The following is a 45753-nucleotide window of genomic DNA, read 5'->3' as shown; positions in this document are numbered from 1 at the left end:
CGACGACGACCTTCATCTCCTCGTCGGCGAGCTTCTTCACCGTGTCCAGCGCGAGGATGATCTTCCTGCCGTCACCGCGCGCGTCCAGCAGCGTCCGCTCCACCGACACCGGGTGCACCGTGTCGCCGTTGGCGAGGATCACCCCGTCCTTCAGGGCGTCCCGCGCGCACCACAGCGAGTAGGCGTTGTTCCACTCCTCCGCCTTGTCGTTGTCGATGAGGGTGAGCTTCAGCCCGTACTTCGCCTCCAGCGCCTCCTTGCGCGCGTACACGGCCTCCTTGCGGTAGCCGACCACGACACCCACCTCGGTCAGCCCGATCTCCGCGAAGTTGCCGAGCGTCAGGTCCAGGACCGTCGGTTCCCCTTCTATGCCCGCGGGCCCCACCGGCACCAGCGCCTTGGGCAGGGTGTCGGTGTAGGGGCGCAGACGCCGGCCGGCGCCGGCCGCCAGCACGAGGCCGATCATGCGGGTTCTCCTTCGTCGTGTACGGCGGGTGCGCCACCCTGGTGGGCGGCGACCCAGAAGCGGATGCTCTCGGCGAGCACCACGAGAGCCACGGCCACGGCGAGGGCCGTGAGCGCGACGGTGAATCCGGACGCGGTGAGCACGGCCGCCAGGACGGCGACCGCGAGCGTGCGACCTTCGTGCCCCCCGATCGCCCGCACCAGCGCGCGCGGGGGCGCGCCCGCGTCGCCGCGGATGCGGTAGACCGTGTCGTAGTGATGGTAGGCGACCGCGGACACCAGTCCGTAGGCCGCCGGAAGGGCTCCGTTCACCTCCGCGTCGGCCGCCAGCACCAGGGCGGTTCCGTACTCGGCGGCGCGGAACAGCGGGGGGACGAGCCAGTCGAGGCGGCCGGTGAGGGGGCGGCCGACGGCGGCGGCGGAGCAGACCACGTAGGCGAGGGCGGCCAGGACGGTCTGCCATCCGGCGCCCCACACGAGGGCGGCGCCCGTGACCAGCACCGCGCCGAGGGCGGCGGCCGCCACGCCGCCGCGCGCCCGGAAGCGGTGCGCGAGTTCGGACAGCGGTCCGCTGTCGGCGAGGTCGGCCAGGGCCCGGGCCGCGCGGGCGGCCCCGTCCCCGTCCGTCGCGGGGCGGCGCACGGAGCGCAGGATGCGCCCGGCCGTGGTGTACGCGGCGGCGAAGGCGCAGCCGGCGAGCAGCACCCAGAAGGTGACGCGGGGGGCGGTGACGGCGGTGAGGACGGCGATCAGGGCCCAGCGCTCACCGATCGGCAGGACGATCATGCGGCGCACCCAGACCGTCCAGCCGACGCGGTCCAGGCGGCCCGACAGGGCGGCGGGTCCGCCCGCGGATCCGGCCCGGCCCTCGGCGAAGGAGAAGTCGATGACGTGCCGGCAGGACTGGAGGATTATGGCGGCGAGCGCCAGGGCCCAGACGTCGTCGCCGTCACGCGCGGCACCGAGGGCGAGGCCGGCGTAGAAGGCGTACTCCTTGGCCCGGTCGAACGTGGCGTCGAGCCAGGCGCCCAGCGTGGAGTACCGCAAGGAGTACCGGGCGAGCTGGCCGTCGGCGCAGTCCAGGACGAACGAGGCGAGGAGCAGCAGGCCCGCGGCGACGTAGCCGGTGCGGGTGCCGGTGGCGGCGCAGCCGGCCGCGATCAGGGCGGTGAGCAGGGAGGCGGTGGTGACCTGGTTCGGGGTCAGTCCGCGGCGGGCGCACCAGCGCGCGAGGTGGCGCGAGTAGGGGCTGACGCAGAAGGTGGTGAAGAAGCCGTCGCGGGCCTTGACGGCGGACCTGAGGCGGACGGCCTCCTCGTCCACGGCGGCGACGGCCTGCCGGGCCTCGTTGCGGGCCTGCGGGTCGGCGGGGACGGCGGCGACCAGGCTGCCGAGCTCGGGGCGGTGCACGTCGGTGTCGAGGGCGGCGGTGACCCGGTCCGGGAGGCCCTCCACGAGCGTGCCGTTGCCCGCGCGCTGTCCGGAGGCGGAGTTCTCGCGGGCCATCGCGCGGGTCAGGGCCTGGCGGCCGGACCGCTGGGCGGTGACGGCGCCGGGGATCGCGGAGAGCGGGAAGCGGGGGTCGGTCAGCCCGAGCCGCAGGGCGTGCACGTGTCCGACGAACCGGGTGTCGACGAGCGCGACCCGGTCCTCACCGGGGACCCCGGCGAGCAGCGTCTCGGCCTCCGCGGCGCCGGCGGCGGTCCGCACGTCGAAGCCCAGGGAGCGCAGATCGCCCTCGAGTGACGAGCCGGGGACCGGGGGGCCGGTGACGATGGCGGTCGGCAACCGAAAACTCACTCCCTGGGGGCGCGTCCACGCCGGTCATGTACACGGTGATGCGCCCGTCCGGAGGCCCTGCGGGCGGCATGTCGGCAGAGGCTATCGGATACTCGGAAGCCCGCGTTCACCGCCCGTTCGCCGACCGGATCGACGCGGTTCGCCCGTTCCTGTGCCGCGCTCATCATCGGGGATGACGGCCCCGGCTCACAAACCGCGCCGGTGGCTCACCTTAGGGTGGACCACCATGACGTGGCTGATCACCGGCGGAGCCGGATACATCGGGGCCCATGTGGTGCGGGCCATGACCGACGCCGGGGAGCGTGTCGTCGTGCTGGACGACCTCTCCGCCGGGGTCCCGGCGCGACTGCCCGAGGGCGTCCCGCTGGTCAGCGGCTCCGCGCTGGACGGCGACCTGCTGACCAAGGTGCTCACCGAGCACGGCGCGACCGGCGTGCTGCACCTGGCGGCGCGCAAGCAGCCCGGCGAGTCGGTGGAGCAGCCCACCCGCTACTACCGGGAGAACCTGGGCGGCCTCGCGACCCTGCTGGACGCCGTCGCGGAGGCGGGCGTGCGGCGCTTCGTCTTCTCCTCGTCCGCGGCCGTCTACGGCGATCCGCACGTGGACCTCATCACCGAGGACACCCCGTGCGCCCCCGTGAACCCCTACGGCGAGACCAAGCTGGCCGGGGAGTGGCTGGTGCGGGCGGCGGGCCGGGCGCACGGCATCGACACGGTGTGCCTGCGCTACTTCAACGTGGCGGGCGCGGCGGCCCCCGAACTGGCCGACACCGGCGTCTACAACATCGTGCCGATGGTCTTCGACCGGATCACCCGCGGCGAGGCCCCGCGCATCTTCGGCGACGACTACCCGACCCCGGACGGCACCTGCATCCGTGACTACATCCATGTCGCCGACCTCGCCGAGGCGCACCTGGCGGCGGTGCGCACGCTGTCGGAGGGCGGCGTCGAGGGCGATCTGACGCTGAACGTCGGACGCGGCGAGGGCGTCTCCGTGCGGGAGCTGATCACGGTCATCGGGGAGGTCACCGGCGACACCACCGCCCCGCTGGTCGAGCCGCGGCGCCCCGGTGACCCGCCCCGCGCGGTGGCCTCGGCCGCCCTCGCGAGCGAGCGCCTGGGCTGGAGCGCGCGCCGTTCGGTGCGCGAGATGGTCGAGTCGGCCTGGGAGGGCTGGCAGCTCTTCCAGGGCGCCCCGCGCGCCTGACCTGCGGATCGTTTCCGCAGGTCAGGGCACATGACAACGGTGTTCAGTGCCGCGTTGCCGGATACCCCCGCCCCGTAGTTCACTGTGCTCCGGAAGGGCAGCGGCAGGCGACGGCGGAAGGGCGGCGGCGGGCATGGGGGCAGGCCACGATCACGGGCACGCGCACGGGGCGCCGGCCGGCGGCACGGTCAGCGCGGCGTACCGGGGGAGGCTGCGGATCGCGCTGGCGATCACGGTCTTCGTGATGGTCGTGCAGATCGTCGGCGGTGTGCTGGCCGACTCGCTCGCCCTGGTCGCGGACTCGGCCCACATGGCGACCGACGCCCTGGGGCTGGGCATGGCCCTGCTCGCCATCCACTTCGCGGGCCGCCCGCCGAGCGAGCGGCGCACCTTCGGGCTGGCCCGCGCGGAGATCCTCGCGGCGCTGGCCAACTGTCTGCTGCTGCTCGGCGTCGGCGGCTACGTGCTGTACGAGGCGATCCAGCGGTTCATCACGCCGGCGGCCACGGAGGGCGGTCTGGCGATGGTGTTCGGCGCCGTCGGCCTGGCCGCCAACCTGGTGTCGCTGTCGCTGCTGATGCGCGGGCAGAAGGAGAGCCTGAACGTGCGCGGCGCCTTCCTGGAGGTGGCGGCGGACGCGCTCGGCTCGGTCACGGTGATCGTGGCGGCGCTGGTGATCGTCACCACCGGCTGGACGGCCGCCGACCCGGTCGCCTCCCTGGTCATCGCGCTGATGATCGTGCCGCGCACGCTGAGGCTGCTGCGCGAGACGCTCGACGTGCTGCTGGAGGCGGCGCCCAAGGGTGTGGACATGGCCGCGGTGCGGGCGCACATCCTGAACACGCCGGGGGTGGAGGACGTGCACGACCTGCACGCCTGGACGATCACCTCGGGGATGCCGGTGCTCTCCGCGCACGTGGTGGTCAGCGCGGACACGCTGAACGCGATCGGGCACGAGAAGATGCTGCACGAGCTCCAGGACTGCCTGGGCGGCCACTTCGACGTGCAGCACTGCACCTTCCAGCTGGAGCCGAGCGGGCACGCGGAGCACGAGGCGCGGCTGTGCCACTGAGGCGCCCGGGTCTTCCGTATGCATCGGTGTCACTCGGCACGCGGGTGTCGCGCGGAGTGGCCCGCACGCCCCCGGGCGCGCCGATGCGCCGGGGAACGCAGCCTTCCGCCGGGTGACGGCGTCTCCTCTTTCCGGCGGGTGCCGTGGACGCGCATCTCCGACGCCCGTCACGGGCACGATCAGCGCGGGTCCGGCTCCGTCCGGCCGCCGCCGCGGTCGCCCGTCACGCCGGGGGCGGGACATGCGGGGGAGGACCGGAGTGCCGGGAGTGCCGGATTCGTGCGGCAGACTGGGGCGCGAACACCGAGTGAAGGATGGGTATGCCGATCACACCTGCCACCGCGACGAACAGCCCGTCGAGCGGCACCGCCGAGCCGATTTTGCTGGAACTGGTCGACGAGGACGGCGTGACGGTCGGCACCGCGGAGAAGCTCTCCGCCCATCAGCCGCCGGGGAAGCTGCACCGGGCGTTCTCCGTGTTCCTGTTCGACGAGCGGGGCCGGCTGCTGCTCCAGCAGCGGGCCCTCGGCAAGTACCACTCCCCCGGTGTGTGGTCGAACACCTGCTGCGGCCACCCGTACCCGGGCGAGGCCCCGTTCGCGGCGGCGGCCCGGCGGACGTACGAGGAGCTGGGGGTGTCGCCCTCGCTGATGGCCGAGGCCGGCACGGTCCGCTACAACCACCCGGACCCGGCCTCCGGTCTGGTGGAGCAGGAGTTCAACCACCTCTTCGTCGGCATGGTGCAGTCGCCGGTGCGGCCCGACGGGAACGAGGTCGCCGCCACGGCGTACGTGACGCCGGAGGACCTGGCGGAGCGGCACGCGCGGGACACCTTCTCGGCCTGGTTCATGACCGTGCTGGACGCGGCCCGGCCGGCCGTGCGGGAGCTGACGGGCCCGTCGGCCGGGTGGTGACGGCGGCCCTTGGAAGGCGGGCGGCCGGCTAGTAGGTCTGCGCGGGCTTGAGCGGCAGGGCGGCCCAGATCACTTTGCCGCCGGTGGACGTGTGCTCGACCTCGCAGGCTCCGCCGGCCTCCCGCGTGATCTCGCGCACGAGGAGCAGGCCCCGGCCGCCGGTGCGCCCGTAGTCGTTCTCCAGGGCGGTGGGGCGGTAGGGGTGGTTGTCCTCCACGGACACCCGGATCCACTCGGCGCCCACCGCGACCTCGACCGCGAGCATCGGGGACAGCAGCGCCGCGTGTTTGACCGCGTTGGTGACCAGTTCGGAGACGATCAGCAGCAGGCCCTGCACCACGTCGTCCGCGACCGGGACCCCCTGCCGCAGCAGCAGGTCCCGCACGGCGTGCCGGGCCTGTGGCACCGAGGCGTCCACGGCAGGGGCGGTGAACCGCCAGACACCTTCGTACGGCAGCGGGTCGCCACCCTCACGCTCGATTGTCACCACACGTCGAGTGTTGGGACCGATCGCCTCCGCCCTTCCGCACTGAACACAAGTCAGCGGATATCGAGCGTTTCCGACCGTTCGGGCCCGACTCGGGCGGGCGCGGGACCGTTCGGGTCCGTTGTGTGCCGCTCCGGGCACTCTTCGGTCGTACACGCCGGAAGACCCGTGCGCCGAGAGGGCAGTGCGCGCCTCTACTTGCCGGCGACCATCCCCACGATGCGCCGGCCGCCGTAGCCGGTGGCGATCAGTCCCAGCCCGTCGAACAGCAGGGACAGCGAGAAGAACGTGCCGATGACGTACTGGCTGCTGCTCGGCCAGTTGGCCAGGACCAGGATGCCGAGCAGGAGCCCGAAGGCGCCCTGCACCAGCGTCCAGCCGAACTGCGGGCCGCGTACGACCAGGCTGCCGACCAGCCGGAAGACCCCGCCGGTCAGGAACAGCAGCGCGGCGAACATGGTCAGCGCCTCGGCCGCGGCCTCCGGCGTCTTGACGATCACCACCCCGGCCGCGATGTTCAGGGCGGCGACGACCACGCCCAGCCAGAAGAAGTTGGTGTCCCTCGCCTGCACCGCGTGGAGCAGCCCGACGAGGCCGCCGACCAGCAGCAGCCAGCCGAACAGGAGCATCGTGGTGAGCGTGGCGGCGGCCGTGTAGATCAGGCCGATCAGCCCGGCGACGACGAGGATCACCCCGAGCACGGCCAGCACGCCGAAGCCGCGGTTCAGCTTCGCCGTGTCGCCTCGCGGGCCCGCGGCTCCGGTGGACCTGGTCATGGCTGCCTCCCGGCTCTCGTCCCCGTCCCGACCCTCCCGCTCCCCCGTGTCCCCCGCCCCCGGCGCTCGTAACACCGGCCCCGGAGCCCGCCGTACACCGCCGTGACCGGGGCGGATAGCATCCGGCGCATGGAGGAGCCGCAGCTGCTGCACAGCGTCACCGACTCGGTCGCCACAGTCGTGATCCGCCATCCCGCGAAGCGCAACGCGATGACGGCCGCGATGTGGGCGGCGCTTCCCCCGCTGCTCGGCGCGCTGGCGGCCGACCCGGGGGTGCGGGCGCTGGTGCTCACCGGCGACGGCGGCACCTTCTGCGCCGGCGCGGACATCTCCACGCTCCAGGGCTCGCCCGTGGAGGCGCAGCGGCTGGCCGTGGCCGCCGAGGAGGCGCTCGCCGCCTTCCCCAAGCCGACCCTGGCCGCCGTGCGCGGTCACTGTGTGGGCGGCGGGGCGCAGCTCGCGGCGGCCTGCGATCTGCGGTTCGCCGAGGAGGGCGCGCTCTTCGGGGTGACCCCGGCGAAGCTCGGCATCGTCTACCCGTCCTCCGCCACCCGGCGGCTGGTGTCGCTGGTGGGCTCCGCGACCGCCAAGTACCTGCTTTTCTCCGGCGAGCTGATCGGCACGGAGCGGGCGCTGCGCACGGGGCTGGTGGACGAGGTGCTGCCCGTCGGCGCGCTGGACGCGCGGGTCGCCGAGTTCACCGGGATCCTGACGTCCCGGTCGCTGCTGACCCAGGCGGCGGCGAAGGAGTTCGCCGACGGCCGCACCGACCGCGACGGCCACTGGCTCGAGCAGGCCGCCGCGAGCGAGGACACCGCGGAGGGGGTCGTGGCGTTCCTGGAACGCAGGGCGCCGCGCTTCACCTGGAGCCTTTGACCAAGCGCCCCAAGAGGGCGCGGGGAACTGCGCGACAAGCCCCCACGTACCCGCACCGTGAAAACAGCGGGTGCATGTTGAAGCGTGGACGAGGTACCCGCAGGGGGAGGCCGGCCGCACCGGCCGGACGACGAAAGGGGTTCCCACGTGTTCCGTGCCATCGCAGACGTCCTGCGCCAGATCGGCGGCGCCGTCGCCACCGTCGTGACGCTGCCGTTCCGGGCGCTCGCCCGGCTGTTCGGCGGCGCGTCCTCCTCCGCGCGCGGCCGTCGCGCCTGAGTCCGCCCGGGGGGTGTCCGGGCGCGTCGCCGCCCTGATCCCCGATTGTCGTCGCCACCTGCCACAATTGCCGCGCAACCTCAGTGGAGAAGGCGGTACGGGAACGTGACGACACCCTTCGCAGGGTCCATCGAAGGCAGGATCGCCGAGGAACTCGGCGTACGGGAGCGGCAGGTCAAGGCCGCCGTGGAACTGCTCGACGGCGGTTCGACGGTGCCCTTCATCGCCCGCTACCGCAAGGAAGCGACCGAGATGCTCGACGATGCGCAGCTGCGCACGATCGAGGAGCGGCTGCGCTATCTGCGGGAGCTGGAGGAGCGCCGCACGGCGATCCTCGACTCGGTGCGCGAGCAGGGCAAGCTCACCGAGGAGCTCGAGGCCCGCATCCGCGGCGCGGAGACCAAGGCGCGCCTGGAGGACATCTACCTGCCGTTCAAGCCCAAGCGGCGCACCAAGGCGCAGATCGCCCGCGAGGCGGGTCTGGAGCCGCTGGCGGAGGGGCTGCTCGCCGATCCCGGTGTGGAGCCCCTCGCCGCGGCCGCCGCGTTCGTGGACGCCGGCAAGGGCGTCGCGGATCCGCAGGCCGCGCTGGACGGCGCGCGGGCGATCCTGACCGAGCGCTTCTCCGAGGACGCCGACCTGATCGGCGAGCTGCGTGAGCGGATGTGGGTGCGCGGGCGGCTGGCGGCGAAGGTGCGCGAGGGCAAGGAGGAGGCGGGCGCCAAGTTCGCCGACTACTTCGACTTCTCCGAGCCGTTCACGGAGCTGCCCTCGCACCGGGTGCTGGCGATGCTGCGCGGCGAGAAGGAGGAGGTCCTCGACCTCGTCCTGGAGCCGGAGGAGCCGGTGGAGGGCCGCTCGTCGTACGAGGGCGTCGTGGCCCACCGGTTCGGGATCGCGGACCGGGGCCGCCCGGGCGACAAGTGGCTGCTGGACACGGTCCGCTGGGCCTGGCGCACGCGCATCCTGGTGCATCTGGGCATCGATCTGCGGCTGCGGCTGCGCACGGCCGCCGAGGACGAGGCGGTGCGGGTGTTCGCCGCCAACCTGCGCGACCTGCTGCTGGCCGCCCCGGCGGGCACGCGCGCGACGCTCGGTCTCGACCCCGGTTTCCGTACCGGCGTGAAGGTCGCCGTGGTCGACGCGACCGGCAAGGTCGTCGCCACGGACGTGATCCACCCGCACGTGCCGGCGAACCGCTGGGACGAGGCGATCGCCAAGCTGGCCCGGCTGGCGAAGGAGCACGCGGTCGAGCTGATCGCCATCGGCAACGGCACGGCGTCCCGCGAGACCGACAAGCTCGCCGGCGAACTCATCGCGAAGCACCCCGAGCTGAAGCTGACGAAGGTGATGGTGTCCGAGGCGGGCGCCTCCGTGTACTCGGCCTCCGCGTTCGCCTCGCAGGAGCTGCCGGACATGGACGTGTCGCTGCGCGGCGCGGTGTCCATCGCGCGCCGGCTCCAGGACCCGCTGGCCGAGCTGGTGAAGATCGACCCGAAGTCGATCGGTGTCGGCCAGTACCAGCACGACCTGTCCGAGGTGAAGCTGTCGCGTTCGCTGGACGCGGTGGTGGAGGACTGTGTGAACGGCGTCGGCGTGGACGTCAACACCGCGTCCGCGCCGCTGCTCGCCCGGGTGTCCGGCATCTCCTCCGGTCTCGCCGAGAACATCGTGGCGCACCGCGACTCCAACGGCCCCTTCAAGTCCCGCCTCGAGCTGAAGAAGGTGGCCCGGCTGGGCCCGAAGGCGTACGAGCAGTGCGCGGGCTTCCTGCGGATCCGCGGCGGCGACGACCCGCTGGACGCGTCCAGCGTGCACCCGGAGGCGTACCCGGTGGTGCGGCGGATGGTGAAGACCGCCGGGCAGGAGGTGGCCTCGCTCATCGGCAACACGGCGGTGCTGCGCTCGCTCAGGCCGCAGGACTTCGTGGACGACACGTTCGGTCTGCCGACCGTGTCCGACATCCTCAAGGAGCTGGAGAAGCCGGGCCGTGACCCGCGTCCGGCGTTCAGGACCGCCGCCTTCAAGGAGGGCGTGGAGAAGATCTCCGACCTGTCCTCCGGGATGATCCTGGAGGGCGTGGTCACCAACGTGGCCGCGTTCGGCGCGTTCGTCGACGTCGGCGTCCACCAGGACGGCCTGGTGCACGTCTCCGCGATGTCGAAGACGTTCGTCAAGGATCCGCGGGACGTGGTGAAGCCGGGCGACATCGTCAAGGTGAAGGTGCTCGACGTCGACATCCCGCGCAAGCGGATCTCGCTGACGCTGCGTCTGGACGACGAGGCCGCCCCGCAGGGCCAGGCGCCGGGCGGCGACCGTGAGCGCAGGCAGCGCGGCGGCCGTCCGCCCCAGCAGCGTCAGGCCCGCGCTGGTGGCGGCGGTGGTGCGCGGCAGGCGCCCGCCCCGGCCAACAGCGCGATGGCGGACGCCCTGCGCCGGGCCGGTCTGGTCGATCCGAAGAGCGGCCGCCGCTGAGCGATGAGGTGCGATCCCGGGCCGCACGCGGGGTCCGGGACCGGGCTCAGAGTTCGGTCACCGTGCCGTCGGTGACGTGCAGGCGGCGGGTGACGTGCACCGCGTCCAGCATCCGGCGGTCGTGGGTGACCAGCAGCAGCGTGCCCTCGTAGGCGTCGAGGGCGGACTCCAGCTGCTCGATGGCGGGCAGGTCGAGGTGGTTGGTCGGCTCGTCCAGGACGAGGAGGTTGACGCCCCGGCCCTGGAGCAGTGCGAGGGCGGCGCGGGTGCGCTCGCCCGGTGACAGGGTCGCCGCGGGACGCAGCACGTGCTCCGCCTTGAGGCCGAACTTGGCGAGCAGCGTGCGGATGTCGGCCGGCTCAAGGTCCGGCACCGAGGGGCGGAAGGCGTCGAGCAGCGTTTCCGGGCCGTGGAACAGCGCGCGGGCCTGGTCGACCTCCCCGAGCAGCACACCCGAGCCGAGGGCGGCGTGGCCCGCGTCGAGCGGCACGCGGCCCAGCAGGGCGCCGAGCAGGGTGGACTTGCCCGCGCCGTTCGCGCCGGTCACCGCGACCCGGTCGGCCCAGTCGATCTGGAGGGTCACCGGGCCGAGGGCGAAGCCGTCGCGGCGCACCACGGCGTCGCGCAGGGTGGCGACCACGGCGCCGGAGCGCGGGGCCGCCGCGATCTCCATGCGCAGCTCCCACTCCTTGCGCGGCTCCTCGACGACCTCCAGACGCTCGATCATGCGCTGGGTCTGGCGCGCCTTGGCGGCCTGCTTCTCACTGGCCTCGCTGCGGAACTTGCGGCCGATCTTGTCGTTGTCGTTGCCCGCCTTGCGGCGGGCGTTCTTCACGCCCTTGTCCATCCAGGCGCGCTGCGTCTGCGCCCGGTCCTGGAGGGCGGCGCGCTTGTCGGCGTACTCCTCGTACTCGTCGCGGGCGTGCCGGCGGGCCACCTCGCGCTCCTCCAGGTAGGCGTCGTAGCCGCCGCCGTAGAGGTTGATCTGCCGCTGGGCGAGGTCGAGTTCGAGCACCTTGGTGACCGTGCGGGAGAGGAACTCGCGGTCGTGGCTGACGACGACGGTCCCGGCGCGCAGGCCGCTCACGAACCGTTCGAGGCGTTCGAGACCGTCCAGGTCGAGGTCGTTGGTCGGCTCGTCGAGCAGGAAGACGTCGTAGCGGGACAGCAGGAGCGAGGCGAGCCCGGCGCGGGCCGCCTGACCGCCGGACAGGGCGGTCATCGGCTGGTCGAGGCCGACGTCCAGGCCGAGGGCGGCGGCGACCTCCTCGGCGCGTTCGTCGAGGTCGGCGCCGCCCAGCGCGAGCCACCGTTCGAGGGCGGTGGCGTAGGCGTCGTCCGCGCCGGGCGCGCCGTCGACCAGGCCCTGGGTGGCCTCGTCCATGGCGTGCTGAGCCTCGGCGACGCCGGTGCGGCGGGCCAGGAAGGCGCGCACGGTCTCGCCGGGCCGCCGCTCGGGCTCCTGCGGGAGGTGGCCGACGGTGGCGGTGGGCGGGGAGAGCCGCAGCTCGCCCTCCTCGGGCGCGGCGAGCCCGGCGAGCAGGCGCAGCAGCGTGGACTTGCCGGCGCCGTTGGCTCCGACCAGGCCGATCACGTCGCCGGGCGCGACGACGAGGTCGAGCCCGGCGAACAGGGAGCGGTCGCCGTGTCCGGCGGCGAGGTTCTTGGCGACGAGGGTGGCAGTCATCAGACCGCCGATCCTAGAGCCTCGGCGGTACGGCGGGGGTCCCGGGCCGGTCAGGGGGCGACGGCGGTGACCAGCACGGTTCCGGCGGTTCGGGCGACGAGGTAGGCCTCGCCCTTGACCGCCGGCGGGTCCAGCGGGACGCGGTGCCGGCCGGGTTCGAGGACCGCGTCGAAGAGGTCGCGGCTGCGGGCGCGGGAGAGGCGGTCGACGCGGTGCGCGGTGAGCCGGACGCGGCAGGCGGAGACCACCTCGAACTCGGCGGCGCCGCCGGCCGCGGTGAGGTCCGTCAGCCGCCGGTGGCCGTCCCGGCCGGCCTCCAGGGCCTGTTCGGCCTGCGCGACCAGCAGCGGGACGACGGGCGCGAGCGCGTCGACGCAGGGCACGTCCGCCCCGGCCCCGGTCAGCGCCCGGCGCACGGCGTCGCGTTCACGCGCGGGGACCGAGCGGGCGAACAGCACGGCGTCGTAGGAGCGGAGTTCGTCGGCGGGGACGCCGTCGGCGCTCTGGGTGATGTCGGCGCCGATGCCGATGGTGCGCAGGGCGGCGGCCAGCCGGGCGAGCGGGGCGGCGCGGGCGCCGATCAGCAGGACGCGGCGGCGGCTGCCGGGGAGGTCGCCGTCCAGGAGCGCGGTCAGGGCCGCGCGGTACTCGTCCCCGCGGAAGCGGAACGGGCCCATCCCGTGGTAGCCGTCGCGCTCCAGGTCGGCCCGGTCGCCGGTCTGCCAGGCGAAGTCCCGCCAGACGACGTCGTCGCCGTCCCGTTCGATGACGGCGGTCACGGCGCCGCAGGCGAGGTCCTCGCACTCGGGGCAGCCGTAGACGACGTACCGGCCGTCGGGCAGGGGCGCCCCGGTCTCCAGCAGCAGGCCGCGGACCTGGGCGGTGAACAGGGACGGCGGCACGTCGGAGGCGAGCGGGGAGACGGCGTCCAGGTCGGACAGGCGGTACAGCAGCGGGCGTCCGTCGACGACGAAGTCGACGAAGTCGCGGTGCACGTGGAAGTCACCGCCGGCGAGCAGCCCTCCGGGGCGGGTCGCCGGCGCCAGGCCGAAGGTCGCGTACTCGGCAGACATGCCGTGAGTATTCCCACCCGGGGCCGGACCCGAGCACGCGCGCGGGCATCCGCTACCGTCCGCCGGATGGGAAGCGAAACGGACAGCGGTGTCGTGGTGGTCGGCGGCGGGGTGACCGGGCTGACCACGGCGGTGGTCCTCGCCGAGCGGGGCGTACGGGTGCGGCTGTGGACGCGGGACCCGGTCGGGGCGACCACCTCGGCGGTCGCGGGCGCCCTGTGGTGGCCGTACCGCATCGACCCGCCGGAGTCGGCGCGGGCGTGGGCGCTGGAGTCGCTCGGCGTGTACGAGGAGCTGGCGCTGCGGCCGGAGGCGACGGGCGTACGGATGGTCGAGGGGGTACTGGGCGAGACGTCGATGGACGAGGTCGGCGGGTGGGCCGCCGCGCGGCTGCCGGGGCTGCGTCCGGTGACCGAGGCCGAGTACCCGGGCGGCCAGGGGCTGTGGGCGCGGCTGCCGCTGATCGACATGCCGGCCCATCTGCCGTATCTGCGGGACCGGTTGACGGCGGCGGGCGGCACGGTGGAGACGCGTGCGGTGGCGGACCTCGCGGAGGCGGACGCGCCGGTGGTGGTGAACTGCACGGGGCTCGCGGCGCGGGAGCTGGTGCCGGACCCGGCGGTGCGGCCGGTGCGGGGGCAGCTGGTGGTCGTGGAGAACCCGGGGATCCGCACCTGGATGGTCACCGAGGGCGCGGACGGGTCGATGGCGTACATCTTCCCGCAGCCGGGGCGGCTGCTGCTGGGCGGCACGGCCGAGGAGGACGTGTGGTCCGACCGCCCTGACCCCGCGGTGGCGGAGGCGATCGTGCGGCGGTGCGCGGCGCTGCGTCCGGAGATCGCCGGGGCCCGTGTGCTGGGGCACCGGGTGGGGCTGCGGCCGGCGCGGGACGCGGTCCGTCTGGAGCGCACCCTGCTGCCCGACGGGCGGGTGCTGGTGCACAACTACGGCCACGGCGGCGCGGGCGTCACCGTGGCCTGGGGGTGTGCGCGGCAGGCGGCCCGTCTGGCCGCGGCGTGAGGCGCGGGGCGGGCGTGAGGCGCGGGGCGGGCGTCCGGCGCCCGCCCCGCGTCACGGCATGCCCCGCGCGGGTCAGTGCTTGCCGATGGGGTCGCCCTCGGTGTCCGGGCCGCGGCCGGGTCCGACGCGCAGCTCGAACTCGCCGTCGTACTTCTTGTGGCCCTCGATGACCGCGAGTTCGACCGCCTCGCTGCCCATCTTGTCGCGGACGACGAGCGGGTCGTGGCGCAGGTCGCGCATGAGCGCCACGCACATGAAGATCATGACGACGACGAACGGCGCCGCGGCGAGGATGGTGAGGTTCTGCAGACCGGTCAGGGCGTCGCCCTGGCCGCTGCCGACCATCAGCATGATGGCCGCCACGGCCCCGGTCACCACGCCCCAGAACACCACCGCCCAGCGGCTGGGTTCGAGGGAGCCCTTCTGCGAGAGGGTGCCCATCACGACGGAGGCCGCGTCGGCGCCCGAGACGAAGAAGATGCCCACGAGCACCATCACCAGCAGGCTGGTGGCTGTGGCGACGGGGAACTCCTGGAGCACGGCGAACAGCCGGCCCTCGGGGGTGGTCTCGTCGCCGAGACGGTTCTGCTCCTGCAGGCGCATCGCCGAGCCGCCGAAGACGGCGAACCAGACCAGGCTGACCGCGCTGGGCACCAGGATGACGCCGCCGATGAACTGACGGATGGTCCGGCCGCGGCTGATGCGGGCGATGAACATACCGACGAACGGCGTCCAGGAGATCCACCACGCCCAGTAGAAGACGGTCCAGCTGCCCAGCCAGTCGGCGACGCCCTCGCCGCCGCTGATGTCGGTGCGGCCGGCCATCTCCGGCAGGTCGCCGAGGTAGGCGAAGACCGAGGTCGGCAGCAGGTCCAGGACGAGGACGGTGGGGCCGGCGACGAACACGAACACGGCGAGGACCACCGCCAGCACCATGTTGGTGTTGGACAGCCACTGGATGCCCTTCTCCACGCCGGACACCGCGGACGCCACGAACGCCACGGTCAGCACGGCGATGATGGAGACCAGCAGGCCGGTGCCGGCCTTCTCCAGCCAGTTGAGCTTCTCGATGCCGGAGCCGATCTGCAGCGCGCCGAGGCCGAGGGAGGCCGCCGAGCCGAAGACGGTCGCGATGATGGCGAGGACGTCGATGACGCGGCCGGCGGCGCCGTTGGCGTGCTTCTCCCCGATGAGAGGGGTGAACACGGCGCTGACGGTCTGCCGGCGGCGGCGCCGGAAGGTGCTGTAGGCGATGGCGAGGCCGACCACGGCGTAAATGGCCCACGGGTGCAGCGTCCAGTGGAACAGCGTGGTGGCCATGGCCGTCGACATCCGGTCGCCGGAGTCCTGCGGGCTGGTGCCGGGCGGCGGGGTGTCGAAGTGTGCGAGCGGCTCGCTCACGCCCCAGAACATCAGGCCGATGCCCATGCCGGCGCTGAACATCATGGCGATCCAGGACACCGTGCGGAACTCCGGCTCCTCGCCCTCGACGCCGAGCGTGATGCGGCCGTAGCGGCTGGCGGCCAGCCACAGGGCGAAGACGACGAAGCCGGAGGCGGCCAGGATGAAGCCCCAGCCGCCGTTGTGCATCAGTCCGCCGAGCAGGTCGGCGGAGGCATCCTCCAGCGAGTCCGTCCAGACGGCTCCCCACAGGACGAAGGCCAGCGTGAGCACGGCGGTGACGCCGAACACCACCCAGTCGGTGCGGGGCCTGTCCCGGCCGGGCAGGCCCGCCTCGGAGCCGGGCAGCGGGCCTGCCGTGGGGTCCTTGTCGCTTCGATGGTCCTGCGTCACAGGCGGAACCTTTCGTCCGAGCCTTCGGGTGGAGAGCCCTCCTCCCGATAGGCCCTTACCACCGATGGCGCGAAATTCACCTCATCGACAGGACGGGACCGCCTCGCCTACGGCCAGGTGATACGTGGCGCGGCCGTCCAGGAGCAGCGGGACGAGCGCCCGCAGCGGCTGCCGCAGCGGTACGAACACCTTGTCGCCGTGCCGTGCGACACGTACGCCGTGCAGGGCCAGCTCGTCGCCCACGTCCGCGTACTGACCTGCGGTGAGGCGGTAACCGCAGGGCGGGTCGGCGAGCACCTCGGAGGGCTCGGGCGGGTCGTTGTCGGCGCCGCCGAGGTACACCGGGCCGCGGTCCGCGTACCCGGCGGCGCGGGCCCGGGCGGTGACCGCCTCGACCCGCGCGTGCCGGTCCGAGGAGAAACGGATCAGGCCGTTCAGCGCGGCGAGGTGGGAGTGGACCCTGCGCCGGTTGTTGAGCGCCTCGTCGGCCTTCTCCTCGTCGGTGAGCGGGTCGACGCGGCTCTCGATGAGCAGGCCGACGGCGTGCTTGACGCCGGACAGGTTGCGCAGGATGCGTTCCTGGCCGTCGCCGGCGGTCTGCCGGACCGGGTCGCCGGTGACCGGGTCGGTCCAGATGCCGTAGGTGCCGGTGGAGTACCCGGAGGCGCCGGCGGCGGGACGGACGTGGTCCTCGGACAGGGAGCGGGCGGTGTCGTGGACGGCGGGGTGGGTGTTGAGGTTGCGCGGCCACAGGTCGAACAGGTCCTTGTCGTAGTACGGCGGGGTGGCGCCGTACTCGTGCAGGTCGTAGATGACGTCGGGCCGCTCGTCGCGGATCACGGCGGCCAGCGCGCGGCCCTCGGCGGTGCGCAGGGCGACGTGGTCGCGGTTGATGTCGACGCCGTCGCTGTTGCCCCGGGTGTCGGCGGCCCGCCCGTCGGGGTTGGCGGTGGGGACGACGAGCACCGTGGTGCGGTCCAGGAAGCGCCTTGTCTCCCGGTCCTCGGCGTACGCCAGGTCGCGGATCGTGGTGAGGCACGCCTCCCGGCCGGAGGGTTCGTTCCCGTGCTGGCTGCACACCAGGAGGACCTTGTGGGGCGTCCGGTCCGCGCCGATGCGGACGAGTCGGAGCGGGCGGCCTTGCGCGGTCGTCCCGATACGGGTGACGTGGACACGGCCGCTCGCGCGGTCGACGGTGTCCAGGAGGCGCTGTTCCTCGGGCTGGGTGGTCCAGCGGGCGCCGTGGCTGAGCTCGAAACCGGTGCGCGGCGGGACGGCGGTGTCGTGCGCCCCGGCGGCGGGGGCGGTGACGAGGGTGGCGGCGAGGCTCGTGAGGGCGGTGGCGGTGAGGAGCGTGGCGCGTCGTCTCATCGGGTGTCCCCCGGGACTCGGTGGGCGTTGGCGGGCGGGCGGACGCCGTCCGGTGCGGTGTGCGGCGCCGTGACGGGCGGCCCGGAGGTGGCGCGGGCGAACGCGGCGGCGCCGCCGAGGAACGGGACCCGGGCGGTGGTGCGGGCCAGGTCGAGGGTGAGCGTCGGGGTGTCGGCCGGCGGGTCGATCAGGCCGCGGTCGGTGCCGGCGACGATCAGCGCGAGCCAGTGGCCGCGGGGGACGACGTGGTCGGTGGCGGCCAGGTCGACGGTGAGGGTGTAGCGCCTGCCGGGGACCAGTGGTTCGCCCCGGCCGGTGCCGGCGTGTTCGCCGAGGTCGGCCCAGCCGCGGCTGACGACGGTGTGGCCGACGTCGGCGGTTGTCGCGCGGGTCTCCCGGTAGCAGGAGCTGTCGCCCTCGGTGCTCGGTCCCCAGCAGGTGCGCTCGGGCAGGGTGACGATGCCTTCCCCGGCGTCGGCGTAGTCGCGGATGGTGTCGGGGCCGAGGTCGACCAGGACGGCGGACAGGTGGGCCGTGGGGGCGCTGGGGGTGACGGTGACGGTGACCCGGGAGGAGCCGGCCAGGCGCAGGTCGCGGGTGAGCGGGCGGGTGACGAAGCCCGCCTTCTCCGGGGTCGGGGTGTCGATCCGGGCGGCCCAGTCGGTCTCGCTGAGCGCGGGGTCGTCGGTGAAGGCCGCGGTGCCCCGGCCGGGGCGCAGGCCGAGCGCGCCGACGCCGTCCTGGACGCCGCGGGCGGGGCGCAGGGTGACGGCGCGGGTGCCGCGCGGGGGCCAGGCGGTGGAGGTGACCCACTGGTCGGGGGCGCGCTCGATGTCGGCCACGGGCTCACGGTCGACGCCGTTGTCGACGCCCTTGAGTTCGTGGTCGAACCAGCGGGTCAGGGTGCGCACCCACTCCGCGCGGCGGAAGTCGAAGGGGTCGACGTGGCCGGTCTGCGACAGCCAGATCTTGCGCCGCACGCCGTTCCTGCCAAGGGCGTCCCACCAGGGGCCGACGTGCCGCATGCGCACGTTGAGGTCCTGCGTGCCGTGCACCAGGAAGACGCTGGCGCGGACCTTCTTCGCGGCGCGGACGTAGTCGCGTTCGGTCCACAGCGGGGTGCGGTCGCCGGTGCGCGGGGCGCCGTCGACGAGCTCGCGGGCGACGTCCGTGCAGTGCTCGCGGGCCTCGGGCGTCTGGACGTAACCGGCGAGCCGGTCGGGGCCGGAGTCGTAGAGCGGGGCGCCCTGGGAGAAGTAGTAGTCGTACCAGGTGGAGATGGCGGCGATCGGGACGATGGTCCTCAGGCCCTCGACGCCGGTGGCGGCGACGCCGTTGGCGATGGTGCCGTCCCAGCTTTTGCCGATCATGCCGGTGCTGCCGTCGGTCCAGTCGGCCCTGGCCCGTTCGGTGCCGGTGCGGCTGGTATAGGCCTTGCCGCGGCCGTTCAGCCAGTCGACGACGGCTTTCGCGGACTGGATGTCGGAGCGGCCTCCGACGTCGACGCAGCCGTCGGAGCGGCTGGTGCCGGCGAGGTCGACGCCGACGACGGCGTAGCCGCGCGGCACGAACCAGTTGTCGTAGAACAGCGGCATCCGCACGATGTCGCCGTGTCCGTCGTAGGTCTTGGTCTGGCTCTCGTTGCCCCGCCCGCAGCAGGAGTAGTACGGGCTGGCGTCCATGATCACGGGGACCTTGCGGCCCGCGCGGGCGGCCTCGCGGGGCCGGACGATGTCGACGGCGACCCGGTCGGTGCGTCCGTCGCGGTCCTCGTCGAGGCCGGTGTCCACCCAGACGGCCTCGCGGATGGCGTCGGCGTAGGAGTGGACCGGTGGGGTCTTCGGCGGAGCGGCGTCCGCCGCGGCGGGGGTGAGCAGGGTGGCCGTCAGGGCGGCGGTGGCCGCCGTCGCGAGCGTTCTCCAGGTCGTGGGGCGCGTGCGTATCGGCATGCGCGGGACGGTACCCCGGTGAACTCCGGTGCAGAAGAGGGCGCCTGACGGTCCGTGGGGTCCCGGGGGCGTCAGTCGTGGTCGTACACCGTGACGGATATGCCCCGCCGGACCAGGCGTTCCTCGACGAGCGGCTCGACGCGGGACCACGTGCCGCCGGCGAGGCCGCAGCCGATACGGGGCATGTGGACCGACGCGCCGAGCTTCCGGGCGTGCCCGGCGAGGCGGTCCAGTGCCGTGTCGATCGCCTCGTAGCGGACCGGGACGCCCTTGCTGCCGGTGCGGACGCCGCGCTGGCCGATCATGTTGGCCACCCACACGTACCGCTCGACCTGGACGAGCTGGACCGCGCCCAGGCCGAAGTCGCCCGCGGCGCGGTCGCGGTGCCAGGCGCGGTACGCCGCCTCCGGCTCGGGCCAGCGGCGGGACAGGGCGAGGACGAAGCCCTTGCCCCATCCGCCGATGTCGTTGCACACATGGGCGACGATCTTGACGCCCTTCACCGACGGGACGGTGGCGTCACCTCGCAGGTACGTGATCGAGGACATGACGGCACCGTACCGGCAGCCACCGACAGCGCCCCGGCGATCACCGCCCGGCGGCCACCTTGCGGCGGACGCCGCCGTACCAGCCGCCGACCAGCATCGCGGCGATCACCGGGACGAGCAGCAGCGTCTTGCGGCCCACCTCCGGGTCGTTCCACATCAGCACGAGGACGGACAGCAGGAAGACGACGGTCGCGATCTCGGTGACGGGGCTGCCGGGCAGCCGGAACGACGGCCGGGTGACGAGGCCGGCGCGGGCGCGGCGGACGAACACCAGGTGGCAGATCATGATGATCACCCAGGTGCTGATGATGCCGAGCGAGGCGACGTTCAGCACGATCTCGAAGGCCTGGGCCGGCACGAGGAAGTTGAGGCCGACACCGAGCACGCACACCGCGCAGGTCAGCAGGATGCCGCCGTAGGGGACCTGGCTGCGGTTCATGCGGGCGGTGAACTTCGGCGCGGAGCCCGCCATGGCCATCGAGCGCAGGATGCGGCCGGTGGAGTACAGGCCGGAGTTCAGGGACGACATGGCGGCCGTGAGGACGACGAGGTTCATCACGTCGCCGGCGGCCGGGACGCCGATCTTCGACAGCACGGTGACGAAGGGACTCTCCCCCGCCGAGTACATCGAGCCGGGCAGCAGCAGCGCGAGCAGGACGACGGAGCCGACGTAGAAGAGGCCGACGCGCCACATGATGGAGTTCACCGCGCGCGGGACGACCTTCTCCGGCTCGGCGGTCTCGCCCGCGGCGACGCCGACGAGCTCCAGGGCCGCGTACGCGAAGATCACGCCCTGCATGACGAGGACGACGGGCAGCACGCCGTGCGGAAGGATGCCGCCGTTGTCGGTGATCATGTTCAGGCCGGGGGTGCCGCCGCCCACCTCGTGCCGGGTGGCGAGCAGGAAGACGCCGATCAGCATGAAGGCGACGAGGGTGGCGACCTTGACGATCGCGAACCAGAACTCCATCTCGCCGAAGATCTTCACGGAGATCAGGTTCACCGCCAGCACGACCGCCAGGGCGACCAGCGCCAGCACCCACTGCGGGATGTCGGTGAACGCGCTCCAGTAGTGCGTGTAGAGGGCGATCGCGGTGATGTCGGCGATGCCGGTGGTCGACCAGTTCAGGAAGTACATCCAGCCGGCGACGTACGCGCCCTTCTCGCCGAGGAACTCACGCGCGTACGACACGAAGGAGCCGGACGACGGGCGGTACAGGACCAGCTCGCCCAGGGCGCGGACGACGAAGAAGGCGAAGACGCCGCAGACCAGGTAGGCCAGCGCCAGGGCGGGGCCCGCGTCGCGCAGGCGTCCTCCGGCGCCCAGGAAGAGTCCTGTGCCGATCGCGCCGCCGATGGCGATCATGTTGACGTGGCGGGCCTTGAGGTCCTTGCTGTAACCGGCGTCGCCCGCGTCCGCGGGCGTCGCGGCCGCGGTGGGGGGTGCGGCCGTTGCCGTGGTGACGGCGTCCTTGCTCACGGGTGGTTCCACTTTCTGGTGCGCCCGGGCGGATCGCGCCCGGCTGTCCGAAATGCTTCCGGCCGGCGCGATGTGATCACGGCACGGACCGACGGGGCACCTTTCCTGATGTGCGGGTGCGTATGCGATGGTCTGCGTCACACCGTGGGTCTCCTCACACACTCGCTCGCCCCGAGGGCCGGATTGACAGCACAGGTGTCACAGCGGCGGTGGGACAGCGATACTGCTGCACATGACGACCGAGACCGAGGCCCTGACGATCGACGAGCTGGCGGCCCGGGCCGGGGTCACCGTGCGCACGGTCCGCTTCTACGGCACGAAGGGCCTGCTGCCGCCCCCGGTGCTCGGTCCCCGGCGCGTCGGCCGCTACGGCAGGGAGCACCTGGCCCGCCTCGAACTGATCGAGGAACTGCAGAGCCGGGGCATGACGCTGGCCGCGATCGAGCGCTATCTGGCGCAGCTCCCGCCGGACCTGAGCGTGCGGGACCTGGCGGTGCAGCGTGCCGTGGTCGCGTCCTGGGCGCCGGGCACGGTGGAGACGGTGTCGCGCGCGGAGCTGGAGCGGCGGGCGGGGCGCGCGCTGGGCGCGGAGGAGCTGAGGCGGCTCGCGGCGATGGACGTCGTGGAGCGGGCCGGCGACGCGGACGAGGAGCTCTTCCGGGTGGACGCGGGGCTGCTGCGGCTCGGGGTGGAGCTGCTGGACGTGCCGCTGTCGCACGAGTCGGTGCTGGCCGCCCGCGCGGTCCTCACCGAGCACTCACGCGCGGCGGCCCGGGAGCTGTCGCGGCTGCTGCGCGACGCGGTGGCGGACAAGGACGCGCGGGATGTGCGGTCCCTGTCCGCCCGGATGCATCCGCTGGTGGTGCAGGCGCTGCTCACCACGTTCCAGCGGTCGCTGAAGGAGGAGCTGCGGGAATGGCTCGACGAGGACGGCTGAGGCGCCCCTCGCCGAGCCCTTCCCGTGAGATCGGCCGACGTAGGTGAGGACGGGTCAGCGGGCGTCGGTGAAGATCTCGCCCTTCTCCGCCTTCTCCACGAGCAGGGCGGGCGGGGTGAACCGCTCGCCGTAGCGCTCGGCCAGCTCGCGGGCGCGGGCGACGAAGCCGGGCAGGCCGACCCCTCCCCCGGCGCCGCCGTCGTAGCCGTTGATGTACTGGAGGACGCCGCCGGTCCAGCCGGGGAAGCCGATGCCGAGGATGGAGCCGATGTTGGCGTCGGCGACGGAGGTGAGCACGCCCTCCTCGAGGAGCCGGACGGTGTCCAGCGCCTCTGCGAACAGCATCCGCTCCTGCATGTCGCGGAACGGGATGGTGTGCCCGTTGGTGAAGTGCTCGCGCAGCCCCGGCCACAGCAGGCCGCGCCTGCCGTTCTCGTCGTAGTCGTAGAAGCCGGCGCCCGCGGCGCGGCCCTCGCGGCCGAACTCGTCGACCATGCGGTCCACGACCGCCTCGGCCGGGTGCGGGGTCCAGGTGCCGCCCGCCTCCTCGACGGCCTGCCGCGTCTCGCGGCGGATCTTCCGCGGCAGGGTGAGGGTGAGCTCGTCCATCAGGGAGAGCACCTTGGCCGGGTAGCCCGCCTGGGCCGCCGCCTGCTCGACCGACGCGGGCTCGATGCCCTCGCCGACCATCGCCACGCCCTCGTTGATGAAGTGGCCGATGACCCGGGAGGTGAAGAAGCCGCGGGAGTCGTTGACCACGATCGGGGTCTTGTTGATCTGGCGGACCAGGTCGAAGGCGCGGGCGAGGGCCTCCTCGCCGGTCCGCCCGCCCTTGATGATCTCGACCAGCGGCATCTTGTCGACGGGCGAGAAGAAGTGCAGCCCGATGAAGTCCTCCTGCCGCTCGACGCCCTCGGCGAGGGCGGTGATGGGCAGGGTGGAGGTGTTGGAGCACAGCAGCGCGTCGGGAGCGACGACGTGCTGCACCTCCTGGAAGACCTTGTGCTTGAGGGAGGTGTCCTCGAAGACGGCCTCGATCACCGCGTCGCAGCCGGCGAGGTCGGCGACCTCGGCGGTGGGCGTGATCCGCGCGAGGAGCGCGTCGGCCTTGTCCTGGGTGGTGCGGCCCTTGGCGACCGCCTTCGCGCACAGCTTCTCGGAGTAGCCCTTGCCCTTGAGCGCGGCCTCCAGGGAGACGTCCTTGAGGACGACGTCGATGCCGGCGCGGGCGCAGGAGTAGGCGATGCCCGCGCCCATCATGCCGGCGCCGAGGACGGCGGCCTTGGTGACCTTGCGGGCGGGGACGTCCTTGGGGCGGCCGGCGCCGGAGTTGACCGCCTGGAGGTCGAAGAAGAACGCCTGGATCATGTTCTTCGACGTCTGTCCCGCGGCCAGCTCCACGAAGTAGCGGGCCTCGATGACCTGGGCGGTGTCGAAGTCGACCTGGGCGCCCTCGACGGCGGCGGCCATGATGGCGCGCGGGGCCGGGTAGGGCGCGCCGCCGGTCTGCTTGCGCAGGTTGGCCGGGAAGGCGGGCAGGTTGGCGGCGAACTTGGGGTGCGAGGGGGTGCCGCCGGGGATGCGGTACCCGGGGCGGTCCCAGGGCTGCGCGGACTCGGGGTGGGCGTCGATCCAGGCGCGGGCCTTGGCGAGCATCTCCTCTCGCGTCCCGGCGACGTCGTCGACGAGGCCGTTCTCCAGGGCGCGGCGCGGGCTGTACTGGGTGCCCTGGAGGAGCACCTTCAGCAGCGCGTCGGTGATGCCGAGCAGGCGCACGGTGCGGACGACGCCGCCGCCTCCGGGCAGCAGGCCGAGGGTGACCTCGGGGCAGCCGATCTTGGAGCCGGGGGCGTCCAGGGCGATGCGGTGGTGGCAGGCGAGGGCGATCTCGTAGCCGCCGCCGAGGGCCGCGCCGTTGAGCGCGGCGACGACCGGCTTGCCGAGGGTCTCCAGGCGGCGCAGCCGGCGCTTGAAGGCCATGCCGCCGTCGAACAGCTCCTGGGCGGTGTCGGGGGTGACCCGGATCAGGTCGCGCAGGTCGCCGCCGGCGAAGAAGGTCTTCTTGGCGGAGGTGACGACGACGCCGCGGATGGAGTCCTGCTCGGCCTCCAGGCGGTCGACGGTCGCGGCGAGGGAGTCGCGGAACGCCTTGTTGACGGTGTTGGCGGACTGGTTCGGGTCGTCGAGGACGAGGGTGACGACGCCGGTGTCGTCCTGCTCCCAGCGGATGGTGGTGGACTCGCTGCTCATGAGGGTGTGCTCCAGGTGATCCGTCGGGAGGGGGTCAGATGCGCTCGACGATGGTGGCGATGCCCATGCCGCCGCCCACGCAGAGCGTGGCGAGCCCGTAGCGCTTGTCCTGGCGCTCCAGTTCGTCGATCAGCGTGCCGAGGATCATCGCGCCGGTGGCGCCGAGCGGGTGGCCGAGCGCGATGGCGCCGCCGTTGACGTTGACCTTGTCCAGCGGCAGGCCCATGTCCTTCGCGAACCGCAGCACGACGGCGGCGAAGGCCTCGTTGATCTCCACGAGGTCGATGTCGTCGATGGTCAGCCCGGCCTTGGCGAGCGCCTTGCGGGTGGCGGGCGCGGGGCCGGTGAGCATGATGGTCGGCTCGGAGCCGGAGACCGCGGCGGAGACGATCCGGGCGCGCGGGGTGAGGCCGTACCGCTCGCCGACCTCCTTGGAGCCGATCGCGACGAGGGCGGCGCCGTCGACGATGCCGGAGGAGTTGCCCGCGTGGTGGACGTGGTCGATCTTCTCCACCCAGTGGTACTGCTGGAGGGCGACGGCGTCGAAGCCGCCGAGCTCGCCGATGTCCGCGAAGGACGGCTTGAGCTTTCCGAGGGAGTCGGCGGTGGTGCCGGGGCGCAGGTGCTCGTCGTGGTCGAGGACGACGAGGCCGGCGCGGTCCTTCACCGGGACGACGGACCGCTCGAAGCGGTTCTCCTTCCAGGCGGTGGCGGCGCGCTCCTGGGAGAGGGCGGCGTACTCGTCGACGTCGCGGCGGGAGAAGCCCTCGATGGTGGCGATGAGGTCGGCGCCGATGCCCTGGGGCACGAAGTTGACCTCGAGGTTGGTCATCGGGTCGTTGAACCAGGCGCCGCCGTCCGAGGCCATCGGGACGCGGGACATGGACTCCACGCCGCCCGCGAGGACCAGGTCCTCCCAGCCCGAACGGACCTTCATCGCGGCCATGTTGACCGCTTCCAGACCGGAGGCGCAGAAGCGGTTCTCCTGGACGCCGGCCACCGTGTCGGGCAGACCGGCGGCGATGGCGGCAATGCGCGCGATGTCGGAGCCCTGGTCGCCCACCGGGCCGACGACGCCGAGCACGATGTCGTCGACGGCGGCCGGGTCGAGCCCGGGGAAGCGGGCGCGGATCTCGTGGATGAGCCCGACGACCAGGTCGATGGGCTTGGTGCCGTGCAGGGCGCCGTTCGCCTTGCCGCGCCCGCGCGGGGTGCGGATCGCGTCGTACACATACGCTTCGGTGCTCACGAGGAGGCCTTTCGCTCAAGGGTTCGAGGGCGGGGACACCAGGCCGGGTACGCCCCAGTCGCGGGCCACGTCCTCGGTGTCGGCGCCCGGCCGGGCGGGCCCGGTGCGGACGGTGGCGGGCGTCACGGAGAAGCGCGGCGCGGGGGCGGGTTGAGTGATGCCCGAGTGGTCGGTGAAGGTGGAGCGGGCGGCGAGGTGCGGGTGGTGCGGGGCCTCGCGCAGCGACAGCACCGGCGCCACGCACGCGTCGGTGCCCTCGAAGACGGCGGTCCACTCGTCGCGGGTGCGGGAGGCGAACCGCTCGGCGACCCGGGTGCGCAGTTCGGGCCAGCGGGTGACGTCGGCGTGCGCCTCTTCGAGGCCGGTGAGATCCAGCAGGCGCAGGAACTCGGCGTAGAACCGCGGCTCCAGGGCGCCGACGGCCATGTGCCCGCCGTCGGCGGTCTCGTAGGTGCCGTAGTAGGGGCAGCCGCCGTCGAGGAGGTTGGCGCCGCGGCGGTCCTGCCAGGCGCCGGCGGCGAGCATGCCGTGGATCATCGCGGTGAGGTGGGCGGTGCCGTCCACGATGGCGGCGTCGACGACCTGTCCGGCGCCGGTGGCGCGCGCGTGGTGGAGGGCGGCGAGGACGCCCACCACCAGGTACAGGGAGCCGCCGGCGTAGTCGCCGAGGAGGTTGGCGGGGGCGACCGGGGGCCTGCCCGGCTCGCCGGTCATGCCGAGGGCGCCGGTGACGGCGATGTAGCCGATGTCGTGTCCGGCGCGGTCGGCGAGCGGGCCGGTCTGGCCCCAGCCGGTCATCCGGCCGTACACCAGACGCGGGTTACGGGCCCGGCAGTCCTCGGGACCGACGCCGAGCCGCTCGGCGACGCCGGGGCGGTAGCCCTCGACGAGAATGTCGGCGCGCTCGGCGAGGTCGAGGACGCGGGCCGCCCCTTCGGGGGTCTTGAGGTCGACGACCACGGAGCGTTTGTTGCGGTTGGTGACGTCGCGGGCGGGGTCGATGCCGAGTCCGGGGCCGCCGGGGCGGTCGACGCGCACGACGTCGGCGCCCAGGTCGCCGAGGAGCATGGCCGCGAACGGGCCGGGGCCGATGCCGGCCAGCTCGACCACGCGTACGCCGGTGAGCGGGCCGTCGTGCGGCGCCGTCGCCTCCGTCATCGGGCCCCCATCGACTGTGACAGTTCTGGTGTAACACTTGCGATGTTAGGAACAGTGGGCAGTGGACACAAGGGCGGGCGAGCAAGCGCTTGGTAACTGTAACCGGGAGGGGGCTCCCGGGCCTCCGGGGCCTCCTGGGCGCCTGAGGCGCGGGCGGGGTGCGGTTGAGGTGGACGCGGCCGGGGGCGCGGGCCGGTTCGCTTGCGCGGGTTGTGTGTGGCTGAGCGCGCAGTTCCCCGCGCCCCTGGAGGGGGTGCCACTCGGGCCGGGTGCGCGCGTGCGGGTCGTGGGGGTTGCTCGCGCAGTTCCCCGCGCCCCTGGACGGGGGTGCCACTCGGGCCGGGTACGCGCGTGCGGGTCGTGCGGGGTTGCACGCGCAGTTCCCCGCGCCCCTGGAGGGGATGCCACTCGGGCCGGGTACGCGCGTGCGGGTCGTGGGGGTTGCTCGCGCAGTTCCCCGCGCCCCTGGAGGGGATGCCACTCGGGCCGGGTACGCGCGTGCGGGTCGTGGGGGGTTTAGCGCGCAGTTCCCCGCGCCCCTGGAGGGGGGTACGCACCCGCGTCTCAGTTCGTTGCCCGCTGGGACGGTCGTCCGTCCAGTTCCGCCGCGCGGCGTTTCGTGGCGACCGTGCGGTAGCTCTCCTCCACCCAGTCGCACAGCAGCTCCGCCGCCGGGGCGCCGGTGGGCTCCAGCGGGACGTGGACCCAGCCGGCCTTGCCCAGGCCGTACCCGGCCGGTTCGGCGTCCGGGCAGGCGAGGGCGTGCGCGTGCGCCGTCTCGTCCGTCAGCTTCACCGTGACCCCGAGCGGGTGACTTCCGTCGTCGACGCCGAGGAAGACGAACACCTTCCGGTCGACCTTGGCGACCGACTCGCCCCAGGGGTGCTCCTCGACGGCGCCCGGCAGGCTCAGCGCCCAGTCGCGCACTTTCTCCCACTTCCTCAGGGCGTTCCGTGGCACGGACATCGCTTTCCTCCGGGCTCGTCGTCGGGCTCCGCACCCCTCACGCTAGCCTCGGCCACCGACAGCGGCGCGGCTGCACGACCAAGGGGTGTCATGAGCAGGCTGAGCAGGACGGACCGTCCGTACGACATCGTGCTCTTCGGAGCGACCGGTTTCGCCGGGACGCTGACCGCGGAGTATCTGGCCGCCCATGCGCCGGAGGGCCTGCGCTGGGCGGTCGCGGGACGCAGCGAGCGCAAGCTGGAGGAGCTGCGGGAGCGGCTGCCCGGCGGCGAGAAGGCGGGCGTGCTGCGGGCGGACGTGTCCGAGCCGGCCACCCTGCGCGCCCTCGCCGAGCAGGCGCGGGTGGTCGCCACCACGGTGGGGCCCTACGTGGAGTACGGCGAGGAACTCGTCGCCGCCTGCGCCGACACCGGGGCGGACTACGTCGACCTGACGGGTGAGCCGGAGTTCGTGGACCTGATGTACGTCCGCCACGACGCCCGCGCGCGGGAGACCGGGGCCCGGCTGGTGCACGCCTGCGGCTTCGACTCGGTCCCGCACGACCTGGGCGCGTACTTCACGGTGCGGCAGCTGCCGGAGGACGTGCCGCTGACGGTCGACGGGTACGTCACCGCCGACGCGGCCTTCTCGGGCGGCACGTTCGCCTCGGCGCTGAACCAGTTCGCCCGGCCGGGCAAGCTGCGGGCCGCCGCACGGGACCGCCGGCGCCACGAGCCCCGCCTGGTGGGACGCCGCGCCTCCGCCCCGACGGGCGTGCCGCGCTACGCGCCGGAGGTCGACGCCTGGGCGCTGCCCCTGCCGACGATCGACAGCCAGATCGTGCGCCGCTCGGCGAAGGCGCTGGCCCGCTACGGCCCGGACTTCCGCTACCGCCACCACGCGGCGGTGCGCAGCCTGCCGGTCGCCCTGGGCGGGGTGGCCGCGGTCGGCACGCTGTTCGCGGCGGCGCAGGTCCCGCCGCTGCGCCGCGCCCTGTCGGCCCGCCTCAAGCCCGGCGACGGCCCGAGCCCGGAGAAGCGGGCACGCAGCTGGTTCTCGGTCCGCTTCGTCGGTGAGGGCGGCGGCCGCCGGGTCTACACGGAGGTGTCGGGCGGCGACCCCGGCTACGACGAGACGGCGAAGATGCTCGCCGAGAGCGCGCTGTGCCTGGCCCTCGACGACCTTCCCGCGACCTCGGGCCAGGTCACGACGGCGGTGGCGATGGGCGACGCCCTGATCGCCCGCCTGCGGGAGGCGGGCATCCGGTTCCGGGTGGCGGCGGTCCGCTGACGGCCGTCCCACGGCGGCGAGCTCGCCGCATACGCCGCGTGCGACACCGTGCGCCGCGTGCGACGAGCTCAGAGCGGCCAGGCGATCAGCGTGTAGATCATGCCCGCCACCCAGCCCAGGCCCGCCAGTACGGCCAGGGCGAGGCCCAGCGTGACGGCTCGGCCGGTGGGGCGTACAGGAGTGCGTACGGCGGTGCGCGGGAGGCGGGCGGTGCGGTGTGTCGGCATGTCGAACACCCTGCCTTCGGCCGGGAGTTCGGACATCCGTACGCGTACTCAGTCCGCCGTGAGTGCCTGTGCCGCCTCGCGGAGCGCGCGGCGGCACAGGGCGTCGGCGCGGCGGGTGGTCTCGGGGAGGCGGTAGGCGGGGGCCAGGGCGAGCGTGTGGGCGCAGGCGTTGTCCAGGCTCACCCGGTGGCCCACCGACACGAACACGGGTTTGACGCCCTCGCGGGTGCGCAGCGCGCGGCCGACCTCCTCACGGCCGGCGAGCAGCGGGGAAGCGCTGCCGCGCGGGGCGGCGGGCTCGTCGTAGGTGAAGGTGAAGGGGTTCTTGGCGACGCCAACGGTGGGAAGTCCGGTGAGAACGCCGAGGTGGCTGGCGAGGCCGAAGCGGCGCGGGTGGGCGAGGCCGTAGCCGTCGCACACCACCAGCCCGGGTTCGCGGGGCAGCGCCTCGAGGGCGGCCAGCACGGTGGGGATCTCGCGGAAGGCCAGCAGCCCGGGCACGTACGGGAAGGAGATCCGGCCGACGGCCGTGGACTCGGCGACGACGTGCAGGGTGGCCGCGTCCAGCACGACGGCCGCGGCGGCGACCACGTCCCGCTCGTCGTCGTAGGCCACGTCGACGCCGGTGACGTGGCCGGTGCCGGGCGGCGGCCCGGGTTCGTCCAGCACGACCCGCGCGCGGAGCGCGTCCTGGACCGCGCGGGCCTCTTCCTCGGTGCCGGGCCAGCCGGCCGGTGTGCGTACGGTCGTCATGGTGCCCCGAGCCTACGGGGCGGGGCGCTCCGCGCGGAGGGGGCCTCCCGGCCCGCCGCCCCGCGCGGAAGCGCGGCCGTTCACTTGCCGAGCGCCCGCTTCAGCTGGCCCTTGTTCATGCTCGAACGGCCCTCGATGTTCCGCTTCTTGGCCTCTTCGTAGAGCTGGTCGCGGGTCGGACCCTGGGGACCCTTGCCGGACCGCTGGCCGCCGCGCTTGCCGGAGGACATGTCCTGCGTCGACGTCCGGCTGGCGGTCTTGGACTCGCCGGACCGGGCGCGCTCCTTGTTCACCGTCCGGGCGGCGATCTCCTTGGCGCGCCCGGTGCTCTCGCCCCGGTCCTCCGCGCTCTCCTTGATGTGCTCGTACTGACGCTCCCGCTTCGGGCTGGAACCGCGTGGCATGTCCGCTCACTTTCTCTCGCGTTCTCTCGCGCTCGGCGAGCGCTCGGTCGCGTACGGCGGTCGGGTACCCCGGTCGGCGGGATGTAGGGCAGGCGGCCCGCGTCACTGCTCCAGTCGGGCGACCCTGCCCTTCTCCCCCGCCGCCCAGCAGCCCCGGTCGGGTGCGCAGTCGACGGTGTCGTACGACCCGGTGCCGACGGTGCGCCAGGTGCGGCCGCCGTCGGTGGTCAGGTCGGTGCCGGTGGGGCCGACGGCGAGGGCGGCGGTACGGCTGTGCGGGAGCCAGGCGACGCCGGAGCGGTAGGCGGGCGGGGCGCCGGCGGAGGGGCGCCAGGTCCGGCCGCCGTCCGTGGTGCGCGCGGCGGCGTCGGGCGAGGGCAGGCCGGGGGTGAAGTCGCCGCCGACGGCGAGACCGTGGTGGCGGTCCCGGAAGGCGAGGGCGAAGACGCCGCGCGCCGGGTCGCCGGCCGGGATCGTGGTGTCGGTGACCGTCCAGGTGCGGCCGCGGTCGGCGGAGTGCAGCACGCGGGCGCGGGCCGCTCCCCCGGTGGCCAGCCAGACGTCCCGGGGCCCGGACGACACCAGGCACTGACCGCTCGCGGCGAAGCCGGCCTCGCCCTCCAGCGCCGGGGGCATGCCGGCGTCGGGGAGCACCGTCCAGGAGCGGCCGCCGTCACCGGTCGACAGGATGCGGAACTTCCCGTCCACGGGGTCGCTCATGGCGAGTCCGTGGCGGGGGTCGAAGAAGGTGAGGCAGTCGTAGAAGGCGCGGGCGTCCGGATTGCGGAAGGTCTCGGTCCAGGTGGTTCCGCCGTCGTCGGTGCGGTAGACGCGGGAGTCCTCGCCCTCGCCGATGGCCAGCACCACGGCCCGCCGCGCGTCGAACGCCTCGACGTCCCGGAACTGCAACTCCCCCGCGCCGGGAGGCGAGACGTCACGCCAGGTCCGTCCGCCGTCGGTGGTGCGCAGCACGGTGCCGAGGGTTCCGGCCACCCAAGCGGTGTCCCGGCTGACGGCGGCCAGTCCGCGGAACCGCACGTCGGGAGCGCCGGTGTCCTTCACCGCCCAGTGCGGGGCACGCTGCTTGCCCTCCGGCCCCTGCGGCCCGTGTGCCTGGGCGGGTACGGCGGTGAGCGCGGCGAGTGCCGCGGCACAGGCGACCGCCACGGTCACCCGTCGCAGGCGCCGCCCCTCACGTCCCGTCGGTCCCGTCCGTCGCGTGCTTCCCCAGCGCCTCATGGCGGGCGAAGCTAGCCCACCGGCGGGACGCCGTCCAGAGCGCCCGCCGGCGGTGGCCGCCCCAAGTGGCCCGTGCGGGACGGGAGGAGAGACGTGTCACTCGGGTGCATGAAGGCGGTGACAGAGGTCACTCGCTCTCCATGCGCACGGAATGGCCGATTCCAGCGTCTCTTCCAGTAGCCGACCGACACGAACCGCCCGGAAGCCAGCCCAGCCGTCACGAGGGAGCAAGGCGTTGTCCACCGTCATCGAGCAGTCAGTAGAGGCCCGCCTGGTCGCAGCAGCGCCGCGGATGGCCGACATCCCCGCCACGCTGCACTACGACGGCGGCGACCCCTTCGCCGTCCGCATGACCTTCCCCGCGCCCGCCACGCTCGAAGGCGTCGACGTGTGCTGGACGTTCGCCCGTGACCTGCTCGCCGCGGGCATGGAGGCCCCGGAGGGCGACGGCGACGTCCGGGTGCGCCCGTACGGCTACGACCGCACGGTGCTGGAATTCCACGCCCCGGAGGGCACGGCCGTGGTCCACGTCCGCTCCGGCGAGCTGCGCCGCTTCCTGGAAGCCACGAGCGAACTGGTCCCGGCCGGCCTCGAACACCTCCACCTCGACCTCGACCACGACCTCGCGGAACTGATGCGGGACGCGTAGACCCACAACACGAAGGCCAGGCACCCCGGGTGACGCGGGGTGCCTGGCCTTCGTGTTGCCTGCCGATCGCCGGCGTGCCTGCGGACGACTGAAAACCGTCGCGTCATACGCACCCATAGTGGGGAGATTTGCGAGCGGTCGCAGCTCTGAGTAACCAGGGGGTCACGTGGGGTGGAGAGATTCCTTCGGCGACGCGATGAGGGAACTGAAGTCGATCAGAGGGGAGTTGGAACGCCTCGGCGATCGGACGGCGGAGCTGACCGCACTGCGCGGTCAGCTCGAGCAGAGCCAGCAGAAGATCGTCGAGAAGATCGAGTGGGGCGTGCTCCCGCTGCGTGAGGAGAACCGGGAGGTACGCCGCCGTCAGGACCGGATGATCGGCGACCTGAACGACACCCGGGGCGAGCTACGGCAACTGCTGGACCTGGTCGAAATCCTTCGACCTCTCATGCAGGCGCGAGCGGCGGGCGAGACGCCGACCGCGTCTCCGCCGGAGCACGGTGCGGAGACCCACCACAGCTCCGGCGAGCCCGCACCGGCGCCGGCCGTGACACCGGACGACATCACCCAGGGGGGAACCGTGGAGAACAGCACGAACGAGCCGCAGCCCGCTTCCGGTGACGGGGAGCCGGAACTCGCCCTCAAGACGGCCATCGAGGCCGCCTACCGGGCCGAAGGAAGCGCCGACCACCCCGCATGTCAGCCGTCCGCCGCCGCCGAGGACCCGGAAGTCGCCCACGGCGTGCTCCTGCTGAAGGCCGCCGGCGTGGCCTCGGCGGAACTGATCGCTCATCTCGACACCTGGGAGTGGCTCCTCACCCGAACCGCCGGCCACGACCACTTCCGCATCCCGCCGTTCGTGGAGGACTCCAAGGCGGGCCGGGTCCGCACCGTCCTGTCCGGACGCTCCCTCATCGCCCTGTTGATCGAACTGTGGAACACACGCTCGACCGCTGCCGCGCTGGGCGGCGACTGGCCGCTGGCCCAGGCCGTCTACCTCCGCATCGCCTCCGGGCTCGCCGACGTCACCGGGCAGGGCACGACCATCCGCATCGTCCTGGACGACGGTCTCCCCCCTGACCCCGGCGCGGCCGACTGATCAACCGCTGCCGCCAGGCAAGCGGGCCGCCCGGGATGCACCCGGGCGGCCGTCGGACATGCGTGCCGGCGCCTCAGCGCGCCCTCGGTGCCGAGCCCGCCGGCGCCGTGTCGCGCAGGGCCGTCTCCAGTTCGTGGAGGATCGTCATGAAGGCGGGGGATGCCTGCGGGGTGGGGGGTGTGCCGGAGGCCGGGAGGGGGAGGTCGGCGGCTGCGGCGAGGGTGAGGGCCGTCGCGGTCGTGTCGGAGACGTCACCGGGGGCGGCGGCGCCGGAGAGGACGCGGCGGGCCTCGAGCCGCAGGGCGTCCGCGCGGGCCGTGTCGGCCAGGACGTGGTCGACCGACGGGAACACGCCGAGCACCCGGTGCTTCTCGGCCCGCAGCACGCCCTCGGCGACCAGGTGCTCGCGGACCGCGTCCAGCGTGTAGCGGGCGTGCAGCGTCACCCAGGTGCGCCAGCCGTGCGGGAAGGACTCGCCGACCAGCTCCAGCAGCCCGTCCAGGGCCGGGTCGCCGGTGCGGGAGTCGAGGTCGCGCGGGGTCACGATGCCGTCGTCGTCGACCAGCAGGCCGCGCCGCGCGAGATCGGCCAGGGCGCCGGCCCGCACCACGGGGGCGGCCCGGGTGGGGTCGAGGTCCCAGGCCAGCAGGCACAGGCGGGCCGGCAGGGAGAGCGGGCCGTTGGGCACGAGGCCTCCTCGGTGCGGGGACACGGGGTCCACGATGTCCGGAAATCGCGTTGACGGCCGGGGCGGCCGCGCGTACTGTCGAGGGCGGTTCTGTTGCCGTCGATGGGAGAAGGACGTTGCTCGTCTGAGGTTCTGAGACACCGCCTCACACCGGTCAGGTGTGTGCGCTGCGTGCGACCTCGGCGTTCGAGCCGTCCTTGCGGTCCCTCCGCAACAGGGCTTTTCTCATGCCACGGATCTCCTCCCCGGCTGCCGGTCGTCGTCCCGCGGTGTCTCGATACGCGTGTGCCCCTGATCGCCCCATGCAACCGCGGAGGCCCGCATGTCAGCTTCTCTCACCTGTCACTCCCTGTCCTTCACCTGGCCCGACGGCACGGCCGTCTTCGAAGACCTCGACGCCGCCTTCGGTCCCGGCCGCACCGGCCTCGTCGGCGTCAACGGCTCGGGCAAGTCGACCCTGCTCAAGCTGATCGCCGGCGAGCTCACCCCCACGGAGGGCTCCGTCAAGGTGTCCGGCGAGGTGGGCCGGCTGCCGCAGACCGTCACGCTGGACACCGCGCTGCGGGTCGACGAGGCCCTCGGCATCGCGGCCAAGCGCGCCGCGCTGCACGCGATCGAGGCGGGCGACGTGGCGGAGGAGCACTTCGAGACCGTCGGCGACGACTGGGACGTCGAGGAGCGCGCCCTGGTCACGCTCGGCGAGCTCGGCCTCGGCCACATCGGCCTGGACCGCACCGTCGGCGAGGTGTCCGGCGGCGAGTCGGTCATGCTGCGGCTGGCCGCGCTGCTGCTGAGCCGTCCCGACGTGCTGCTGCTCGACGAACCCACCAACAACCTCGACCTGTTCGCCCGCAGACGGCTGTACGCGGCCGTCGAGAGCTGGCCGGGCGTCCTGATCGTGGTGAGCCACGACCGGGAACTGCTCGACCTGGTCGACCAGATCGCCGACCTGCGCCCGGGCGGGATCACCTGGTACGGCGGCAACTTCACCGCGTACGAGGAGGCCCTGGCCGTGGAGCAGGAGGCGGCGGAGCGCATGGTGCGCGTCGCCGAGGCCGATCTGCGCAAGCAGAAGCGCGAACTGGCCGACGCGCAGGTCAAACTGGCCCGCCGCAAGCGGTACGGCCAGAAGATGTGGGATCAGAAGCGTGAGCCGAAGATCGTCATGGGTGCGCGCAAGCGGGCGGCGCAGGAGTCCGCCGGCAAGCACCGCATCATGCACGAGGAGAAGCTCGCCGAGGCCAAGGAGCGGCTCGACGACGCGGTGGAGGCGGTGCGGGACGACGACGAGATCCGCGTCGACCTGCCGTTCACCGCCGTGCCGCCGGGGCGGCAGGTCCTCACCCTGATGGACCTGGAGCCGGCGTACGGCGCCCGGGTGAAGAGCCTCGACCTGCGCGGCCCGGAGCGGGTGGCGCTGATCGGGCGCAACGGCGCCGGGAAGACGACGCTGCTGCGTACGATCGCCGGGGAGCTGCCCCCGGTGTCGGGCGAGGCGACGGCGCACGTCCCGCTGCGGTTCCTGCCGCAGCGGCTGGACGTCCTCGACCCGGAGCTGACGGTGGCGGAGAACGTGGCGCGGTTCGCGCCGGGCGCCACCAACAACCGGATCCGGGCGCGGCTTGCCCGCTTCCTGTTCCGGGGCGCCCGCGCCGACCAGCGGGCGGCCACGCTGTCCGGCGGCGAGCGGTTCCGGGCGACCCTGGCGGCGCTGATGCTGGCGGAGCCCGCGCCGCAGCTGCTGATGCTGGACGAGCCGACGAACAACCTCGACATGGCGAGCGTCCGCCAGCTCACCACGGCGCTGGAGTCGTTCGAGGGGGCGCTGGTGGTGGCCAGTCACGACCTGCCGTTCCTGGAGTCGATCGGCATCACCCGCTGGCTGATGATGGAGGGAGGAGAGCTGAAGGAAATCACGCCGGAAGCTGTCGGGTATTCCGCCTAGCGTCGGCGGCATGACCCAGCACGACGCCTTCATCACCATCACCGGGGCCACCGAGAACAACCTCAAGGACGTCTCGCTCCGCATCCCGAAGGGCCGGCTGACCGTGTTCACCGGCGTCTCGGGATCGGGCAAGTCGTCGGTCGTCTTCGACACGATCGCGGTCGAGTCGCAGCGGCAGCTGAACGAGACGTACACCTGGTTCGTGCGCAACCGGCTGCCCAAGTACGAGCGGCCGCACGCGCGGGCGCTGGAGCACCTGACGCCGGTGATCGTCGTCGACCAGCGGCCGGTCGGCGGCCACTCCCGGTCGACGGTGGGCACGATGACGGACGTGCACTCGGTGCTGCGGGTGCTGTTCTCCCGGCACGGCGTCCCGAGCGCGGGCCCGGCGACCGCGTACTCGTTCAACGACCCGTCGGGCATGTGTCCCGGCTGTGACGGACTGGGCCGGACCGTGCGGCCGGACTGGGACCGCATCCTCGACCCGGACCGCTCCCTGGCCGAGGGGGCGGTCCGGTTCCCGCCGTTCGCGCCGGGCACCTGGCAGGGGCAGGCGTACACCAACAGCGAGGACCTCGACCCGCACAAGCCGGTGCGCGACTTCACGCCCGCCGAGCGAAAGTTCCTGATGCGGGGGCGGCCCGGCAGCAAGGTCACCGTGCAGGGCTCGGGCGGCACCTGGACCACGGACTACGAGGGGCTGGCCGACCGGTTCGAACGGCTGTATATGAAGCGGGACCTGGAGGGGATGAGCCAGAAGACCCGTGACCTGGTGCGGGACTTCCTCACCGAGGGCGTCTGCCCCGACTGCGGCGGCGCCCGGCTGAACCGGGCGGCGCTGGCCTCCCTGATCGACGGCAGGAACATCGCCGACCTGTCGGCGATGCAGGTGTGCGACCTGATCCCGGTGCTGCGGGAGATCGACGACCCGGTGGCCGGGCCGGTCGCCGCGGCGGCCGTCGCCGCGCTGGAGCGGATCGACCGCATCGGCCTCGGCTATCTCTCCCTCGACCGGGAGACGTCCACGCTCTCCGGCGGCGAGGGCCAGCGGCTGAAGACCGTACGGCATCTGGGCTCCAGCCTGTCCGGGATGACATACGTCTTCGACGAGCCGAGCGTCGGGCTGCACCCGCGCGACGTGCACCGGCTGGGCGAACTCCTGCTGAGGCTGCGGGACAAGGGCAACACCGTGCTGGTCGTCGAACACGACCCGGACGTCATCGCGCTGGCCGACCACGTCGTCGACATGGGTCCCGGCGGGGGCGCCGAGGGCGGCACGGTCGTCTTCGAGGGCACGCCGCGGGAGCTGGCCGCCTCCGGCACCCTGACGGGACGCTGTCTCGGCCGGCGTACCGAGGTGAAGACGCACGTACGCCGGCCGGCCGGCGAGTTGTGGGTGAAGGGCGCGGACCGGCACAACCTGCGGGACGTCACCGTGTGCTTCCCGGCCGGGGTGCTGACCGCGGTGACCGGGGTGGCCGGGTCCGGGAAGAGCACGCTGGTCGCCGAGTTCACCGGCGCGCACCCCGAGGCCGTGGTGGTCGACCAGTCGGCCATCGGCATCTCCGGACGGTCCACCCCGGCGACGTACCTCGGGGTCATGGACACCGTGCGGAAGATCTTCGCGCGGGAGACGGGCGCGGAGCCGGGGCTGTTCAGCTTCAACTCCACCGGCGCCTGCGAGACCTGCGGCGGGCGGGGCATCCTCTACACGGACCTGGCGTTCATGGACCCGGTGACCACCACCTGCCCGGACTGCGAGGGGCGCCGGTTCGGCGAGGAGGTGCTGCGGCTGACCGTCGGCGGGCGCTCGGTCGCCGACGTGCTGGAGATGACCGCCGGCGAGGCTTTGGACTTCTTCGACGACCCGGGCGTACGGCGGCGGCTGCGCGCCCTGCGGGACGTCGGCCTCACCTACCTCACGCTGGGCCAGCCGCTGTCCACCCTGTCCGGCGGGGAGCGGCAGCGGCTGAAGCTGGCCACCCGGCTGCACCGGGACGGCGCGGTGTTCGTGCTGGACGAGCCGACGACCGGGCTGCACATGGCGGACGTGGACGGTCTGCTCGCCCTGCTGGACCGGCTGGTCGACGCGGGCAACACGGTGGTCGTGGTCGAGCACAACCTGGCGGTGGTGGCGCACGCGGACCGGGTGATCGACCTGGGTCCTGGCGGCGGGCGGGACGGCGGCCGGGTGCTGTTCGAGGGCACCCCGGCCGAGCTGCTGAACGCGCCGGGGTCGTTCACCGGGGAGCATCTGCGGCGGGCCGTGGGCTGAACCGGGACGCCCGGGGTACATCCCGACGTGACCCGGGGTGGTCCCGTACGGCGGCGGGTTGCATGATGGCTGCGCCGGGGCCGCGGCCGGCCCCGCGCGGGCCGAGACGCCCCCGCCCACCAGCACGTCCGATCCGAAAGGCGAACCCGTGCCCAGCAAGAAGGCCCTCGTCCGCCGTCCCGCGCCCTGTCTCGCCGAAGGGCTGGTGACCCACGTCGAACGGGAGGAGGTGGACGTCGACCTCGCCGTGCGGCAGTGGGAGGCGTACTCGGAGGCGCTGCGGGCGCACGGCTGGGAGACCGTCGAGGTGGCCCCGGCCGACGACTGCCCGGACTCCGTGTTCGTGGAGGACACGGTGGTGATGTTCCGCAACGTGGCGCTGATCGCCCGCTCCGGCGCCGAGTCCCGGCGTGCGGAGACCCTCGGGGTCGAGGAGGCCGTGGCGTCCCTGGGCTGCTCGGTGAACTGGGTGTGGGAGCCGGGCACGCTGGACGGCGGTGACGTCCTGAAGATCGGCGACACGGTGTACGTGGGCCGCGGCGGGCGCACCAACGCGGCCGGGGTGCAGCAGCTGCGGGCCGCGTTCGAGCCGCTCGGGGCGCGGGTCGTCGCCGTGCCGGTCGCCAAGGTGCTGCATCTGAAGTCGGCGGTCACGGCGCTGCCCGACGGGACGGTCGTCGGGCACATCCCGCACATGGACGCCCCGTCGCTGTTCCCGCGGTTCCTGCCGGTGCCGGAGCCGTCCGGGGCGCACGTGGTGTGCCTCGGCGGCGACAAGCTGCTGATGGCGGCGAGCGCGCCGAAGACGGCGGAGCTGTTCGCGGACCTGGGGTACGAGCCGGTGCCGGTGGACATCGGCGAGTTCGAGAAGCTCGAGGGCTGCGTGACCTGTCTGTCGGTGCGGTTGCGGGACCTGTACGCCTGACCGCCGGTCCGCCCCGGGGACCGGTGCTGATCAGCGGGCTTTTACGGTGCCCTTAGCCTACGGGTACGTAACCTACGGGTACGTAGCCTACGATGCCGTAGGTTGTCCGGCACCGCTCGCCGGCACGTCCGCATGTCCCCGTCCCCCTGGAGCCACCCGTGACACTCACTCCTGCCCACATCGACAGCCCTTCCGTCTGGACCGACGCCCGGCTGCTGTACGCGCTGGAGGAAGTGGTCGAGAAGGAGCTCAACCGGCATCTGAAGGTCGCCAAGGACTGGATGCCGCACGAGTACGTGCCGTGGAGCGACGGGCGCAACTTCCCCGGTCTCTTCGAGGACGGCGAGGCCTGGGACAAGGAGCAGTCGAAGGTCACCGAGGTCGGCCGCATCGCGCTCGTGGTGAACCTGCTGACGGAGGACAACCTCCCCAGCTACCACCACGAGATCGCCTCGCTGTTCGGCCGGGACGGCGCCTGGGGCACCTGGGTGCACCGCTGGACCGCCGAGGAGGGCCGGCACGGCATCGTGATGCGCGACTACCTGCTCGCCTCGCGCGCCGTGGACCCGGACAAGCTGGAGCAGTTCCGCATGGCGCACATGAGCGAGGGCTTCGAGTCGGACAACCGGCACTCGATGCTGCACTCGGTCGCCTACGTCGCCTTCCAGGAGCTGGCCACCCGCATCTCGCACCGCAACACCGGCCACCAGTCCGGCGACCCGGTCTGCGACCGTATGCTGGCCCGCATCGCGACCGACGAGAACCTGCACATGGTGTTCTACCGGAACCTGCTGAAGGCGGCGTTCGAGCTGGCCCCGGACCTGACGATGCAGGCGGTCCGCGACGTGGTCGTCAACTTCCGCATGCCCGGCCACAGCATCCCCGGCTTCGAGCGGGCGGCCGCGCAGATGGCCATCGGCGAGGTGTACAACCTGCGCATCCACCACGACGACGTGCTCCAGCCGGTGCTGCGCTTCCTGAAGATCATGGAGATCGACGGGCTGGGCCCGGAGGGCCTCAAGGCGCAGGAGGAGCTCGGCATGTTCCTCGGCGGACTGGACTCCGAGGCGCGCAAGTTCGACGAGAAGCTCGCCGCCCGCAAGGCGCGCATGGCCGCCCGCGCCGCCGGCTGAAACCGGCCGGGAGGACCCAGGGCCTGACCGGCGCGGATCATGCCGGACAGGCCCTAACGGCGTCCGGTGCGCCGCAGTTCGTGGCGTTCCTTCTCCGACAGGCCGCCCCACACGCCGAAGCGCATGTCGTGGGTGAGGGCGTACTCCAGGCAGACGGCGCGGATCGGGCACAGACCGCAGATGCGCTTGGCCTCACGGACCGAGCTGCCGGGCTCCGGGAAGAAGAAGTCTCCCCCGGTCTGCGCGCACAGCGCCTCCTCCTGCCAGGAGAGGTCGGGCGGCGTCAAGGTGTCGGTGTGCATGGCCGGAAGCGTGCCCGAGCGGGAAAAACGTTCGATCAACGCGGCATCAACGCCGGGCCCCGGGGCGGCTGCCCCGGCCCGGCGGAACCCGCGCGGCGGGCACGATGATGACGGCCTGTGGCCCGGTCGCGCACGGCGGCGCGCCGGACCGCGCCGGACGTCAGGTCTCGCGCGGGTCGCCCCTGAGCACCGCGAAGCGCGCACCGTACGGGTCCTCCAGGCGGGCCAGCCGGCCCACCCCGGGGATCGAGGTGGCGGGCATCCGCACCCGGCCGCCCAGCTCGGCGGCGCGCGCGACCACGGCGTCCGGGTCCTCGGCGCCGATGTACGGCAGCCAGTGCGGCCGGCTCTCCTCCGCCTCGACGGGGTCGTCGGCGAGCGGCACCATCCCGCCGAACGCGCCCTCCTCCCCGGTCTCCCGCGGGCTGAAGGTGGTGTAGACGCCCCCGGGGAAGCTCACCGCGGAGGTCTCCCAGCCGAGGACCTTGTGGTAGAAGGCGGCTGCGCGGGCGATGTCCGGCGTGTACAGCTCGGCCCAGCAGAGGCAGCCCGCCTGGCCGGCCGCCTCCAGTCCCTCGCGCCGTCCGGGCTGCCACACGCCGAAGGCGGCGCCCATCGGGTCGGCGAGGACCGCCGAGCGGCCCTGCTCCCCCACGGTGAACGGCGGCGCCGGCACGCTTCCCCTGGCGTGCCGGACCGCGTCGGCGGTGGCGTCGGCGTCGGCACTGCGGAAGTACACCGTCCAGGCGGCCGGGTCCTGGCCGCCGGTGAGGGGCGCGCAGCCCGCGACGATCCGGCCCGCCCGCTCGAGGAAGCCGTAGCCTCCGCCCTCGGGTCCCGCGGAGCGGTACGACCAGCCGAACAGGTCGCGGTAGAAGGACGCGGTGCCGTCGGGGTCGGGCGTGGCGACGTCGATCCAGCAGGGCGCGCCGTCGACGAAGCGGGTGGTGAGCATGGTGCCTCCTGAAGGGGAGTCCCGTCGCCTGCTCCGCCGAGTCTTCCACTCCCCGCGGGCGATCGCCCGGACGGCACCCGGACGGCCCGCGGCCGATCGGGGAAGCGGGGTCAGGCGGAGGCCCTGCGGACCAGGGTGACCGGCAGCACCACCCCGGACGGCGCGGGGTCGGCGGCCTGGTCCGGCGCGGCGCCGCGGTCCAGGTCGCGCAGCAGCAGGCGGGCCATCAGGCGGCCCATCTCCTCGATGTCCTGACGGACCGTGGTGAGCGGGGGTTCGGTCTGCTCGGCGATCGGCAGCATGTCGTCGAAGCCGACCACGGCGACGTCGTCGGGCACCCGCCGGCCGTGCTCGCGCAGCGCCCGCAGGGCGCCGGCCGCCATCAGGTCGTTCCCGGCGAAGACCGCGTCCAGGTCGGCGCGGCGGCCGAGGAGTTCACGCATGGCCCGCTCGCCGCTCGCGGCGGTGAAGTCGCCCTCCTCGACCAGCGCCGGGTCGGGGTCGGCCATGACGTCGCGGAAGCCGTCGAGCCGGTCCACCGCCGAGGTCTGGTCGAGGGCGCCGGTGATGTGCGCGATGCGGCGGCGGCCGAGGCCGAGGAGATGGCGTACGGCGTCGCGGGCGCCGCCCCGGTTGTCGGTGTCGACGTACCGGACGCCGTCCTCGCCGCCGTTCCAGTGCGGCCGGCCGCCGAACACGGTGGGCAGTCCGGCGCGCTGGATCAGTCCGGGCAGCGGGTCGTCGACGTGCAGGGAGAACACCAGGGCGCCGTCGACATGGCCGCCGGCCAGGTAGCGGGCGACGCGCGCGTGGTCGTCGCGGTCCTCGGTGAGCAGCAGCACCAGCTGGTTGTCGTGGGCGGTCAGCTCCTTGCTGATGCCGCGCAGCTGCCGGGCGAAGAAGGGGTCGGCGAAGACCCGGGTCTCCGGTTCGGCCACGATGACGGCGACGGCGTCGTGGCGCCGGGTGACGAGGCTGCGGGCGGCCTGGTTGGGGACGTAGCCGAGTTCGTCCACCGCGCGCCGGACGCGTTCGGCCAGGGGCTCGCGCACTCCGTCGGAGCCGTTGACCACGCGGGACACCGTGGCCCGGGAGACCCCGGCCCGCGCGGCCACGGCCTCCAGCGTGGGTCGTGACGCTGTCTCGCTCACTTCGGGGCTCCTCACCTGGCGGTTGGCCGAAAGGATAGCCCCGACGGGCCCGGCGGCGAGAGCGCTCTCGCCGCGGCGGGCCGTCCGTCAGTGCGCGTGCCCGGACTGTTCCCCGGAGGCCGTGGTGTGGGCGTGCTCGTGCGGGTCGTAGCCGGGGATGGTGCCGTCGGGCTTCTTGACCAGGAACAGGCCGACCATGCCCATGTCGGAGTGGCTCTGGACGTGGCAGTGGTACATCCAGGCGCCCGCGCCCACCCCCTCCCCGGCGATGACCTGGAACCCGAAGGACTCGGCTGGGCCGCAGATCTTGGTGTCGACGACCCGGGTGGGGTCGTCGGGGCCGGTGAGGATGCCGGTGCGGTTGTCGGCCCAGCGGTGACCGTGCATGTGGAAGGTGTGGTAGTACTCGCCGTGCGTGATCATGACGATCTCGACCCGGTCGCCCACCGTGGCCTCGACATCGGGGCCGGTGTGGGGCGGCTTGTTGTTGATCGTCATGTCGTTGAAGACGATGGTGTGGGTGGCGTCCGGCAGGATGTCGCCCTTGCGGCGGACGATCACCGGTCCGTAGAGGCCGTTGCGGATGCCGCCGGTGCCGTGCACGGTGCCGACCACGTGGTCGTGGTAGTGCCAGTAGCCCGCGCTGCCCGCCCGCCAGGTGCCGTCCGCGCGCTGCCCCGGCTTGTGGGTGCGCCAGGTGTAGGTGCGGGTGCCGCCGGGCTCGACGTCGCTCTTGTTCTGCTGGGTGCCGTCGCTGGAGATCTCGTAGTCGACGCCGTGGACGTGCAGGCTGACCGGGACGTCCATGGTGTTCTCGAACTCGATGTGCAGGGTGTCGCCCTCGTTGAGCTCGATCAGCGGGCCGGGGACGGTCGCCTTGCCCTTCTCGAAGCCGTAGCCCATCTGCCCGCCGGGCAGGCGCTCGGCGTACATCTTGATCCGGCGTACCTCGCCGCCGGCGGGCGCGGTCCGCGCCGTGGCGGCGGCGCTCGCGGCCCCGGATGCGGTCGACAACGATGTCGTCGCCACCGCGGCGCCGCCCAGGATCACTCGCCGGTTGAAACCGCGTCTGTCCATGCCGAACTCCCCATGTGGCTGTCATGAACCTGTGAAACCGTAGCGGCCACCCCTCGGTTTATCCACACTCAGGACAAAGTTCGTTTCATTGCTGCGATAGGTATTGGCGTCTGGCGCAAAGAGGTCTAGCTTCCTTGACGCTGTTGCTGCGACCGAGGAGGGGTGGGTGGCCACGTGCGGTCCACATCGCATCACAAACCCGCGCACATACGCGGGTTGAACACAACAAGCACCTCGAACGCACGAAGGACGAGAACGAGACGACGCGCCTGGGCCGCCACCGTGGCCGCCGGTGTCGTCGCCGCCGGCCTGCTGTCGGGTCCCGCCGCCAGCGCGCGCACGGCCCCGGATCCGTCCCTGACAACGATGTCCATCAAGTCGCCGCCCGGCGGCGCGAACGTACGTGTGCTGCTGTTCTACGGCTCGGCGGCCGGCGGCGAGGAGTCGCCTCTGGTGAACGCCGGGATCGCGGCGATCGAGCGGATCGGGCAGACCGGCCCGGAGAACCAGCGCTTCACGGTCACCGCCACCGGCGACGCCTCGGTCTTCACCAACGACAAGAAGCTGAGCCGCTTCAACACCATCGTGTTCCTCACCGGCGGCGGGGACGTCCTCGACCCGGAGCAGGAGGCCGGCCTGGAGGCGTACATGGAGGCCGGCGGCGGGTTCGTCGGCCTGCACGACGCGGCCCGCGCCGAGCCGTACTCGGACTGGTTCACCGGTCTGATCGGCGCCCGGCCCGCCGCCGGTCAGTCCACCGTGCAGCGGGCGACCGTGGAGGTCGGCGACCGGGTGCACCCGGCGACCAAGAGCCTGCCGATGGAGTGGAAGCGGCCCGACAAGTGGCTGAACTGGGCCAGGAACCCCTCCGGCGAGGTCCACACGGTCGCCAGGGTCCGCGAGTCGACGTACCGGCCCGGCACGGGCGCCAACGGCTGGGACCACCCGGTCAGCTGGTGCCGTGACTACGACGGCGGCCGCTCCTTCTACACCGGCATGGGCGGCACGGTGTCGTCCTACGACGAGACGGACTTCCGCGAGCACCTGCGCGGCGCCCTGCTGTGGACCACCCGCCTGGTGCGGGCCGACTGCAAGGCGACCATCACCGGCAACTACAAGGCGGAGCGGCTCACCCGGCCCAACCAGCCGGGCCAGAACGACCAGATCGGCGAGCCGCACGGCCTGGTCACCGCGCCCGACGGGCGGGTGTTCTACATCGGCCGGGGCGGCGCCGACGCCTCCCAGCCGGTCGTCACCGACTGGAACGACCCCGACGTCGGCAAGGGCAAGGGCGAGATCCACGTCTACGACCCGAAGACCAAGGAGGTCACCCTCGCCGGCGCGCTCACCGTCTTCGGCAACAAGGGCGGCGGCGACGAACTCGTCAAGGTCGAGGAGGGTCTGCTCGGCATCGAACTCGACCCGAGGTTCGAGGAGAACGGGTGGGTGTACCTGCACTACACCCCGCACTCCGGGATCGACCGCGACAAGCGCATGGCCGAGCGGCGGGTCTCCCGCTTCACACTCGACCTCGCCACCAACAAGCTGGACCTGGCCAGCGAGAAGGTGCTGCTGAAGTGGCCGGTGCAGATCCACAGCTGCTGCCACGCGGGCGGCGGGATGGCCTGGGACTCCAAGGGCAACCTGTACATCGCCACCGGTGACAACAACTCCAGCGGCTTCAGCGACGGCTACTCGGGCAACAACCCGCAGCCCAACTACAAGGGCGTGTCCTTCGCCGACGCGCGCCGCACCGCCGGCAACACCAACAACCTCAACGGCAAGATCCTGCGCATCCACCCCGAGCCGGACGGCACGTACACCCTCCC

General features: G+C 73.1%; 40 protein-coding genes (1 of these 40 only partly in view). 16 read left to right on the top strand and 24 right to left on the bottom strand.

The genetic code is table 11. The annotated features are described in order from the left end of the window. Both ACFOSY_RS27450 and ACFOSY_RS27445 read right to left on the bottom strand, forming a co-directional pair. On the bottom strand, positions 1-466 hold a 466-nt coding region (locus tag ACFOSY_RS27450), incomplete at its 3' end, for a phosphocholine cytidylyltransferase family protein (protein WP_394311708.1). Further along, positions 463-2253, bottom strand: a complete 1791-nt coding sequence (locus ACFOSY_RS27445) for a DUF5941 domain-containing protein (protein ID WP_394311706.1) — start codon at positions 2251-2253, stop codon at positions 463-465. The genes ACFOSY_RS27445 and ACFOSY_RS27450, both read right to left, overlap by 4 nt. 238 nt (positions 2254-2491) lie before the next feature. Here ACFOSY_RS27445 and galE point away from each other — a divergent pair, with 238 nt between their 5' ends. From galE to idi, 3 genes are all read left to right on the top strand, one after another. Further along, a complete protein-coding gene (gene galE, locus ACFOSY_RS27440; RefSeq protein ID WP_394311703.1) occupies positions 2492-3472 on the top strand; it encodes a UDP-glucose 4-epimerase GalE in 981 nt (326 codons plus the stop codon). Between the two features lie 133 nt (positions 3473-3605). After that, positions 3606-4544 carry a cation diffusion facilitator family transporter gene (locus ACFOSY_RS27435; protein WP_394311701.1) on the top strand — a complete coding sequence of 313 codons (939 nt, stop codon included), beginning with the start codon at positions 3606-3608 and terminating at the stop codon, positions 4542-4544. A gap of 320 nt (positions 4545-4864) precedes the next feature. Further along, positions 4865-5458, top strand: a complete 594-nt coding sequence (gene idi / locus ACFOSY_RS27430) for an isopentenyl-diphosphate Delta-isomerase (protein WP_394311699.1) — start codon at positions 4865-4867, stop codon at positions 5456-5458. Positions 5459-5486: 28 nt separating this feature from the next. Here idi and ACFOSY_RS27425 read toward each other — a convergent pair whose 3' ends face one another. Together ACFOSY_RS27425 and ACFOSY_RS27420 are read right to left on the bottom strand one after the other, a co-directional pair. Then, positions 5487-5948, bottom strand: a complete 462-nt coding sequence (locus ACFOSY_RS27425; protein WP_359602744.1) for an ATP-binding protein — start codon at positions 5946-5948, stop codon at positions 5487-5489. A gap of 191 nt (positions 5949-6139) precedes the next feature. Further along, positions 6140-6721 (bottom strand): HdeD family acid-resistance protein, encoded by a 582-nt coding sequence (locus tag ACFOSY_RS27420; protein WP_394311697.1) that lies wholly within the window; start codon positions 6719-6721, stop codon positions 6140-6142. 129 nt (positions 6722-6850) lie between these two features. On the opposite strand from ACFOSY_RS27420, the gene ACFOSY_RS27415 reads away from it, so the two are divergent. From ACFOSY_RS27415 to ACFOSY_RS27405, 3 genes are all read left to right on the top strand, one after another. Further along, on the top strand, positions 6851-7597 hold the full coding sequence (locus ACFOSY_RS27415; protein WP_394311694.1) for an enoyl-CoA hydratase/isomerase family protein: 747 nt from the start codon (positions 6851-6853) through the stop codon (positions 7595-7597). Between the two features lie 147 nt (positions 7598-7744). Next, positions 7745-7876, top strand: a complete 132-nt coding sequence (locus tag ACFOSY_RS27410; protein ID WP_006133333.1) for an LPFR motif small protein — start codon at positions 7745-7747, stop codon at positions 7874-7876. Between the two features lie 105 nt (positions 7877-7981). After that, on the top strand, positions 7982-10351 hold the full coding sequence (locus ACFOSY_RS27405) for a Tex family protein (RefSeq protein WP_394311692.1): 2370 nt from the start codon (positions 7982-7984) through the stop codon (positions 10349-10351). A 46-nt stretch (positions 10352-10397) separates the two neighbouring features. On the opposite strand, the gene ACFOSY_RS27400 is transcribed toward ACFOSY_RS27405, so the two are convergent. Both ACFOSY_RS27400 and ACFOSY_RS27395 read right to left on the bottom strand, forming a co-directional pair. After that, positions 10398-12038, bottom strand: coding sequence for an ABC-F family ATP-binding cassette domain-containing protein (locus ACFOSY_RS27400; RefSeq protein WP_394311689.1), 1641 nt, complete (start codon positions 12036-12038; stop codon positions 10398-10400). A gap of 50 nt (positions 12039-12088) precedes the next feature. Continuing rightward, positions 12089-13111, bottom strand: coding sequence for an oxidoreductase (locus tag ACFOSY_RS27395; protein ID WP_394311687.1), 1023 nt, complete (start codon positions 13109-13111; stop codon positions 12089-12091). Positions 13112-13177: 66 nt separating this feature from the next. Between ACFOSY_RS27395 and ACFOSY_RS27390 the strand changes: the two genes are divergently transcribed. Next, positions 13178-14131 (top strand): FAD-dependent oxidoreductase, encoded by a 954-nt coding sequence (locus ACFOSY_RS27390; RefSeq protein WP_394311685.1) that lies wholly within the window; start codon positions 13178-13180, stop codon positions 14129-14131. Positions 14132-14203: 72 nt separating this feature from the next. On the opposite strand, the gene ACFOSY_RS27385 is transcribed toward ACFOSY_RS27390, so the two are convergent. From ACFOSY_RS27385 to ACFOSY_RS27365, 5 genes are all read right to left on the bottom strand, one after another. Beyond that, a complete protein-coding gene (locus ACFOSY_RS27385; protein ID WP_394311683.1) occupies positions 14204-15925 on the bottom strand; it encodes a BCCT family transporter in 1722 nt (573 codons plus the stop codon). 81 nt (positions 15926-16006) lie between these two features. Next, positions 16007-17296, bottom strand: a complete 1290-nt coding sequence (locus ACFOSY_RS27380; RefSeq protein WP_394311681.1) for a M14 family metallopeptidase — start codon at positions 17294-17296, stop codon at positions 16007-16009. Beyond that, positions 17293-19245, bottom strand: coding sequence for a Xaa-Pro dipeptidyl-peptidase (locus tag ACFOSY_RS27375; protein WP_394311679.1), 1953 nt, complete (start codon positions 19243-19245; stop codon positions 17293-17295). Before ACFOSY_RS27375 ends, ACFOSY_RS27380 begins: the two co-directional genes overlap by 4 nt. 71 nt (positions 19246-19316) lie before the next feature. Beyond that, entirely contained in the window at positions 19317-19793 is a 477-nt protein-coding gene (locus ACFOSY_RS27370; RefSeq protein ID WP_394311677.1) for a macro domain-containing protein, read from the bottom strand. A 40-nt stretch (positions 19794-19833) separates the two neighbouring features. Then, on the bottom strand, positions 19834-21273 hold the full coding sequence (locus ACFOSY_RS27365; protein ID WP_394311675.1) for an amino acid permease: 1440 nt from the start codon (positions 21271-21273) through the stop codon (positions 19834-19836). A gap of 232 nt (positions 21274-21505) precedes the next feature. On the opposite strand from ACFOSY_RS27365, the gene ACFOSY_RS27360 reads away from it, so the two are divergent. Then, complete coding sequence (locus ACFOSY_RS27360; protein WP_394311673.1) at positions 21506-22210, top strand: MerR family transcriptional regulator; 705 nt, start codon at positions 21506-21508, stop codon at positions 22208-22210. A gap of 54 nt (positions 22211-22264) precedes the next feature. On the opposite strand, the gene ACFOSY_RS27355 is transcribed toward ACFOSY_RS27360, so the two are convergent. The 4 genes from ACFOSY_RS27355 to ACFOSY_RS27340 form a co-directional block, all read right to left on the bottom strand. Further along, on the bottom strand, positions 22265-24460 hold the full coding sequence (locus ACFOSY_RS27355; RefSeq protein ID WP_394311671.1) for a 3-hydroxyacyl-CoA dehydrogenase NAD-binding domain-containing protein: 2196 nt from the start codon (positions 24458-24460) through the stop codon (positions 22265-22267). Between the two features lie 34 nt (positions 24461-24494). Beyond that, complete coding sequence (locus tag ACFOSY_RS27350; RefSeq protein ID WP_394311669.1) at positions 24495-25709, bottom strand: acetyl-CoA C-acetyltransferase; 1215 nt, start codon at positions 25707-25709, stop codon at positions 24495-24497. 15 nt (positions 25710-25724) lie between these two features. Then, the gene (locus ACFOSY_RS27345; RefSeq protein ID WP_394311667.1) at positions 25725-26867 is read right to left on the bottom strand and encodes a CaiB/BaiF CoA transferase family protein; all 1143 of its coding nucleotides are present in this window, start codon (positions 26865-26867) and stop codon (positions 25725-25727) included. A 564-nt stretch (positions 26868-27431) separates the two neighbouring features. Then, positions 27432-27833: an MmcQ/YjbR family DNA-binding protein gene (locus ACFOSY_RS27340; protein WP_394311664.1), complete on the bottom strand. Its 402-nt coding sequence runs from the start codon at positions 27831-27833 to the stop codon at positions 27432-27434. Positions 27834-27923: 90 nt separating this feature from the next. Between ACFOSY_RS27340 and ACFOSY_RS27335 the strand changes: the two genes are divergently transcribed. After that, the gene (locus ACFOSY_RS27335; protein WP_394311662.1) at positions 27924-29102 is read left to right on the top strand and encodes a saccharopine dehydrogenase family protein; all 1179 of its coding nucleotides are present in this window, start codon (positions 27924-27926) and stop codon (positions 29100-29102) included. A 68-nt stretch (positions 29103-29170) separates the two neighbouring features. On the opposite strand, the gene mmpA is transcribed toward ACFOSY_RS27335, so the two are convergent. The 4 genes from mmpA to ACFOSY_RS27315 all read right to left on the bottom strand — a co-directional run bounded on the left by mmpA (position 29171) and on the right by ACFOSY_RS27315 (position 31659). Further along, a complete protein-coding gene (mmpA, locus tag ACFOSY_RS27330) occupies positions 29171-29329 on the bottom strand; it encodes a morphogenic membrane protein MmpA (RefSeq protein ID WP_394311660.1) in 159 nt (52 codons plus the stop codon). Between the two features lie 48 nt (positions 29330-29377). Further along, complete coding sequence (locus tag ACFOSY_RS27325; protein ID WP_394311658.1) at positions 29378-30082, bottom strand: endonuclease V; 705 nt, start codon at positions 30080-30082, stop codon at positions 29378-29380. A gap of 80 nt (positions 30083-30162) precedes the next feature. After that, positions 30163-30486 (bottom strand): plasmid stabilization protein, encoded by a 324-nt coding sequence (locus tag ACFOSY_RS27320; RefSeq protein WP_394311656.1) that lies wholly within the window; start codon positions 30484-30486, stop codon positions 30163-30165. Between the two features lie 102 nt (positions 30487-30588). Further along, positions 30589-31659 carry a WD40/YVTN/BNR-like repeat-containing protein gene (locus ACFOSY_RS27315; RefSeq protein WP_394311654.1) on the bottom strand — a complete coding sequence of 357 codons (1071 nt, stop codon included), beginning with the start codon at positions 31657-31659 and terminating at the stop codon, positions 30589-30591. A gap of 301 nt (positions 31660-31960) precedes the next feature. Between ACFOSY_RS27315 and ACFOSY_RS27310 the strand changes: the two genes are divergently transcribed. After that, the gene (locus tag ACFOSY_RS27310) at positions 31961-32374 is read left to right on the top strand and encodes an SsgA family sporulation/cell division regulator (protein ID WP_394311653.1); all 414 of its coding nucleotides are present in this window, start codon (positions 31961-31963) and stop codon (positions 32372-32374) included. A gap of 196 nt (positions 32375-32570) precedes the next feature. Beyond that, positions 32571-33473, top strand: a complete 903-nt coding sequence (locus ACFOSY_RS27305) for a hypothetical protein (RefSeq protein ID WP_394311651.1) — start codon at positions 32571-32573, stop codon at positions 33471-33473. Positions 33474-33546: 73 nt separating this feature from the next. Here the strand turns inward: ACFOSY_RS27305 and ACFOSY_RS27300 are convergent, their stop codons facing one another. After that, complete coding sequence (locus ACFOSY_RS27300) at positions 33547-34161, bottom strand: GOLPH3/VPS74 family protein (RefSeq protein ID WP_394311649.1); 615 nt, start codon at positions 34159-34161, stop codon at positions 33547-33549. Positions 34162-34483: 322 nt separating this feature from the next. Between ACFOSY_RS27300 and ACFOSY_RS27295 the strand changes: the two genes are divergently transcribed. From ACFOSY_RS27295 to ACFOSY_RS27280, 4 genes are all read left to right on the top strand, one after another. Further along, positions 34484-36106: an ABC-F family ATP-binding cassette domain-containing protein gene (locus tag ACFOSY_RS27295; protein ID WP_394311646.1), complete on the top strand. Its 1623-nt coding sequence runs from the start codon at positions 34484-34486 to the stop codon at positions 36104-36106. 10 nt (positions 36107-36116) lie between these two features. Further along, positions 36117-38381 (top strand): ATP-binding cassette domain-containing protein, encoded by a 2265-nt coding sequence (locus tag ACFOSY_RS27290; protein ID WP_394311643.1) that lies wholly within the window; start codon positions 36117-36119, stop codon positions 38379-38381. Between the two features lie 148 nt (positions 38382-38529). After that, positions 38530-39306, top strand: coding sequence for a dimethylargininase (ddaH, locus tag ACFOSY_RS27285; RefSeq protein ID WP_394311641.1), 777 nt, complete (start codon positions 38530-38532; stop codon positions 39304-39306). Positions 39307-39464: 158 nt separating this feature from the next. Next, on the top strand, positions 39465-40439 hold the full coding sequence (locus ACFOSY_RS27280) for an acyl-ACP desaturase (RefSeq protein WP_394311638.1): 975 nt from the start codon (positions 39465-39467) through the stop codon (positions 40437-40439). Positions 40440-40492: 53 nt separating this feature from the next. On the opposite strand, the gene ACFOSY_RS27275 is transcribed toward ACFOSY_RS27280, so the two are convergent. From ACFOSY_RS27275 to ACFOSY_RS27260, 4 genes are all read right to left on the bottom strand, one after another. Continuing rightward, positions 40493-40741: a WhiB family transcriptional regulator gene (locus ACFOSY_RS27275; RefSeq protein ID WP_394311636.1), complete on the bottom strand. Its 249-nt coding sequence runs from the start codon at positions 40739-40741 to the stop codon at positions 40493-40495. A gap of 160 nt (positions 40742-40901) precedes the next feature. Then, positions 40902-41696 carry a VOC family protein gene (locus tag ACFOSY_RS27270; protein ID WP_394311634.1) on the bottom strand — a complete coding sequence of 265 codons (795 nt, stop codon included), beginning with the start codon at positions 41694-41696 and terminating at the stop codon, positions 40902-40904. Positions 41697-41806: 110 nt separating this feature from the next. Next, positions 41807-42847 carry a LacI family DNA-binding transcriptional regulator gene (locus ACFOSY_RS27265; protein WP_394311628.1) on the bottom strand — a complete coding sequence of 347 codons (1041 nt, stop codon included), beginning with the start codon at positions 42845-42847 and terminating at the stop codon, positions 41807-41809. A gap of 87 nt (positions 42848-42934) precedes the next feature. After that, a complete protein-coding gene (locus tag ACFOSY_RS27260) occupies positions 42935-43924 on the bottom strand; it encodes a multicopper oxidase domain-containing protein (protein WP_394311623.1) in 990 nt (329 codons plus the stop codon). Between the two features lie 282 nt (positions 43925-44206). On the opposite strand from ACFOSY_RS27260, the gene ACFOSY_RS27255 reads away from it, so the two are divergent. Beyond that, positions 44207-45753: the 5' portion of a ThuA domain-containing protein gene (locus tag ACFOSY_RS27255; RefSeq protein ID WP_394311621.1), read on the top strand. The gene runs 880 nt beyond the window's last position; the window shows 1547 of its 2427 coding nt (coding positions 1-1547); the start codon lies at positions 44207-44209; the stop codon falls past the right edge of the window.

Origin of the sequence: Streptomyces lusitanus (assembly GCF_042647945.1) — a bacterium.
Lineage (GTDB): Bacteria > Actinomycetota > Actinomycetes > Streptomycetales > Streptomycetaceae > Streptomyces > Streptomyces pseudogriseolus.
The sequence above is the reverse complement of the archived record's forward strand: the minus strand, read 5'-3'. Positions and strand labels throughout refer to the sequence as shown.

Excerpts from the sequence above, each read along its gene's own strand:
- ACFOSY_RS27355 (WP_394311671.1), bottom strand. The coding sequence starts at position 24,460 with ATGAGCAGCGAGTCCACCACCATCCGCTGGGAGCAGGACGACACCGGC.
- ACFOSY_RS27270 (WP_394311634.1), bottom strand. The coding sequence starts at position 41,696 with ATGCTCACCACCCGCTTCGTCGACGGCGCGCCCTGCTGGATCGACGTC.
- idi (WP_394311699.1), top strand. The coding sequence starts at position 4,865 with ATGCCGATCACACCTGCCACCGCGACGAACAGCCCGTCGAGCGGCACC.
- galE (WP_394311703.1), top strand. The coding sequence starts at position 2,492 with ATGACGTGGCTGATCACCGGCGGAGCCGGATACATCGGGGCCCATGTG.
- ACFOSY_RS27435 (WP_394311701.1), top strand. The coding sequence starts at position 3,606 with ATGGGGGCAGGCCACGATCACGGGCACGCGCACGGGGCGCCGGCCGGC.
- ACFOSY_RS27400 (WP_394311689.1), bottom strand. The coding sequence starts at position 12,038 with ATGACTGCCACCCTCGTCGCCAAGAACCTCGCCGCCGGACACGGCGAC.
- ACFOSY_RS27415 (WP_394311694.1), top strand. The coding sequence starts at position 6,851 with ATGGAGGAGCCGCAGCTGCTGCACAGCGTCACCGACTCGGTCGCCACA.
- ACFOSY_RS27360 (WP_394311673.1), top strand. The coding sequence starts at position 21,506 with ATGACGACCGAGACCGAGGCCCTGACGATCGACGAGCTGGCGGCCCGG.
- ACFOSY_RS27380 (WP_394311681.1), bottom strand. The coding sequence starts at position 17,296 with ATGAGACGACGCGCCACGCTCCTCACCGCCACCGCCCTCACGAGCCTC.
- ACFOSY_RS27340 (WP_394311664.1), bottom strand. The coding sequence starts at position 27,833 with ATGTCCGTGCCACGGAACGCCCTGAGGAAGTGGGAGAAAGTGCGCGAC.
- ACFOSY_RS27390 (WP_394311685.1), top strand. The coding sequence starts at position 13,178 with ATGGGAAGCGAAACGGACAGCGGTGTCGTGGTGGTCGGCGGCGGGGTG.
- ACFOSY_RS27375 (WP_394311679.1), bottom strand. The coding sequence starts at position 19,245 with ATGCCGATACGCACGCGCCCCACGACCTGGAGAACGCTCGCGACGGCG.
- ACFOSY_RS27370 (WP_394311677.1), bottom strand. The coding sequence starts at position 19,793 with ATGTCCTCGATCACGTACCTGCGAGGTGACGCCACCGTCCCGTCGGTG.
- ACFOSY_RS27305 (WP_394311651.1), top strand. The coding sequence starts at position 32,571 with ATGAGGGAACTGAAGTCGATCAGAGGGGAGTTGGAACGCCTCGGCGAT.
- ACFOSY_RS27325 (WP_394311658.1), bottom strand. The coding sequence starts at position 30,082 with ATGACGACCGTACGCACACCGGCCGGCTGGCCCGGCACCGAGGAAGAG.
- mmpA (WP_394311660.1), bottom strand. The coding sequence starts at position 29,329 with ATGCCGACACACCGCACCGCCCGCCTCCCGCGCACCGCCGTACGCACT.
- ACFOSY_RS27260 (WP_394311623.1), bottom strand. The coding sequence starts at position 43,924 with ATGGACAGACGCGGTTTCAACCGGCGAGTGATCCTGGGCGGCGCCGCG.
- ACFOSY_RS27335 (WP_394311662.1), top strand. The coding sequence starts at position 27,924 with ATGAGCAGGCTGAGCAGGACGGACCGTCCGTACGACATCGTGCTCTTC.
- ACFOSY_RS27395 (WP_394311687.1), bottom strand. The coding sequence starts at position 13,111 with ATGTCTGCCGAGTACGCGACCTTCGGCCTGGCGCCGGCGACCCGCCCC.
- ACFOSY_RS27420 (WP_394311697.1), bottom strand. The coding sequence starts at position 6,721 with ATGACCAGGTCCACCGGAGCCGCGGGCCCGCGAGGCGACACGGCGAAG.
- ACFOSY_RS27290 (WP_394311643.1), top strand. The coding sequence starts at position 36,117 with ATGACCCAGCACGACGCCTTCATCACCATCACCGGGGCCACCGAGAAC.
- ACFOSY_RS27275 (WP_394311636.1), bottom strand. The coding sequence starts at position 40,741 with ATGCACACCGACACCTTGACGCCGCCCGACCTCTCCTGGCAGGAGGAG.
- ACFOSY_RS27345 (WP_394311667.1), bottom strand. The coding sequence starts at position 26,867 with ATGACGGAGGCGACGGCGCCGCACGACGGCCCGCTCACCGGCGTACGC.
- ACFOSY_RS27295 (WP_394311646.1), top strand. The coding sequence starts at position 34,484 with ATGTCAGCTTCTCTCACCTGTCACTCCCTGTCCTTCACCTGGCCCGAC.
- ACFOSY_RS27320 (WP_394311656.1), bottom strand. The coding sequence starts at position 30,486 with ATGCCACGCGGTTCCAGCCCGAAGCGGGAGCGTCAGTACGAGCACATC.